Here is a 44,443-nt window from a genome sequence, read left to right on the forward strand (position 1 = left end):
TCACTCGGCAGCGATAGCCGATGCGGACGCTGCTGTCTTCCCCTGGCGGCGCGGATCGCCATCTTCGTTTAGACGCGTCTCGGGAAGGGCGATCAGGCCGATGACCGCGCCGATCGCCGCCACGGCACCGAGCGTGATGAAGGCTGTGCTGTAACCGGCGCCGACCACGATGAGTCCTGCCAGTGTCGTCGATAGCGCCGCGCCGATGCTCTGGGCGGTGATGACCGCACCCTGCGCGACGTTGAAGCGGCCGGTGTTGCGCATGATGTCGGCGACGATGACGGGAAAGATGGCCCCGAAAATGCCGGCACCGACGCCATCGAGAAGCTGCACGCCGACCAACCAGAACGGATTGTCGGAGAGAGTATAGAGCGCGCCGCGGATCGGCAGGATCAACAATGCGGCCAGGAAGAAGCGCTTGTGGCCCCAGCTGTCCGCCCGTGCGCCGACCAGCATTGCGAACGGCACCATCACGACTTGCGCGGCGACGATGCAGGCCGACATCAGGCTGGTGCCGATGTTCTTGTCCTGGAGCGCGAGCTTTTGCCCGACCAGCGGCAGCATGGCGGCATTGGAAAGGTGGAAGAGCAGCACGCAGATCGCGAAGACGAGCAGGGGTCGGCAGGTCAGAAGCACGCCAAGGCCCGAGGGCTGCTCGCGTTGGATGTCGCCATCGGCATCGTGCAGCCCGCGCGCGAGATCGTGATCGATCGCCTGTTGGGGAATCGTCAGGATGCTGACGAGGCTCGCGACCGCCATGGCACTTAGAAGGTAGAACACGACGGTCGGGCCGAACCAATAGGCGGAGAGGCCGGCAATGACCGCCGCGACGGCGTTGCCGGCGTGGTTGAAAGTCTCGTTGCGGCCGATGCGGCGGGTGAATGCGGCATGGCCGAAGATGCCCAGCGAGACGGCGGCGATCGCCGGCGGAAAGACAACGGCGGCGGCCTGCGCGATTCCTTGCGAGATTGCGACCGGCAGGAAGCTCGGAAACAGCGGCAATGAGAGCGAGGCGAGCGTCACCAGAACCGCAGAAACGACCATCACGAGCTGCTTCGCCCGCGTGGCGTCGACCAGCGCTCCGGCCGGCGTCTGCGCCACGATCCCCGCGATGGTCGCGATGGACATCACGATGCCGATGCGGGCCTCGTTCCAGTGCTGCTCGGTGAGAAGATAGATGGCCAGATAGGGGCCGAGCCCGTCGCGGACGTCGGCGAGGAAGAAGTTGGCTGCATCCAGCGCGCGGCCCGCCTGCCTTGTCTGAGGCGCGCTTGTCCGGGACGACGGCGGAGGAGGATTCACCTTGCGACCGCCAGCTTCTCCGTGATCGCCTTGCGCAGGATGCGGGACAGCGACTCCACGGAATATGGCTTCTGGATCAGCTCGAAGCCGCGGTGGGCGTTCTCGGCGAGCACGTTGCTGTAGCCGCTGGTGAGCACGACCGGCAGGCCCGGATAGCGCTCGCGGATGATGCCGGCGAGCTCGACGCCGTTCATGCCGGGCATGATGACGTCGGAGAATACCAGGTCGACGGCGAACTCGTTCTCGCCGAGGATGGTCAGCGCTGCATGGGCGTTGGCGACGCGGCGGACGACATAGCCGAGATCCTCCAGGAGCTCGGTGGAGAAGCGGCCGACCTCGTCGTCGTCCTCGACCACGAGGACGCGATAGCCGCGCCCGGTCGTCGCGGCCTCGTGAGTCAGCGCTGCAACTTCCTTGGCGGTCGCGGGACTTTGCGCTTGCGGCAGGTAGATGGTGAATGTGGCACCCTGGCCTCGGGCGCTCGTCACCGCGATGTCGCCCTCGGACTGCTTTGCGAAGCCGAAAGCCTGACTGAGGCCGAGTCCGGTGCCCTTGCCGACCTCCTTGGTGGTGAAGAAGGGTTCGAAGATCGACTCGAGATGTTCCGGCGCGATGCCGCTGCCGGTGTCTGCGACCGAGATGGCGACGTAGTCGCCACTACGCGCCGACTGGGCGCGCAGGCTCGGAATACCCTGGATCTTGCGCACCGCGATGACGAGACGGCCTTCGCCATTCATGGCATCGCGGGCATTGACGGCAAGGTTGATCAGCGCAGTCTCGAACTGAGCAATGTCTGCCACCGTAAAGCAGTCGGCATCGTCGATCCCGACGACGATCTCGATGCGGCCGCCGACCAGCGGCCGGACCAATTGCGCGACGCCCTCGACCTGACTGCCGACATTGAAGATCTGCGGCTTGAGCGGCTGCCGCCGTGCGAAAGCCAGAAGCTGTGCCGTCAGCTTGGAGGCGCGCTCGACCGTCTCCGAGATTGCGTCGACATAGCGGCGGCGGCGCTCCTCCGGCAGCTCGCGGCGGCGCAGGAAGTCGGTTGCCGAGCGGATGATGGTGAGGAGGTTGTTGAAATCGTGCGCGACACCGCCGGTGAGCTGGCCGATCGCCTCCATCTTCTGCGACTGCCGCAGCGCTTCCTCGCCGCGACGGCGTTCGGTGATGTCGACGGCCTCGGGCACTGCTCCGGTGATGTGGCCGTGGCGGTCGAGCACGGGGCGCATGCCGAAGTCGAAATCGCGCTCGCCGATGGGGAGGCGCAGCCGCATCTCCAGCCGCACCGCTTCGCCCTTGAGCACGGTGTCGAAGGCCTCGCGCACCAGCGCGCCCATGCCATCCGTTGCGCTGAACCAGGGGGTCTCCCACAACGGCTTGCCGATTACGTCCGAAGAGCGCGCGTTGATGCCGGCCAGCGCCGTCTTGTTGGCGTAGACCAGCTCGCCCCTGAGATTGACGAGGCCTTGATACTGGTTGCTGGTCTCCAGGATCGCGCGCAGCCGCGCCTCGTTGGCTTCGAGCTCGGCGGTGCGCTGGGCGATGCGTTCCTCCAGCGTCTCGTTGAGCTGCCGGAGCTCGATCTCGGCCTGCTTGGCGACCGTGATGTCGTGCGCGACGCCGATGAAGCCGATGTGCTTGCCGGTGGGATCCCAGCGCGGCTGCGATTCCGAGCGCAGCCAGCGCCATTCGCCGCTGGCGTTCTTGTAGCGCGCTTCCAGCACGAACGGCTTCAGCGAGGCTTCGCCCTGAACGGATTGCTGGAGCACATGCGGCAGGTCGTCCGGGTGCAGGACCTTGCGCCAGTCGAAGTCGATGGCCTCATCATAGGGCAGGCCGACGAAATCGACATAGGCCTGGTTGGCGAAAGAGCGCTTGCGATCGAGCTTGGTCACCCAGATCGGCACCGGCGCGCTGTCGGCGATCAGCCGGAAGCGCTCCTCGCTCTCGCGCAGCGTCTCGCGCGCGAGGGCCTGGTCGGTCATGTCGATATGGGCGCCGACGAGCCGGATGGCGCGGCCGTCCTTGTCCCGCTCGATCTTGGCGACGACGCGGATCCAGCGGGTCTCGCCGTCATTGGGGCGGATGATGCGGTATTCGGCGGTGTAGTCTTCGCTCGTTCCGGCGAGAGCATCGAAGAAATGCCTGACGGTCGCATCGCGATCCTCGGGATGGATGCGATTGACCCAGTCCTCGTGCGACTCGTCGGCAGCCTCGGGCGGCAGGCCATGGATCATCAGATATTCGGGCGAGCGGCGGTTCTTGAAGCCTTCGCGGAAGTCGACCTCGACGCCGCCGACCTTGCCGATGCGTTGGATGCGCGCGAGCTCGGCCTCGCGCTCCTGAAGCGCGCGATAAGCGTTATCACGCTCGCGCGCGACGTCTTCGAGGTGCTGGCGCAGCCTTTCGGCGGCAATGGTTTCGGGCAAGGGATCGTTCAAGGCATCGGCCGTTGTCATGCGGTTGCGCACGCGCCGAACCTATATTCACACAGACGGAGCGTGATGGCCATCGATTAGAGGGGGATACGAAGGGAAAGGCGCCGCCGAACGAGTGATGCGGGTATGAACGAAACGCCGAGTCTGGCATTTTGTTCCTGACATTGGAACGATGCACCGGCGGAGGCGTCTTTGCGAGGCACCGGACTCTCGCCCCATGAGGCTCCTTGCCAAAGAGGATAAATCTTGAAGCTATTTGTCTGCCAGGCCTGCGGCAACGTTCTGTATTTCGAGAACCGCGCCTGCGAACGCTGCGGCCACCGGGTCGCCTTCCTCCCCGAGAAGGAGACGATGTCGGCGATCGAGCCCGACGGGGAGGGCTGGACGACGCTGGCCGACAAGGGCAGGCGCCGCATGCTCTGCCGCAATGCCGAGTACGATGCCTGCAACTGGCTGACGGATGCGGCCGACAGCACGGGCTATTGCCGTGCCTGCCGTCACAACGGCATTGTGCCGGACCTGTCCGACCCGGCCCAGCTCGCCGGCTGGCGCGAGCTGGAGGTGGCGAAGCACCGGCTGTTCTATTCCCTGATCCGCTGGAAGCTGCCGCTCCAAACCCGGCAGGAGAACGCGGAGCATGGGTTGATCTTCAATTTCCTCGCCGACGACCCGCACAGCGGAGAGAAGGTCATGACCGGCCACGACAACGGCCTGATCACGATCGCGCTCACCGAGGCCGACGACATCGAGCGCGAGCGGCGCAGACTCGAGATGGGCGAGCCCTACCGCACGCTGCTCGGTCATTTCCGCCACGAGGTCGGACATTATTTCTGGGACGTGCTGGTGCGCGACGGCGGCAAGCTGGAGGAATGCCGCGCCGTGTTCGGCGACGATTCCGCCGATTACGGCCAAGCCCTGCAGCGCCATTATGCCGAGGGGGCGCCGCCGGATTGGCAGCAGACTTACGTCTCGGCCTACGCCACCACGCACCCCTGGGAAGACTTCGCCGAGACCTGGGCGCACTATCTCCACATCGTCGACACGCTGGAGATGGCTGCCGAGTTCGGCATGGAGGTCCGTCCCAAGGTCGACCGCGACGGGGAGTTGACGGCACGCATTCGTTTCAATCCCTATGAGACCAGGGACGTCCAGGCGCTTATCGACGCATGGCTGCCCTTCACCTTCGCCATGAACAGCGTCAACCGCGCCATGGGCCTGCGTGACCTCTATCCCTTCATCCTGTCGCCGGCCGTGATCGCCAAATTGGGCTTTGTTCATAGCCTCGTTCGGGACGTCGCCAAGCCCGGCAAGCCATAGGCGGCCCCAAGGCCCGCTGCCCCCTTTCTAAGCCGGCTTCGGTCTTGCGCTGGTACGCCAGAACGGGGCGGATTTAGACCGTTGCCTCCGGCCCATTTTGATGTACCACGGGAGCCACACGGCCCGTCCCAAAGGCCCCAACGGCCAGGGAAGGGTCCCGCCCAAGGTCGAGACTCAAGAAAAGCATGTTCAAACGCATTCTGATCGCCAATCGCGGCGAAATCGCCTGCCGGGTCATCAAGACCGCTCGCCGCATGGGAATTCAGACCGTCGCAGTCTATTCCGAAGCCGACCGCGATGCCCTCCATGTGGAGATGGCCGACGAGGCCGTGCTGATCGGCCCTCCCGCCGCGGCCGAGAGCTATCTGGTGATCGAGAAGATCGTCGAGGCCTGCCGCAAGACGGGCGCCGAGGCCGTGCATCCCGGCTACGGCTTCCTGTCAGAGCGCGAGGCATTTCCGCGCGCGCTGGAGGCGGCCGGCATCGTCTTCATCGGCCCCAATCCGGGCGCGATCGCGGCGATGGGCGACAAGATCGAATCCAAGAAGGCGGCGGCCAAGGCCAAGGTCTCGACCGTGCCGGGCCACCTCGGCGTCATCGAGGACGACAAGCACGCGGTCCGCATCGCCGACGAGATCGGCTATCCCGTCATGATCAAGGCCTCCGCCGGCGGCGGCGGCAAGGGCATGCGCATCGCCCATTCCAAGGCCGAGGTCGCCGAAGGCTTCAACCTCGCCAAGGCCGAGGCCAAGGCCTCGTTCGGCGATGACCGCGTCTTCGTCGAGAAGTTCATCGTCGATCCCCGCCATATCGAGATCCAGGTGCTCGGCGACAAGCACGGCAACGTGATCTATCTCGGCGAGCGCGAATGCTCGATCCAGCGCCGCAACCAGAAGGTCATCGAAGAGGCGCCGTCGCCGCTGCTCGATGAGGAAACTCGCCGCAAGATGGGCGAGCAAGCCGTCGCGCTGGCCAAGGCCGTGAACTACGATTCCGCCGGCACCGTCGAGTTCGTCGCAGGCCAGGACAAGAGCTTCTACTTCCTTGAGATGAACACGCGTCTCCAGGTCGAGCATCCCGTGACCGAGCTCGTCACCGGCATCGATCTCGTCGAGCAGATGATCCGGGTGGCCGCCGGCGAGAAGCTTGCCATCAGCCAGAAGGACGTCACGTTGACCGGCTGGGCGGTGGAGTCGCGCCTCTACGCCGAAGATCCGTTCCGCAACTTCCTGCCCTCGATCGGGCGCCTGGTGAAATACCGCCCGCCGGCGGAAGCCAGCCAGGATGGCATCACGGTGCGCAACGACACCGGCGTGCAGGAGGGCGGCGAGATCTCGATCCACTACGATCCGATGATTGCCAAGCTGGTCACGCATGCGCCGTCGCGCGCCGCAGCGATCGAGGCGCAGGCGACCGCGCTGGATTCGTTCTACGTTGACGGCATCCGCCACAATATCCCGTTCCTGTCCGCGCTGATGCATCATCCGCGCTGGCGCGAGGGCCGGCTCTCGACCGGCTTCATCGCCGAGGAATTCCCCAAGGGCTTTGCGGTGCGCGTGCCCGAGGGTGAGGTCGCTCGGCGGATCGCCGCGGTCGGCGCTGCAATCGATCACGTGCTCGGCGAACGCAAGCGGCAGATTTCGGGCCAGATGGGCGGCCGCATCGTGCAGCGCGAGCGCCGCCGCGCGGTCTGGCTCGACCGGCAGGAGATCCTGCTCGAGGTCGCACGCGAGGGCGAGGCGATCGCGATCCGCTTCATCGATGCCGACGGCAAGGCCGGCAATGCGCATCTGTTGCAGTCGCCATGGAAGCCGGGCGACCCGGTCTGGCAGGGCACCATCGACGGCCATTTCGTCGCCGTGCAAACCCGCCCCATCGCGAACGGCATCCGTCTCGCCCATCAGGGCGTCGAGGTGCCGGTCTATGTCTGGACCGAGGCTGAAGCGGCCTCGGCCCGCTTGATGCCGGTGACGACGGCCTCCGATACCGGCAAGAAGCTGCTTTGCCCGATGCCCGGCCTTGTGGTCTCGATCGCGGTGACGGAAGGGCAGGAGGTCAAGGCCGGCGAGACCCTTGCGGTGGTCGAAGCCATGAAGATGCAGAACGTGCTGCGCGCCGAGCAGGACGGCACGGTGAAGAAGATCCACGCCAGTGCCGGCGCGACGCTCGCGGTGGACGCGCTGATTTTGGAGTTTGCGTAAAGGTGTGAGTGGGACGGGGCTTTCTGCCCGCAACCACCGTCATTGCGAGGAGCTCTTCGCGACGAAGCAATCCAGTCTGTCTCTGCGGATGCATTTCTGGATTGCGTCGCTTCGCTCGCAATGACGGAGTATGCTGAGGCCTCCGTGACCTAACTGAGACAGCACCATGGCCTTTCGTTCCCGCCGCGAGAAACTTCGCTTCATCCTGTCGGGCGAAACTTGCGTCCATCCCGGCTCGGTCTACGACGCCATCTCGATCCGCATTGCCGAGGATCTCGGCTTTCCGCTCGGCATGTTCGGGGGATCGGTGGCCTCGCTGGCCGTGCTCGGCGATCCCGATGTCACGCTGATCACGCTCACCGAGCTTGCCGAGCAGATGCGCCGGATGTCGCGCGCCTCCGCGCTTCCGGTCCTGGTCGATGCCGATCACGGCTATGGCAATGCGCTGAACGTGCGGCGCACGGTGCAGGAGCTGGAGACGGCGGGGGCCGCCGGCCTCACCATCGAGGACACGCTGCTGCCGGCGGCGTTCGGCGAGACGAAGGTGCAGCTGATCACGCTCGAGGAAGGCGTCGGCAAGATGAAGGCGGCGCTCGATGCCCGCAACGATCCCTCGCTGGTCGTCATGGGGCGTACGGGTGCTGCCGCGATCACTTCGGTCGAGGATGCGATCCGCCGTGCGCAGGCCTATGAGGCGACCGGTGTCGATGCGCTGTTCTTCACCGGCATCAAGGCGCGCGCGGAGCTCGAGGCCATCACATCCGCCACCCGCCTTCCAATCGTGCTCGGCGGCGCGCCGGACGAACTGAACGCGCTCGACTATCTCAGGGCTCAACGCGTGCGCATCGCGCTCCAGGGCCATGCGCCGATCGCGGCTGCAATCCAGGCCGTCTATGAGACTCAGAAAGCGCTGCGTGAAGGCACGGCGCCGAAAGCGCTGAAGGGATTGGCATCGGCGGAGCTGACGAACCGCGTCATGCGCGAGACCGACGTGAGGGCGCGTAGCGCCGATTTTCTCGGGCTGAAGACATGAGCCGGGCGATCCTCCAGGTCATGATCCGCGGCCGCGTGCAGGGTGTCGGCTACCGCGCCTGGGTCGAATACCAGGCGACCGCGAGCAGCCTCGAAGGCTGGGTCCGCAACCGCCGCGACGGCAGCGTCGAAGCGCTGTTCGCAGGCCCGCCGAACCATGTTGCCGACATGGTCGCACTGTGCCGCCACGGCCCGCCGTCCTCGCGCGTCGACAGCGTGACGAGCGAGACGGCGAGTGTCGATGAGCTGAACTTGCGCCGGACCGGGGAAGCGTTCTCGGTGTTGCCGACGGTGTAGCTGCGCCGTTGCGGGTGAGGGGTGAGCCGAAGAGCCATCACCTTGGCAGCTTGGCGATGGCTTCGCTGAGCTCGTGGATCTCGTAAGGTTTGCGCAGGATCGGGAAATCGCCGCGCACGCCGGCGGCGACCTCGCTGTAGCCGGTGGCGAGCAGGATGGGCAGGCCGGGGCGGATCTGGCGCAGGTGCTGGGCGAGGCTGAGCCCGTCCATCTTTCCGGGCATGACGATGTCCGAGAACACGAAGTCGACGCCGTTCTTCTCGATCTCGAGCAACGCGGCCTCGGCATCGGCCACGCGGCGCACGCTGTAGCCGAGCTGTTCCAAGAGGCCGACGCTCACGGATGCGACGTCGGGATTGTCTTCGACCAGCAGCACCGTGCCGCTGCCGCGGAACGACGCCTCTCCGGTCGTCTCCCGCGCCGGCGCCTTGTCGGCCCGCGGCAGGAGGATGGTGAAGGTGGTCCCCTTGCCGAGCTCGCTGGCGACCTTGATCGTGCCGCCGGCCTGATGGGCAAAGCCATGCACCTGGGAGAGGCCGAGGCCGGTGCCTTTTCCGATCGGCTTGGTGGTGAAGAACGGCTCGAAGATCTTGTCGAGGACGTCACCGGGAATACCGAGACCGGTATCGGCGACATCGATCGCAACGAAGTCACCGGCGAGGGGAGCCTCATCGAGCATGATGTTGCGCGCGCCGATCGTCACCGTGCCGCCGTCGGGCATCGCGTCGCGGGCATTGATGACGAGGTTGAGTAGCGCGGTCTCGAGTTCGGAGACGTCGGTCCTGACCGGCCAGAGGTCGCCGCTGATGTCGAAGGCGAGGCGCACGGAGCTGCCGACGCCGGCATCGAGCACCTCGCGGATCGCCGTGATGCGCTCGGCGAAGTCGATCGCCTGCGGATTGACGCTCTGCCGCCGCGCGAAGGTGAGGAGCTGGTTGGTCAACGCCGCGCCGCGCTTGGTGGCGGTGTCGATGGCCGAGATCGCGCGCTGAAGCTTGGCCTCGTCGTTGCCTCCTCGCTTCAGCATGTGGAGGCTGCCGCTAATGATCATCAGCAGATTGTTGAAGTCATGGGCGACCCCGCCGGTGAGCTGGCCGAGCGCATCGAACTTTTGGGATTCGGCGAGCTGCTTCTGCATCGCCTCGAGCTTGAGCTGCGTGTTGCGGCGTTCGGTGATGTCGCGCGTGATCTTGGCGAAGCCGACCAGCTGGCCGTCCTCGTAGATCGGATCGATGACCACGCTCGCCCAGAAGAACGTGCCGTCCTTGCGGACCCGCCAGCCTTCCTCCTCGTAGCGGCCCTTTTCGCGGGCAATGCCGAGGGCCCGTGCGGGCTTTCCGTTGGCGCGGTCGGTCTCGGTGTAGAAGCGGGAGAAGTGCTGGCCGAGGATCTCGCCGGGCGAATAGCCCTTGATACGCTCGCCGCCGATGTTCCAGCTCGTGATGGTCCCGGTGGGATCGAGCATGTAGAGGGCGTAGTCCGCAACCCCTTCAACCAACAGCCGGAAACTGCGTTCGCTCTCGAACAAGTCTCTCTGCTGACTGGACTTTTTAACCATTCCGGACCCCGCCTCGACGGGAGCAAACGCTGGAGACGACGGATAGTTCCCCGCCTGGGACATTTTTAGGCAATCGCACGGCGCTCGCAACTCGGCCGCCGCACTTGACATGACGGCGGTATCGTCAGATATTTCTGTTATGACAGAAATAACCGGAAGAAAGAAACTGCCCGCCGCGATCGAACGCTTCATTCTGCATTGGGGCGACATGGGGGACGAGTGGGGCGTCAACCGCTCGGTCAGCCAGATCCACGGGCTGCTCTATCTGGCCGAAGCGCCGATGACGGCCGAGGACATTGCCGACACGCTCGGCATGGCGCGCTCCAATGTCTCGAACTCGCTGAAGGAGTTGCTCGCCTGGAATTTGATCCGGCGCGTGCCGATCCTCGGCGATCGCCGCGACCACTACGAAGCCGAGACCGACATCTTGGAGGTCGCGGCCAGGATCGCGGCGCGCCGCAAGGAACGGGAGATCGATCCGGCGATCACGGCGCTTCGTGCTTGCGTGGCCGATGCTACCGACGATCCCACCATCAGTCCGGTCGCGAGCAAGCGGCTGAAGGAGATGCTCGCCTTCACCGAGCTCGCCGACCACTGGTTCATGCAGATGCTGAAGGTGCCGCGGCCGCGGTTGGTCGCCTTGATGCGGCTTGGCGAGAAGATCGCCAACCTGTTGCCGCTGGGCAAGGCCAAATAGCGTCAAGGAGGGTGCGATGACGTCGGCTCGAATACCAGGCTCCAGCGCATCGACCTCCACGCACACAAAACTCTTCGACGATCGCCGCTTTCGCGCGCTACTGTCGAACGAGGATTGGGGACGCCTGCCTCTCGCGACCTGGCGGCGCTTTTCCAAGCGGGTCGCCGACGGCGACAGCGTCGTCTATGTCGGAATCGTCGATGAGGTCGCGTTCAGCAATCTGGGTTGGTGGTTTGCGCAAGCAGCAAGGCTGATCGGCGGGCCGCTGCCGACCGGTCGCGACATCGGCGTGCCGATGATCGTGACTGTTACCGAGGACGGCGCGACTGGCGGCCAGACCTGGACTCGGATCTGCGCGCGCAAACGCGGCTTTCCTCAAGTGATCCATTCGGCAAAACGCTTCGCGGGCCCGACCGGACTCGAAGAATATGTCGGCTTCGGCGTCTCGATGGCGCTGCATATCGCGGTCGAAGGCGAGACGCTGACCTTCCGCAGCGCCGGTTATGGCTTGCAGCTCGGACGCCTCTGGATCCCACTGCCGCCCTGGCTCACGCCGGGCGATCTCACGGTGACGCACCGCGACCTCGGCGAGGGCGCCTTCCGCTTCACCCTCGATGTCATTCATCCGCGTTACGGCGCGCTGATCCATCAGTCCGCCTTGTTCAGGGAGGCCGAGTCATGACGCCGCTGTTGTGGACGCTCATCGCCATTCAGATCGCGATGGGCGTGTTCGACACCTTCTATCATCATGAATTCACCGAGCGGCTGGCCTGGCGTCCGTCGCAGCGCTTCGAGCTGAAGCTGCACGGCATCCGCAACATGCTCTATGCGCTGCTGTTCCTCGTCCTCGGCTGGCTAGAGGTTTACGGGGTCCTGGCGCTCCTGATCGTCGCGGTGCTGGTCGCCGAGATCGTCATCACGCTGATGGATTTCGTTGAGGAGGATCTGAGCCGCAAGCTGCCCCCGAGCGAGCGGATCAATCACACGCTGCTCGCGATCAACTACGGCGCCATCCTGGTGCGGCTGTTGCCGGTGCTGATCGGATGGGCGATGCAGCCCTTCGGTGCGACCATCGTCTATCAAGGCCTGCTCAGCATCGCCGCGACCGCCTGTGCGATTGGCGCGGCGCTGTGCGGCCTCAGGGACTTTGCGACGATGCGCCGGCTCGGCCGCATGCGAAGCGTTGCCGCGCCCGGGCTCGTGGAGAAGCTCGCCAGTCGAAAGACCGTGCTGATATCAGGCGCTACCGGTTTCATCGGCAGCCGCCTGGCGGCGAGCCTCAGCGGGGCAGGGCACGACGTCATCGCGCTGATCCGTAACCCCGCGAAGGCCGAGATGCTGCCCCCGCCCGTGACGCTGATCACCAGCCTCGATCAGCTCGCCGCGGACACGCAGATCGATGCCATCGTCAACCTCGCCGGTGAGCCGATCGGCAATGGCCTCTGGACCGAGGCGAAGCGCGCGAAGATCATCGGCTCGCGCGTCGACATGACCGGCGAGATCGTCAAGCTGATTGCGCGGCTCGATCGCAAACCCGAGGTGCTGGTCAGCGGCTCCGCGATCGGCTGGTACGGATTGTGGGCCGATCAGGTGCTGACAGAATCGGCGAAATCGCATGCCTGCTTCAGCCATGAGCTGTGTGCAGCCTGGGAGAAGGCGGCGCGGCCGGCGGAGGAGCTCGGCGTCCGCGTGGTCTATTTGCGCATCGGTCTCGTGCTCGGCACCGAAGGCGGCTTCATCACGCGCATGCTGACGCCGTTCGAGTTTGGCCTCGGCGGTCCTCTCGGCACCGGGCGGCAGTGGATGTCCTGGATCGAGCGCGACGATCTGATCCGGCTGATCGCCTATGTGATGGCAACGCCCGATCTCCGCGGTCCCGTCAACGCCACCGCGCCGATTCCCGTGACCAACGCAAAATTCACCGAGGAGCTCGGCCGCTGCCTGCATCGGCCCGCGATATTCCGCATTCCCGGCAGCTTGTTGCGCCGGATCGGTGGCGGCTTTGCCGATGAGCTCCTGCTCGGCGGCCAGCGCGTGCTGCCGAACAAGGCGCTGAGCCGCGGCTTCGTCTTTCGGCACGAGACGCTGCGCAGTGCGTTCGAGGCGATTTTGTAAGGTGAGCGGCCTCAGGCGGCCGCGCTGCGGAACGTCGCCGCCACTGCGCGCAACGCTGCGAGCTTGGCGGGATCGCTGACCTTCGAATGCAGCATCACTTTGGAGCTGCCGAGTTTCGGCAGCTTGTGCGCAGGGCCGATGTCGACCAGCCCCGGAGGCGCGATCCGCCGCGCCAGTGGTGCGACGGCAAGTCCGGCGAGAGCAGCCGCGACGACCGCGGTGACGCCGCCGCCGACGAAGCGCTCGCGCCAGGCGAGGCCGGCCTTGTCGAGCGCGCGCACGGCTACGGCGCGGACGCCGCAGGGCGGGGCGAGCGTCGCGAGCGGCAATGCTTCACCCTTCGGCAGCGTGAAGCGTCGCGCCGCGAACCAACCGAATGCGTCTTCAGTCAGCTTCTCGCCGCCGCGGCGGCTGCTTTCCTGGCGAACGATCACCGCATCGAGGTCACCAGCATCATAGGCGTCCTGCATTTCGCGCGAGAAGCCGATGGTGACGGCGAGGGTCAGGTTCGAGGCCATCGCATGCAGACGTTCGAGCAGGGGCACCAGCTCCGGGCCAGCAGCGTGATCGGAGATGCCGAGCGAGAGCGACTGGGCGGCCGGCGCGTCGCCCGACAGCGCGAGATCGTGTGCCGTCATCAGCGCGCGGGCGCGATCGAGGAACGCGGCCCCATCGGCGGTGAGGCGGACCGCGCGCGGCGAGCGCTCGACGAGGCGCTTCTCCAGCAATGTCTCCAGCCGCTGCAGCTTGAGACTGACGGCAGCCTGCGTCGCCCCGAGCGCTTCGGCGGCTCGGGTGAAACTCTGGAGGTCGGCGACCAGCAGGAATGCCTGGACGGTGGTGATGTCGAGCGTTGCTGTCATTATGAATCATTATCACTGGTATCAAGAGAGATAAGATACCAAAATGACGGCTGGAGGTCTAGTTTCTTCCCAACGCCGCACGCATTGCGCGGCATATCGAGGAGAACGACAATGCCCCTGATCACCGTGTCCTACACCACCTCCCGCCAGTCCGCCTCGCTGAAGGCCGACATCGCGAATGCCGTGTCCGAGCTCACCGCAAAAATCCTGCACAAGGACCCAAAGGTCACCGCCATCATCGTGAAGTCGGTCGAGGCAGGCGACTGGTTCGCCGGTGGCCAATCGCTCGCCGAGCAGCAACTTGCAAGCTACTGGATCGACATCCACGTCACGGAAGGCACCAACACCAAGGACGAGAAGGCGGCCTATCTCGCCGCCATGTTCAAGCGCATGGCCGAGATCCTGGGGCCCTTGCATCCCGAGACCTATCTGCATGTCGACGAGGTCAAGGGCGACGCCTACGGCTTTGGCGGCCTGACCCAGGAGCGGCGCTACATCGCCGGCAAGCTCGAGGTTGCGGTGAAGGCGGCGTGATGTTGCAGGCCGCGGGTGCAATTCACCCGCGGGCTAAATCGGTGGCAAGGCTCGCTCCGAACGGCGCCGAAATGTCAGACCGCAGCTTCCGGCAGCAGCGCGCGGGTCGGCCCGAACAGCTCCTCGAACGCTTGCCGGAGCGCGATATCGACGTCGGCCATGGTGACGAGCTGGCCGAGATCGACCAGCGAGGTGACGCCGTAGCGGGGATCGACGACGCCGCAGGGCACGATGCCGGCGAAATGCGACAGCTCCGGCTCGACATTGATGGCGATGCCGTGGAACGAGACCCAGCGCTTCAGGCGGACGCCGATCGCCGCGATCTTGTCCTCGTGATCGGCGCCCTTGTCGAGCCGCTTCACCCACACGCCGACCCGGTCCTCGCGCCGTTCGCCGCGGACGTTGAAGGCGGCCAGCGTGCGCAGAATCAGCTCCTCCAGGCTGGCGACATAGGCCCGCACGTCCGGCCGGCGGCGCTTGAGGTCCAGCATGATGTAGGCCACCCGCTGGCCCGGACCGTGATAGGTGAGCTGGCCGCCGCGCCCGGTTGTAAAGGTCGGGAATCGAGCATCGAGCAGGTCCGATTCCTTGCCCGAGGTGCCTAATGTGTAGAGCGGCGGATGTTCCAGCAGCCAGACCAGCTCCGGGGCTTCGCCCGCAGCGATCGCCGCGACGCGGGCCTCCATGGCGGCGACGGCCTCCGGATAGGGCACTGGCGCGTCCGAGATTCGCCACTCGACGGGCTCGCCGCCCGCGGCGGAAAACGACGTCAAATCGAGGTCTTGGCGGGGGTTTTCAGGCGAATTAACCATTGGCTAACCATAACGTGGTGATCATCACGGGAGCAAATGCCAAGTCTCTTGGTTCAAGTCTCTTGGCTAAGTCCCTTAGTTGCGGCGGTCCTGACAGTGCCCACTCTCGATAAAGTCACCGTGGATCTCATGGTCGTCCTCGGGACGACCACCATGCCGATCCATCAAGTATTACGTCTTTCCCGCGGCGCCATCATCGAGCTGGACGCAACGGAGGCCGACGAGGTCAAGGTTTTGGCCAACAATCTGCCGGTCGCCTCAGGCGTCGTGCTGGTCGACCGCAACCGCATCGCGGTCGAGGTCAAGCAGATGCTGCCGCGCTCGCCGGGTACGCGGTAGCGACCCGGGTACGCGGTAGCAGCCCGGGCAAGGCCTGAGCTCCCGATAGGGCCGATCCGGGCGGGTGTGAATTCCTGCCAAGCTTGTGGAATTCGGGGTCTTTGCAGGCTTGTATCCCCCTGATGGATTTGTTAGATCGGCGGCCGCTGATCCGGCCAGCCTTCAAGCCTCAGGCCGGCATCTCCTAGCGCTCGTGGCGGAACTGGTAGACGCGCTGCCTTGAGGTGGCAGTGGGTAACACCGTGGGGGTTCGAGTCCCTCCGAGCGCACCAAGCCTTAAAGGCATTGAAATCCCTCAGTTTTTATCTCGCTTGGAATGGGCCAGCCGTGTTCGGTCCTGACCGCGCGCGACGTTCTCTTCCCGGCGCGAAATGGCCTCCGATTCGGGGCGCCGCCTGGTCCGACGATGGCTTGATGAGGAACGGCCATCGCCGGGACGCATTGCCGTCGGGGAGGCCGCCTGTGGCTGACCGTGGGCGGTCCAAGCGGTTGGGTGGAGGACGATGAGAGACAGCGCGTCGGATGTTGCCGAGATCAGGAATGCGGTTCACCTCTGCATCGACATGCAGAACATTTTTGCTCCCGGCGGGCTCTGGGCGACGCCATGGATGGAGCGGGTGCTGCCGACCATCGCCACGATCGTGTCCCGCCATCCCATCAGAACGATCTTCACGCGCTTCATCACGCCGCAGGATCCGGAAGACCGGCCGGGCCAGTGGCAGCGTTATTTCCAGCGCTGGCAACAGGCGACGCGCAGGCAGCTTGCGCCCGCCGCACTCGAATTGGTGCCGGCCCTGAACAAGTTCGTTCCTCCGGCGGCTGTGATCGACAAGCCGGCGTATTCTGCGTTCAGCAATCCCGCACTTGCGAGCCTGCTGATCGAGAAGAAGGTCGGCACGGTTGTGATCTCAGGCGCAGAGACCGATGTCTGCGTACTCTCGACGGTGCTGAGCGCGGTCGACCTCGGCTTCAGGATCGTCATCGTCGAGGACGCACTGTGCAGCTCGTCCGATGTCGGGCACGATGCGCTTATGACGATGTACCGCACCCGCTTTCACGGCCAGGTCGATCTCGTGACCGCCGAGGAGCTGGAGGAGTTCTGGCGCGAATAGCCGATCGATCAGTTGACGTTGTCGCTCAGCATGTTGCGGACCGCGGCGCGGACCGCGGCAACGCCGCTGACACCTTGCATGAGGGCGATCTCGCCCTGCTGCTCATGACGAATGGCGTGAGCCATGACGCGCAAACGCAGATCGCCGCGGCCGCGCCACATGCCGTCGGCCATCTTGACCGCACCCTTGTGATGGCGCGTCATCGCGTCGACGAAGGCGGCGTCGAACCGCTCCGGTGCGATGGTCCTGATCTGCCGCATCTCGGCTGGCGTCAGCATGCCCGGCATGGTCGCGCGCTCCTCGGTGCTGCAATCCGGCATCTCGGTGTCGAACCAGCTCAGCCACCAGTTCTCGAAGATCCGGTTCTCGCCGGTCTGGCTCGCAATCATCAGCATCGCGAGCTTTCGAAGATGCGGATCCTGCGCGCGCTCCGCACCGATGCGCGCCAGCTCGAGGCCCTGAACGTGATGCGCGGTCATATGGCGGATATAGGTCTGGTCGGCATCCCGGTCGTGGCCCAGCCACCGCGGTTCATAACCGCGGTTGCCGAACAATGCGACGGTTCCGGCCAGCGCGACGGCGGCGAGCGCGCCGGTGATCCACGCATTGGTGAAACGGATGTCCCGCGCCGGCGCGGCGCCGCGCCTCCAGCGCAGCCTCGTGAACAGCGGATACATCACGGCGGATGAGGCGTGCACGAGCAGTCCGATCCAGTAGGGCTGCTGCAGCGTGAACAGCGGTTGCCAGAACGGAAACAGCGGCACCAGCACGAACCATTCCATGCTCGAGGTGAACACCGCCCAGGGCAGCGCGAGCAGCAGGATCGTCAGCGGCCGCAGATCGGCGGTCCAGCGCCCGAGCACGCCGAAGAAGACCAGCGCCCAGGAAAAATCAGCCCATTGGTGGAAGGCGATGCCGGCAAGCGTCGCGCTCCACGACGGCTCGGCGCTGATGGCCCAATCGCGCGCGGGAATGGCGGCGACCGTCATCCAGTCGACCGCCGCATCGCGGCCGATGCGCGCGGCGAAGAGCTGACTGACGATGGTGGAGAAGGTGCTGCTGATCAGGCCGAGCGCGGCTGCGGCCATCCAGCGCGAGCGTCGCCGGGACTTTCCCGGGGGCGACGCGCTGCTGTCGGTGCGCGAGCCTACATCGGGAAGCGCGGGGCGCGCGCCATCGCTCACGTGAGCTGATTGAGCTTCTTCAGCGGGTTGAGCTCGCTGGGCTTATCCTGCTCCTCGCGGCCGCGCTCCGCCTCGGCCTTGCCGTCCTCATGGAGCTCCTGGTCGCCGACAATCTCGCCGACGGCCTGCTTCGCCTTGCCGACGATCCGCTGGCGTAATCCCTTCGTCTTGCTCACGGTTAGGCCTCCATGCCGACGCTGCACCCCCGAGCCTGAAGCGAGCGAGCGTGGGGCGCGGTTTGGTTGATGAGACTCCCCGGCGCGCGGATGGTTCCTTGCGGGATTAGCGGGGGTCGAGCGCGATGATCACGCCTTCATTCCCTCGCAGCAGCAAGGAAGCGTCGGGCAGCGGCTCTGGCGGCCGGTCGAGATGTGTGGACATCAGCAGGCGACCGCGCCCTTGCCAGTGCCATTTCCGCGGTTCAGACGCGATGTTCAGCGCAATCAGCATCTCGCCGCCGCGGCCAATCCGCTTGTAGGCGAGAACGTCATGCTGCGATCGCAGCGGCTCGTACCCGCCCTCGCGCAAACACGCATGCTCGCGCCGCAGCGCCATCAGCGCACGAAACAGCGCCAGGATCGAACGCCCGTCGTGCTGCTGGCCCGCGACGTTGGCCGCGCCATCGGGCGGCTCCAGCGGCAGCCATGGGTCACCCGTGGTGAAGCCGCCGTTCGGGCTGTCGTCCCAGCGCATCGGTGCGCGCTCGGGATCGCGGCAGAGGCCATAGCCCGGCACGAGCTTCTCGAAGGGATCGCGGACGCGGTCGGAGGGAATCGGAACGCGCTTGCGGCCGATCTCGTCGCCCATGGAGAAGAACGGCGTTCCCCGCAGCGTCATCAGCAGCATCGCCAAGATGCGCATCTGCGCCTCGCCGATCTTGCTCGCGATCCGCTGCTTGTCGTGGCCGCCGATCACCCAGACCGGCCAGGCATGTTCGGGAATGGCGTTGAAATACGCATCGATCGTTGCTTGCAGCGACAGCGCATCCCATTGCGAGTCGAGCAGGGCGAAATTGAGCGGCAGATGCAGGCGCGGCCGGTCGTTGCCGTAGAAGTGCCCGATCCGATCGGTCTTGCCCTGGACCTCGCCGCACAGCATCCGGCCGGGATAGCTGTCGATCACCTCGCGGATGAACTCGATGCAGTGCATCGTCTCCGGCCGGTCATCGGTGAAGACGGGCGTGTGGCGTTGCGGCGGCGGCTTGCCTTCGGCTTGCGGGTTCGGCGGATTGTCGCGCAGCAGCGCGTCCTTGATCAGGACCGCGCTGGCATCGACGCGGAAGCCGTCGACGCCGCGGTCGAGCCAGAAGCGCATGGCATCGGCGATCGCGGCGCGCACGGCCGGATTGCGCCAGTTGAGATCGGGCTGCTCGACCAGGAAGGAATGATAGTAATATTGCCGCCGCGCCTCGCACCATTCCCAGGCGCTGCCGCCAAAGCGGCTCAACCAATTGTTGGGCGGGCCACCGTTCTCGGCCGCATCGGCCCAGATGTACCAGTCGGCCTTCGCGCTGTTGGGCGAGCTCGCGCTCTCGACGAACCAAGCGTGATCGTCGGCGGTGTGGTTGGGAACGAGGTCGAGGATGAGGCGGATGTCTGATCGATGCAGCGCTTCGAGGAGGCGATCGAACTCATCGAGGCTGCCGAAGGCAGGATCGATGGAGCAATAGTCGGAGATGTCGTAGCCGAGATCGCGGAACGGGCTCTTGTAGATCGGCGTCAGCCACACCGCGTTGATGCCGAGCCATTTCAGGTAATCGATGCGCGACATCAGCCCGGCAAGGTCTCCCTTGCCGTCGCCGTTTGAGTCCTGGAAGGAGATCAGCGCGATTTCGTAGATGACGGCGGATTGCCACCACGCAGCTTCGTCACGGGACTCGACGCTCATCGTTTTGCTTCACCTCGTTGCTCGTTGCGTGCGCTGCGATCTGCCTTGCCGCGGCCCGGGCGCTCTCGATCCCCTTGGGAAAGCCGCTGCGGGTCGGATAGAGCTTGCGTCGGGCATCGCGCGGCGGACGCCGCGGCTTCGTGTCCTGCGCGGCGCGATAGTCGAGCATGGCGATGCCGCCGACCATCAGCAGCGCCAGCGCGATATTGCCTTTCTTGGGGTTGTCGGCCGTCAACCCCGAGAGCAGCGCGGCGGCATCGAGGCCGTCGCCGCCGACGCGGGCCCACAGGCCGGCATTCTTCTCGACCGAGAGCGACATGATCCCGGCCATGATCTCGCGCACGCCGAAGGTGCGGACCAGCGTCTCGCGGCCTTCCATGCCCAGCGTCTCCGTGACGCGTCGCGGCGCGAACAGCTCGACCATGCCGAGACCGATGCTGAACCAGCCCAGCGCACGTGCGAGCTGGTCTTCCGGCCGCTTCAGGCTCGGCCCGCCCTCGACGATTTTCGGATCGCCCTTGGTGCGCACGATGTTGGAGAAATGAAACATGGCTTGCTCCTTCAGGGCCTCAACACGACCTTGACGCAGGAATCGCGCTTGTCGCGAAACACCTGGTACATCTCTGGTCCCTGCTCGAGTGGGACGGTGTGGGTGATGACGAAGGACGGATCGATCTCGCCTTCCTCGATGCGACGGAGCAAATCGTCGGTCCAGCGATTGACGTGGGTCTGGCCGGTGCGCATCGTCAGGCCCTTGTTCATGAAGGCGCCCATCGGGAGCATGTCGGAGAGGCCGCTATAGACGCCCGGCACGGAAATGATGCCGCCGGGCCGGCAGACATAGATCATCTCGCGCAGCACATGTGGTCGGTCGCTTTCCAGCATCACCATCTGCTTGGCGCGGTCGAGCAGCGTGTCGGGCAGCGAGGCCATCACGTGCGCCTCCATGCCGACGCAATCGATGCACTTCTCGGGTCCCTTGCCGTCGGTCAGCTCCTTCAGCCGTTCGAGCACGCTCTCAGTCTCGAAATTGATCGTTGTGGCGCCGCCGGCTTCCGCCATGCTGAGCCGCTCGGGCAGGCAGTCGATCGCGATCACCTGGTTGGCGCCGAGCAGGATGGCGCTGCGGATCGCCATCTGTCCGACGGGCCCGCAGCCCCAGATCGCGACCGTGTCGGTCGGCTCGATGTCGCATTGCACGGCGGCCTGCCAGCCGGTCGGGAAGATGTCGCTGAGGAACAGCAACTGCTCGTCGGGAATCCCGGGAGGCACCTTGATGTGCGTCGCATCGGCATAAGGCACGCGCAGATATTCGGCCTGGCCGCCGGGATAGCCGCCGGTCAGATGCGTGTAGCCGAACAGGCCGGCGGTGGTGTGCCCGAACACCTTGTCCGCCAGATGCCGCTTTCGGTTGGTGGTCTCACACACGGAAAAATTGCCGCGCTTGCACTGGTCGCATTCGCCGCAAATGATCGTGAAGGGTACAACCACGCGGTCGCCCTTCTTCAGCTTGCCATTGACGCCGGAGCCGACCTCGACCACTTCGCCCATGGTCTCGTGGCCCATGATGTCGCCGGGCAGCATGCCCGGGATGAAGTTATGAAAGAGGTGGAGGTCGGATCCGCAGATGGCGCAACTCGTGACCTTGATGATGGCATCGCGGGGGTCCTGGATTTCAGGATCGGTGACGGTGTCGCACCTGATATCCTCCTTGCCGTGCCAGACCAGCGCCTTCATCTTCATCCTCCGGGGCTCAACCACGTGGCATCTAAGTCCAGGAATGAACGATGGTTGCTATCGGCGCGCGCAAATTCTTCGCACTGCACCGGATGACGCAAATAGGAACGAGAGAGCGGGGCAGCGATTGGGCGTCATCAACTCAATCGCGAGGATACAACCATGGCCGCCAATCAACTCGCCGTCGTCACCGGCGCCTCCACCGGGATCGGCCTGGAGCTCGCCAGATGCTGTGCCCAGGCAGGTTTCAACCTCGTCATTGCAGCCGACGAGCCGCGAATCGAGCGGGTGGCGGTTGATCTGCGCCGGATCGGCGTCAGCGTGGAGCCGGTCGAGGCCGATCTCGCCACCACCGAAGGCGTCGACAAGCTCTGCGCCACGGTCGGCGATCGGCCGATCGAAGCGCTGCTCGCCAATGCGGGCGTGGGCCTCGGCAAAGCCTTCCTCGATCAGGATTTTCAGCGCATCAGGCACCTCGTCGACACCAACATCACCGGCACGCTCTATCTGATCCACCGCGTCGGCAACGAGATGCTCCGCCGCAATGCGGGCCGCATCCTGATCACGGGCTCGATCGCCGGTTTCACGCCGGGCAGTTTCCAGGCGGTCTACAACGCCTCGAAGGCGTTTCTGGATTCATTCTCGTTCGCGCTCCGCGAGGAGTTGCGCGACAGCAGCGTCACCGTCACCTGCCTGATGCCGGGCGCCACCGAGACCGAATTCTTCCGCCGGGCCGACATGATGGACACCAAGGTCGGCACCGAACCGAAGGACGGCGCTTATGACGTCGCCAAGGCCGGCTTCGATGCAATGCTGCGCGGCGAGGCCGATATCGTCACCGGCCTGAAGAACAAGATCCAGACCACGGTCGCGAACGTCACGCCAAATGAAATGCTCGCCAAGCAGCACCGCAAGATGGCCGAGCCGGGCACGGCTAAGACGTGAGTCGATCTCGTTGCAATCTGCATGATGCGACATGTCTCAACGCGGCGAAATGACAAGACGCAGACGCCGATTCACATAGCCTAATGCGCAGCTGCCCCGAAGCGGTCAAATTGTCCTGGCTGGAAACAACAGGGGGCTGCTGTGGCGATGGATCGCATCGAACAGGCCTTTATCGCGACCGCTATCACGGGTTTCCTCGTGATGATGGCGGCAATCGTCTGGATGATGATGACCTGATGCGGGGAGGTTGCCGTCTTGCGTATCGCGCTACCTTACGCCGCAGTCGTCCTCTGCGTCGCGGTGACCGCCTGGCTCGCCTTTGCGCATCTGTTCTGATCCTCGATTAGACGCAATCGGCAAAGTCAGTGCTCGCAGCTTTCCCCTGGCCGTCCTGGTGCCTCCGCTTGCCGCGCTCTTGCGCCATCTCACACATGCGTTGCCGGCTCACAAGGTGATCGCTGGTGCGCAGCAGTGCCATCGCCTCGCGAACCAGTTCGTGTGAACGGCTCAGCAATTTCTTGTCGGCGGTGGTGTCAGTCGCATAGATCATTGCTTGTTCCTTCTATCTCATGATGGCGGCGAAGGAACACGCCTCGTTGCGTGTCAGATCCTAGGGCTGGCCATGAGCGCAGCAAGCTTCTGCGCCATTGCCGGAAGATCGATCGGCTTTTCCAGAAGCGGGATGTCCTCGAATTCAGGACCGACAGTGATCTTGTCGTATCCCGTGGTGAATACGAAAGGCACGCCGCGTGCCTTCAACTCGCGGGCGATGGGGAAGATCATATCATCGCGGATATTTACATCGAGCACCGCGGCATCCAGGACGCTGCCGTCATGCAGGATCTTGAGTGCGTCGTCGAGATGACCGGCGGGACCGGCGATCTCTGCGCCTAGCGCGCGGAATGCCTTGCCGATGTCGTCGGCGAGGAAATATTCGTCCTCGACCACGAAGATGCGACGGCCCCTCAATTGGGCGTCTTGACCTGACCGGGTAGGGGATCTCGCCATGGCCTCCAGCCTTCGCTTCAAGCCTACAGGAACATAAGACGGCGCCCCGCCTTGGTGCAAACTGCAAACGATGCAATTAAAGGCGGGTTCCATGAGCAACCGCGACATCATTGTCATCGGCGGCTCCGCCGGAGCGACTGCGCCACTCAAGCAGATTTTGAGCCGTTTGCCGCCGGACCTGCCGGCCGCCATTTTCGTCGTCCTGCATATCCCTGCGCAGGGCATCGGCATCCTTACGACCGTGGCCAGTAGTGCGGGGCCGCTCCCAGTGCGCCAGGCCGAGAACGGGATGAAGATCGAGCCTGGCCAGGTCTATCTCGGTGCGCCGGACCACCATCTGCTCGTGACGGAGGATCGCGTTTTCCTTGGGCGCGGGCCGCGTGAAAATTTGGTGCGGCCGGCGATCGACGCGTTATTCCGCTCGGCCGCCCTTTATCACGGGCCGCGCGTGATTGGAGTCCTTCTCAGCGGGCTGTTGTCGGACGGCGCGGCAGGCCTCAATGCCATCAAGCGGTGCGGCGGGATGGCGGTGGTGCAGGATCCCGCGGATGCCATTTCCGATGAAATGCCGCGGCGCGCCATGGAGGCGACCACGATCGACCTCTGCGTTCCCGGTCTTACCATGGGCGATGTCCTGTCCGAGCTGGTCAGGGAGCAGGCCGGGGCCGCGCTGCCGATTCCGCCCGAGATCAGACTTGAGGTCGAGATTGCGGCCGGCGAACGGATCGGCAGCGACAAGCTCACGTCGGTGGGAGATCCCGTCGCGCTGACCTGTCCTGCCTGCGGCGGGGTGCTGTCGGAAGTCAAGGATGCGCGCCCGATGCGCTTCCGCTGCCAGGTTGGGCATGGATTTACCGCCGACGTCCTCGCCAAGGAGCAGGAAGGGCGGGTTGACGAAGCCCTGCGCGTCGCGCTGCGCATCATCGAGGAGCGTGCCGAGCTGGTGCACCGCATGGCGGCAGACGGCCGGCGCAGCGGCCGGCCTGCGGTCGCCCAGATGTATGAGAGCCGGGCCGTCGAGTATCGTGAATATGCCGACATGATCCGCCGGGTCGTGCTAAAGTCGCTCGATGCTCCGCTTCGCGAGCCGGACGGTTGAGAGCTTCGCCATGGCCATCTCTTCTCTCGAATGGACCGAACAGCTCGATTTCGAGTGCCGCCAGTTGATCAAGGCTGACCGCGATATCGAGGAGGGGTGGCAGCGCATCCGGGACCAGGAGGACCGGATCCGTGAACTCAGCGCGGGCGGTCACGACGCGCGCCAGGCGCTACGGCTGGTCGACGTGCTCAAGCAGACCCTGACGGAATGGCAGCGCCATCGCGTGCTGATCGAGCAGCGCATTGCCTATCTTCAAGGCCAAATCGGTCCGAACTGATCGGGCGGGCCAAGGATGGCCGCCTGAACTCTGCGCCGAGCTCGAACAGACAGTCGAGCTGCCGCTCGGCGTAGCGACGCAAGCGATCGTTCTCGTGAAGCAGCCGGCGAGCATTCGCCGTGGCGTCCTCGGCTCGCCTGATCAAGGCTGCCAGTTCTTCCGACGTCGGCATCGCGGGTGTCCTGCCTCGCCCAATTATGGACCGTCCACCGCTTATTGACAACGCCGCCCGTCGGATGGAACGGAAACCGACATTTATGCCTTTCATCTGTTGGGATAGCATCGATTTCTGCTATTTGCGGTGAGCCGGCCGGCGCCGGTTACCGCCACTGAATGAGAGCTCCCGAGACCATGCATGAAGTCGGCGACCAGCCCGTCGAAAAAGAGCGCCAGATCAAGTCCCCGTTGATCATCGGGGTTGGGGCTTCGCCCGCCGCTCTGGAGAGCATCGAACGGTTCTGCGCCAAACTGACCGTTGGAGCCGACCAGGCGGTCGTGCTGGCGCTTCAACATCATGAGGCCCTCGACGAGTCGCGGTTGCGCCGCGTCCTGCAAAATTCGAACGGGGGCAAGGTCGCCGATGTCAGCGACGGCCAGGCCATCGAAGGCGGCACGATCTATCTGTGTCCGCCGGCGATGATCACGACGATCCAGAACGGCCTTTTCGCGGTCCGGAAGGCCGAGCAGGCGCCCGGCGAGCGGGCCACGATCGACAGCTTCCTGGTGTCGCTGGCGGAAGAACGGGCCGAGCAATCGATCGGCGTCATCTTGGCCGGCACCGGCGGCCACGGCACCCTTGGCACCGCGACGCTGAAGGATCACGGCGGTCTCGCCATCGCCGAAAAGATTGGAGGTGACGAAACCGATCATTTGAAAGACGCCAACACGCCCGCGGCGATCGCCGACTACGTGCTGGCACCAGAGGAGATTCCCGAGCACATCCAGGTCTATGCCCGTCATCTGCGTCGGCTGGACGAGAAGCAGGGCTTTGACGAGGTTCTGGCCGCGGCCGCGACCTCGCTATCGCGCATCGCCGACATCCTGCGCAGCAAGACCGGCAATGATTTCCACGGCTACAAGCAGAACACCTTCCTGCGCCGCGTGCAGCGCCGCATGCAGGTAATCCAGATCGACGAGATCGGCGCCTACGTCGACTATCTGCGCAATGACAAGGACGAGGCGCAGCATCTCTTCAACGACCTCTTGATCGGCGTCACGGAATTTTTCCGCGACAAACGCGAGTTCGAGGTGCTGGAGACGCAGATCGTCCCGAAGATCTTCGAGGGCAAGGCCGCGGGCCAGCAGGTGCGGGTCTGGGTGCTCGGTTGCGCCACGGGAGAGGAGGCCTATTCGATCGGCATCCTCCTGCGCGAGCACATGGCCGGCATGGAATCCGCCCCGCAGGTTCAGATCTTCGCGACCGACATCGACGGCCGGGCCCTGGCGACCGCGCGGGTCGGTCGCTATCGCACCAGCATCGAGGCGGACATGACCAGCGAGCGGCTTGCGCGCTGGTTCGTGCGTGAGGGCGACACTTATTGCGTGGTCAAGGAGCTGCGCGAGATGTGCATCTTCTCGCAGCACAACGTGATCAAGGACGCCCCGTTCTCCAAGCTCGATCTCGTCTCCTGCCGCAACCTGCTGATCTATCTCAACGCGGAATTGCAGAACCGGGTGATCCCTCTGTTCCATTTCGCGCTGCTGCCGGAGCGATATCTGTTCCTCGGCAATTCCGAGAACGTGACGCGGCACCCGAAATTGTTCGCGCCGATCGACCGGCGCGCCCGCATCTTCAAGAAGCTCGAGAACGGCACGCGCTTGCCACCGGAATTTCCGATCACGACCGCCGCGGGGAGGGTACCGCTCGAGGCCCCACCGGTGCGCTCGTTCGGCCCGGACGTTGGGCTGGAGCGCCGCGCGCAGCGGATTGCGGACCGTTATGCCCCGGCCTATGTCATCACCGACGGCAACTTCCAGGTCCTGCACTTTTCCGGGCGCACCGGCCGTTATATCGAGCCGACCGCAGGCGCTGCCACGCTCGACCTGCTCCAGCTCGTGCACCGCGATCTCCGCCTTGAATTGCGCACCGCGCTCAGCCGCGCCGCGGAAACCAATGAGCCCGCCCATGCCGAGCAGGTGCAACTCGGGGTGAACGGCCATCGCCTCCTCGTCGACATCACGGTCGAGCCGATCCAGGAGGGGACCGGCGCCCACCGCAGCTTCGTCGTCCTGTTCAAGGACGGCGCGGTTCGCGCCATCGAGGCCAGCCAGGGCAATCCGAATGCGCTGGTGCGGACCGAGCATGTCGAACGTCTCGAAAGCGAGCTGCGGGCGACGCGGGAGCGCCTCCAGGCGACCATCGAGGAGCTCGAAAGCACCAACGAGGAGCTCAAATCCTCGAACGAGGAATACCAGTCGCTCAATGAGGAGCTTCAGTCTGCCAACGAGGAGCTCGAAACCTCGCGGGAGGAATTGCAATCGGTCAACGAGGAGCTGACCACCGTCAACGGCGAGCTGGCACACCGGGTCCAGGAATTGACGCGCGCCACCAGCGACCTCAAGAATTTCCTCGAAAGCACCCAGATCGCGACGGTGTTCCTCGACAATGATCTGCGGGTGATGAACTTCACGCCGGCGATCACGCAGGTCCTGCATCTCGTGGAAACCGACGCGGGGCGCCCGATCGCGCACATCAAGGCGCGCATCCCGTTCGAAGAGCTCTACGACGACATCCGCGGCGTGCTGCGGACGCTTGCGAGCGCCGAGCGCGAGCTGCGGGCGCCGGACAGCGGCACGCGCTACATCGTGCGCATCCTGCCTTATCGCAGCATCGACAATTTCATCGCCGGCGTCGTCATCACCTTCATCGACGTCACCGCCATCACCCGCGCAGAGGAGCGCCAGCGCCTGCTACTGGCCGAACTCCAGCACCGCGTTCGCAACACGCTCGGCGTGGTGCGCTCGATTGCGCGCCGCTCGGCGGAAACGAGCTCGACCGTGGAGGAATACGCCTCCCATCTGGACGGGCGGCTGAACGCGTTTGCGCGCACCCAGGCGCTGGTGACCCGCGATCCCGAAGGCGGCGTCGATCTCGAATATCTCGTGGTCGAGGAGCTGCTCGCCTACAATGCTCGGGAGGGCGAGCAGATGCGGGTGTCCGGCCCCAAGGTGCGCTTCCAGCCCAAGGCCGCCGAGACCTTCGCGCTTGCGATCCACGAGCTTGCGACCAATGCGCTGAAGTACGGCGCCTTGAGTCAGCCGAGCGGGCGCATCGAGATCTCCTGGCGCGTCGACGAGAGCAGGGAGCCGGCAGAGCTGGTGTTCGAATGGCGCGAGCGGGGCGGGCCGCCCGCGAAGGCGCCCCCGCGGAAGGGCTTTGGCACCGAGCTTCTGGAGCGCACGCTGGCCTTTGAGTTCAAGGGGCAGACCACGCTCGCGTACAACACCGCGGGACTGCAATGCACCATCACGATCCCCCTCAGCAAGCGCACATTCCATACACCGGTAGTGGCTGACTGATGTCGTTGTCGTCGTCCGATCGCAGGGTGGTGGAGCCGGTCATTCGCCGGCTGAGCGCGCTAAGGCCGCTGTCGGCAGAGGCCCGCGCTTCGCTCGAATACGCAATGATCGAGGGCTTGCAACGCGCGGGGTCGGCCGAGGACCTGGTTTCCGAGGGAGATCCCGTCGACAGCGTCCGCATCGTGCTGTCGGGCTGGCTGTGCCGGTACAAGACGCTGGAGGACGGTCGACGCCAGATCGTCAACTTCATCTTTCCCGGCGAGACTTGCGACGCGCATGCGTTCCTGCTGTCGACGATGGACCATTCCATCGCGACGCTGACGCCGGTGACTTATGCCGAGGTCAAGCGCGCCCGCTTCGAAAGCCTGGTGGCGAGCGACCGCACCCTCGCGGAAGCGTTCTGGTGCGAAACCCTCGTCAACAACGCCATCCAGCGCGAATGGGCGATCAATCTCGGCCGCCGCGTCGCGCTGGAACGGGTGGCGCATCTGTTCTGCGAGATCTTCGAGCGGCTTCGCCCGGTCGGGATGGTTGACGGCAATTCCTGCATCATGCCGATCACGCAGATGGATCTCGCTGATGCCACCGGGCTGTCGGTGGTCCATCTCAATCGCACGGTGCAGGAGCTCCGCGCATCGGGTCTGATCGTCCTGCGCGAGCGGACGCTGACGATTCCCGACCTCGATGCGCTCAAGGATGCAGCGCTATATTCGCCAAGCTATCTGCAACTGTATCGAGGGGCGGAATCGCCTCGATGAGGCCGATCCCTGAGGCGACTTGGCCGGTCTATCCTCCGCTGGACGACTAACATCGGTTAGTTTCGATGGACGTGGCCGTCTGCTCCAGCAGGCGCTTCATTCACATGCAGTTGAACAGCGTTGTGTGAACTTGTGAACTTTCAATCCAAGTTAGTCAGTGCATCTTTTTGAGTAATCGGCTCGGAATAACTAACCTATGCGAGGGCGGATGGGCACGCTCCGTCGCAGGATGGCTGATGCCCGACGCCCTGTTAGCCCGCTCCATACGCGCCATCGAAGAGAGCCAAGCCCTTCGGGAGCAGTACCGGCTGTTCATGAATCATTACGGCGAGACCGTGAGTGATTTGCGGGTCGCCATCATGGACAGCGCCATGCTCCGCTCGGAGATCAAGGCTCGCCGGGACAACGAGGAGCCCTGATCGCGATCTGGGATGTCCACCGTCCGCGCTCCAGCTGCACGCGCCGGGAACGGGTTAGATGTCGGCGCGTACCGATGCGCTGATGTCGTGGGCAGAAACCGGAAAAATGAGCGCCACGTCCATCGTCCCCGTTGTGTCCGGTTGTCACCCGGCGGTGCAAAGTGTCAACGCCGCTTGGCCGTTTTGGTTCGCCGGTTGTAGGGCGAGCGGTTGACCGGCCGCAGCGAAATTCCTTCACGCTGGGCCTTGCTGCGAATGGCGGCGACCGGGCGCTGAAGCTTGATGCTCATGACGCCGGTCGGCGTGTTGCCCTTTGCGAGCTGCTTCAGCTTGCTCACATCCGCAGGCGACCAAGGTTGCCGCGCGCGGCGCTTGTACACGGGATTGGCCTTACGTGGTCCCTTGCGGCCGATCGGTGAGCCCGGCCGTTTCCATGCTGCTTTCGCCATGATGATCCTCCTTCAAGTCGTGCTCGCAAGTCGTTCTTGAACATACGAATCAGCATTTCGGTTCCGGCGCAGCGGTAGCCGGCTAGTTGCTATCGCGGACGCGAAATCACGCGGCGTTAACTTATTGAAATGATGGAACCGCAAGTTGCGGCGGAAGCTATGAACGCTGCCGGACCGGGCCGCCCCGTTCGGCAAGCGACAAGCGACTCGGGCCCCGGTGCCCAACCTCCCGCCGGGGCCCAGCTCTTTTCCAACCGCAATGAGCTTGAAAGTCCAAATGACCGCCAAACGTAACCGCAGGAAACAGACCCAATCGCTCCAGGAGCGGCTCGCGACATTCGCCGAGAAAGCTCGCGAGCGTGCGCTCGCCCTGCCGCCCGGCAAGGAGCGGGAGATTCTGTTGCAACGCGCCAAGCAGAATGAAGTGACGTCGAACCTGACTGACTGGCTGAGCGCACCGGTTTACCCGAGACGAGGAGACTGACAGTGGGGAGCATCAAGCACTACCGCGCGTTTCAGATCGATCCGGACGGGCATGTGTTCGGATGCATCAATCTCGTCTGCGACAATGACGAGCAGGCCAAGCGTGAAGCCGCCGCGCTCGTCCTCGTCCACCGCATCGAGCTGTGGCGGCTCGACCAGCGCATCGCGCGCTTCGATACGCCGCAGGACGTCGTGCGCCAATAGGTCTTGGGAACCGCGCGCAGCGCCCCGGGTTGGTCGGATACCGACTTCGCCAGGAGCCTGCATGACGGAAGCTGACGTTCGCAAGGGGATGCCGCCCGTCAAGCTGTCGCGCGAGGAGTTCGAGCGGCGTTACAGGAGCGGGTTCGTCGATCCCGCCTTTGCGCCGTTGCAACGCGAGCTCGATGCCATCGTCGGCGCCGCCTGGGACGCCTACAGCCATTCGCGCAAGGCCCCGAAGACGCGAAAGGCGGGGCCAGGCTTCGCTGATCCCGACTACGATATCGCCATCGACTGGCTGGACGCGCGCGCCAGGATCCTGGAAGCGCAGCGGCGGCACGACGCTGCCGACGAGACCCCGCGCATCCTCATCATCAACGGCTCGGCCCGCAGCGAGCACACCTGTCCCGGCGAGATGTCCAAGACCTGGCGACTTGTCGAGCTGGCCGAGCCTGTTTTCGTCGAGATGGGATTTGCCGTCGACCTTCTCGATCTGTCGCGGCTCGCCTCGGAGTTCGGCAAGAACATCCACCCTTGCAAATCCTGCGTCGGCACCGCGATGCCGCTGTGCCACTGGCCGTGCAGCTGCTATCCGAACTATTCGCTGGGACAGACCGGCGACTGGATGAACGAGATCTACCCGCTCTGGGTCGCAGCGCACGGCATCCTGATCGTGACACCGGTGAACTGGTATCACGTCCCTGCAGGCCTCAAGGCGATGATGGACCGCATGGTCTGCGCCGACGGCGGCAATCCCGATCCGACCTCGACCCACGGCAAGAAGGCCGCGGAGGCCAAGGCCATGGAGCTGAAGGGCTGGTCCTATCCGCGCCATCTTGCTGGCCGCCATTTCGGCCTCGTCGTCCACGGCGATGCCGTCGGCGCCGAGGGCGTGCGCCGCGCCTTGTCGGACTGGCTCACCGACATGCAGCTGATCTCAGCGGGCCGCTTCGCCGAGCTCGACGGATACCTCGGCTACATGGAGCCCTATGCGACCTCGCATCGCGAGCTCGATGACGACCGCGAATTCCAGCGGGAGGTGCAGAATGCAGCGCGCGCGCTCGGCAACGCGGTTCGCCTGGCGCGGAGCGGGCAACTAGAAGACCCAGGCGCCCGCCTTGCGGATCCAAACCCGAAATGACCAGCGCGCCTCCGCTCGATTGCCTGATCGTCGGGGGCGGCCCCGCCGGGCTGATGGCCGCGATCTACCTCGCGCGTTTCCGCCGCAGCGTCTGCGTCGTGGACGCCGGTGCGAGCAGGGCGGCGCTGATCCCGCGCAGTCACAACGTCCCGGGGTTCGTCCACGGCCTGTCCGGCCCCGAGCTGATCGATCGCATGTCGGCGCAACTGGAGGAGCTCGCCGTTACGCGCGTGACGTCCGAGGTCACGGCCCTGCAGCGGCATGAACGCGGCTTTCGTGCAACATGGGACGGCGGCTTGCACGAGGCCGCCACCGTCGTTCTCGCCTGCGGCATCGTCGACACCCATCCGCCCTTCGCCGAATGGCGCGCGGCGGTCGCGGACGGACTGCTGCGCTACTGCCCGATCTGCGACGCCTTCGAGGCGCGCGGCCGCCGCATCGGCGTCGTCGGCCCGCTCGATCGTGCTGCCGGAAAGGCGCTGTTCCTGCGTGGCTACTCGCAAGACGTGACGCTGCTCGCAATCGGGCCGGATGACGCAAAAGCTGCCACCTCGGAGCTGTCCGAGGCGGGTGTCGGAATCGTGTTCGCGCCCGAGCTGCAACTGGCGCGGAGAGGCGAGGGCGTCGAAGCACTCTTCGCGGACGGTCGCACGGCGCAATTCGACATGATTTATCCCGTGATGGGCGCAGAAGTCCGTTCGCAGCTCGCGACGGCTCTCGGTGCCGACCACACCTCGGATGGCCATCTGAAAGTCGACGACCATCAGCGCACCTCGATCGAGGGTCTCTATGGCATTGGCGACGTCGTCACCGATCTGCACCAGATCTCGGTCGCCTTCGGCCACGCCGCGATTGCCGCCTGCACGATCCACAATAGCTTGCCGCGGCGTCTTGCCTAGCCACACGTCACAATCGACCGGAACCAGGAACGAACTGAAGTGCAGAGCCTTGGTTGGGCGGGACAGGGGTGACGCGCAACTGGAGACAACGGATGGCTCAATCCGAAGACATGACCCGCTGCATCGGCCTCTGCATGAGCTGCTACCAGACGTGCCTTGGCACGGCCATGAACCACTGCCTCGAGACCGGTGGCAAGCACGTCGAGCCGAAGCACTTCCGCCTGATGATGGCCTGCGCCGAAATGTGCCGGACGGCCGCGCATTTCATGCTGATCAACACGCCGCATCACAAGCACACCTGCGGTGAATGCGCCGAAATCTGCACCGAATGCGCCGAGGATTGCGAGCGGATCGGCGGCATGGACGAATGTGTCGCGATGTGCCGCTCCTGCGCTCAATCCTGCCGCGCGATGGCGGCCTGAGGGACGAAGCCCATGCTGGAAGAAAAGCTCAAACAGGCCATCATCGATGAACTGAACCGGCAGGCGGCCGACCGGCCCCAAGCGCTGAAGATTCAAGGAGCGGACGCCGCGCAAGACTCGGAGGAGCTGACCGTCAACGGCAAGGTCGATCTTGGCGCGCTGGTCATGGTGGTCGCAGGATCGGTTGCCGGCGGTCCTTAATCCGCCGCGTCAGCCATATTCCTCGCCGATACCGTACTCCCGGTAGATCTCCAGCGGGTCGAGGTCTGGGAAGAGGCGGCATTTGGCCTGCGCGAGGTGCAGGCTCACGGCCGCCGGCTCCTTGCCGTTCGAGAGCAGCTTGCGGATGTCGTCCATATGCGCGTTCGGCCGGTGCTTCGGCGCGAGCTGCTCCAGCGCGACCAGCGCGGTCGCGAGGGCCTCGGTCAGCACCCATTCGTCGTGGCCCGTGATTCCCTTCTTCGGCATCGGCAGACCCCACATGTGGCGACGGTCGATAGTCTATCGCGACTTCAGCCAAATCGCCATTGAACCGTTGCGGGCCGGCCGCGTGCTGTCAGCTTGCATTATGGTCGCGTGTGGCTAAAAGGCGGCGAGTTGCGGCGCGATAGTATCTTTGTTGAAACAAACTCGGCGTAGATGGGCCCGCACGGCATCCAGGCCGGCTGTTCCAGTCTGGGCACCTGATCCCGCGCGCGACGCTTCCGTTGCGCGACCCTTCAAGGCTCGAGCCACCATGGTTTTTCTCAGCTTCGTCTACCGCTTCCTCACCAATTTCGCGTTCATGGCGGTGGTCTATTTCAGCTTGAACTTTATGGAGAAGTATCCGAACCGGGCGATCCTCGCGATCCTGGTTCTGGTCTATGCCGCCATGCGCGCCGCCTCGACGCTGCGCGCGTTCTATTTCTTCCAGAAGATCGAGAGGCTGGAGGCCGAGACGCGGCGGCTACAGGCGCCGATCAACGACGGTTCGGGCGGAACCACGGCGCGCAAGCAGGTCGTCGCCGACGTTGCGCGGCTGCGGCGCGACGGCGAGCTCAAGTCCTATATGGACCTGTTCTTCCTGGCGCTGATCGTGCTGCTCTGCGTTGCCGCCATCATGCGGCAGTAGGACTCACGCGCGCTTCTTCAGGCTGGCAACGCGAGTCGGACGCGGTGCGGCGCTCTTGGGCAAAATGCTTGTCGGCGCAGCGCCGGCGGCCTGTGCAGCGTGCTTGGGTGCGCCATGCGCAGCATGCGCCGTCCGGTGGCCCTGCGGCTTGACCTGCGACCCGGCTGTCTTGCCCTTTGCCGCCTTGTCCTTGGCCGGATGAGGCCTTTCCGCCGCCATCGCAAGCCGCGTCGCGGCGCGCCGCGACAAAGTCGTCGACAGCAGCACCTCGACCGAGCCCTCCGGGATCGCGAACAGATCGCGGCCGGGCACGGGCAGGACGGATGCGACGTCCATCCGGCCCTTGGTCCGGCGCGGCAGCAGCGGCTGATGCTCAGCCTGCGCATTGAGATCGGCGAGCAGGGGCGCCGGCAGCGTCTTGGTCTGTGCGAACACGAAGTTCGGCACGCGCGGCCAGCGCGCGATCGGCGTCGTCTCCGTCGGCGGATGCAGCAGCCATTCCACCGGCGTCGTCGGCGTCGCCGGCCGGTCAGCGGTCGCCGGCACCACGTGCACGATGCGATAGCCCTTCGCCTTGAGGTCGCGGATGATCTTCGGCAGCGCCGCTACCGTGCGGGCCTGGATATCGTGCAGCAGCAGGATGCCCTTGCCCTTAGCCTCCAGCCGCTGGATCGCGAGCTGATAGACGCGATCGGACGAGACGGGTCGCCAATCGTCGGCCGGGAAATCGGCGCTCCAGACCTGGATGCCGCGGGAGATCAGCAGGTTCTCGACGCCTTCGGCGCGCATCAAGCCGGGAATGCGGAAGAAGGGTGCCAGCTTGGACGGATCGGTCATCGCGGCCTTGGTCCATTCGATGCCGCCATTGATCTCGGCTTCGGCCTTCTCGACCGGCATGCGGTCGAATGTCAGCGGATGGTCCATGCTGTGGGTGCCGACGGTGTGCCCGGCCGCGACCAGCTTGCGCACGCCTTCCGGATTGGCCTTGGCCTGGTTGCCGACGATGAAGAAGGTGGCCTTGATGCACTCGTCCGCGAGGATCTGGAGCACCTGGTTGGAATATTTCGGTATCGGACCGTCATCGAAGGTCAGGACCACTTCATGGTCCTTCAGCGGCAGCGTCTCGCGGTACTGCATGGTGCCGATCAGCGGATGCTCGCGCGGGTCGACCACGAGGGTCCGGGACGTGCCGAGCGCATCCGGGCGGCCTGGACAGTCGGCTGCAAATGCTGCCGAAGAAGCGGTGGTCAGCAATCCCAACAACAGGCCAAGGGATAGGCCTAGGGATTGGCTAAGGGCGGTCCACGATCGCGTCCGCAAAACAACGCCACTTCCGATCATGAACCTTCGTCTGCCCCCATATGCGATTGCCGCCTAAGTAGGTCGGAGACATCAGGAAACGGTTCAGGCGCGAAGCACCCTTTCCGTCACAAAGTCCCCCTCCATTTGGACGGGGTAGCATGAACAGAGTGTTAATTGGCCCGAAATCACCCCATTTTGCGCTGCCGTGACATTCCGGCATCAGCGCGCATCGGCATTCTTTGATGTGCCCGCGGGCACGATGTGAACCACCCGATAGCTGTTTTCCCTGAGATACCGCAGGAAGGCCGGCATGATCGCCGCCGTGCGCGCCTTGGGGTCGTGGAAGAGGATGATGCCCTTGCCCGCGGCGGCCAGGCGCTCGGTGACGAGCTTCAATTCCTGCTCCGGCGTGATCTCGGTCCAGTCGCTGGCCCACAGGTCGGCGCCGAACACCACGATGCCGCGGGTCTGGAGCAGGTCGAGCAGCGCCGGCGTCGATTCGAAATAGGGGAAGCGGAAGAACGGTGTCGAGGGCGTCGTCGTCGAGGCGCCCTTCAGCGCCATCTCGTCGGCCGCGATGCCGCGGTCGATCTCGCTCTTTGCCTTGTCGAACGGGATCCGCGCCATGAACGGATGCGAGAAGGTGTGATGGCCGATGGTGTGGCCTTCGCGCGCGATGCGCTTAACCATGTCCGGATGCTGGGAGGCGTGCAGGCCGATCAGGAAGAAGGTCGCGCGCACGCATTCCTGCGCCAGCGCCGCCAGAACCTTCGATGTTGTCGGCGGGTTCGGCCCGTCGTCGAAGGTCAGCACGACCTCGCGATCGGCGAGCGGCAGCGTCTGCGGAAAGCTCTTCAGGCCGACGCGCGGGGTGGTTCTGGCATCGACGCTCAACACCCGCGAGGTGCCGAGCGCGTCCTTGCGCGGGCACTCGGCGGCTTTGAGCGTGCCCGTGCAGACGACGCCGGCCAGCACCGCGCCCAGCGCCATCGAGGTCCATTGCGGCCGAGGCATCTTTGTCATTGCGCTCGCAGTTCGCTTGTGGGTATTGGCTGACCGTCAGCCCAGACCATCTGATCCAACCTGTCGAACGGCGAGGCGCGCCATGGATGAACATATGGACGTTGCCCCATCCGCCGCGGATTCGGTACTCGACCACGTGCCGATGCGCAACGAGGACGGCGACATCAGGCATGAATTCGTCGAGGAGATCGCCCGTGCGATCGAGGCCGCAGACTCGGCGCAGCTGCGCGCTATCGTCGCGGAGCTGCACGAGGCCGACCTCGGCGACCTCATCGGTGCATTGCAGCCCGACGACCGCGTCCGCCTGGTCGAGCTGACCGGGCGCGACTTCGACTTCTCCGCGCTCAACGAGGTCGACGAGGCCGTGCGCGAGGAGATCCTCGAGGAGCTGCCGCCGGAGACGGTCGCGGAAGGTGTCCGCGAGCTCGAATCCGACGACGCGGTCGAGCTCTTGGAAACCCTCGACGCCAAGGACCAGGAGGAAATTCTCGAGAAGCTGCCGCTGAAGGAGCGCGTCGCGCTCGAGCGCAGCCTGCTTTATCCGGAGAATTCCGCCGGCCGCCGGATGCAGACCGAGTTCATCGCCGTGCCCCAGGAGTTCACCGTCGGCCAGGCGATCGACTATATGCGCGAGACGCCGGATCTGCCCGACCGCTTCTACGAGATCTACGTCGTCGACAAGGACCAGCACTGGCAGGGGGCGGTGCCGCTCGACGTGCTCCTGCGCGCCCGCCGCCCGGTGCCGCTCACCGAGCTCACCGACGAGGACCGCCGCCGCGTCTCCGTCCTGGAGGACCAGGAGGAGGTGGCGCGCATGTTCGGCAAGTACAATCTCGTCGCGGCGCCCGTGCTCGACACCCAGGACCGCCTGGTCGGCGTCATCACCGTCGACGACGTCGTCGACGTCATCGAGGAGGAGGCCGACGAGGACCTCAAGGCGCTCGGCGGCGTCACCAGCGACGAAGAGCTGTCGGACACGTTTCTCACCATCGCGCGCGGCCGCTTCAACTGGCTGCTGGTCAATCTCGCCACCGCCTTCCTCGCGTCCTCGGTGCTCGGCCTGTTCGAGGGGCAGCTCGAGAAGATGGTGGCGCTCGCCGTGCTGGCGCCGATCGTGGCGAGCCAGGGCGGCAATGCCGCGACCCAGACCATGACCGTCGCGGTGCGCGCGCTCGCGACGCGCGAGCTCGGCTCCTTCAACGCCTGGCGCGTGGTGATGCGCGAGGCGCTGGTCGGCCTCGTCAACGGTCTCGCCTTCGCCGTGATCACCGGCATCGCCGCGGTGGCCTGGTTCAAGATCCCGGGACTCGGCATCGTCATCGGGCTTGCCATCATCTGCAACCTCGTCGCCGGCGCGCTCGGCGGCATCCTGATCCCGATGGCGCTCGACCGCGTCAGGGCGGACCCTGCGGTGGCGTCCGGCACGTTCGTCACCACCGTGACCGACGTCGTCGGCTTCTTCTCCTTCCTCGGCATCGCGACGCTCTGGTTCGGATTGAAGTAGGGGCACGCACGCGCCCTCTCTCCTCGTCATTGCGAGCGCAGCGAAGCAATCCAGGCTATCACCGCGGTGGGATTCTGGATTGCTTCGTCGCAAGGGCTCCTCGCAATGACGGGGACGGCAGCGGGGCAGCTTCACTCTCTCCCTGCCGCGTGCGTCCGGGCCACGAGACCACATGTGCGGCCAGCTATCTTTAATCCGAACTTAAGCGACCTGCCGCATCATCCCCGTGCTTGGGGGAATGGGCATGCGGTTGCGGCTGAAGGCGGACGGACGGATCGTCGAATTGCGGGACGGGCAGGAGTTTCCGGTCCAGCCGGCGGCCGATGCCGCGCCGGCGGTTGCCAGCTCGCTCGCGGTGCGCGATTTGCGCCGGCGCGCCTGCCTTACCCAGATGGAGTTCGCCGCAAAGCTCGGCGTCCCCGTCGAGACCATCCGCAACTGGGAGCAGGGCAAGCGCGCCCCGCGGGGACCGGCGCGCGCGCTGCTCGCCGTGATCGCGCATGCGCCCGATACGGTGTTCCAGGCGCTCGCCAAGGTCTGACGCGAACCTCTCGTTAGGCTTGCCGTCAGACTTGCACCGAGATCCGGCCCCGGCAGCCGCGCATGCGTTGGCAGCGTCGTGGGCCAGGTCCATAATGTCGCCTGGATGATCTCGGGGTTGCCGCAACAGTGAGGATTCCTCATGCTGTTCGTCGAGGCCAATGGTGCAAGGATTCCGTCGATCGGGCTGGGGACCTGGGAGCTGAGCGGAAGGCTTGCCGCCCGCGTGGTCGAGCAGGCGCTGCGGCTCGGCTATCGCCACATCGACACCGCGCAGGCCTATGAAAATGAGCGCGAGGTCGGCGACGGCTTGCGGGCCTCGGGCGTGCGCCGCGACGATATCTTCCTGACCACGAAAGTCTGGACCAACCATTTCGCGCCTCATGACCTCGAGCGTTCGGTCAAGGAGAGCCTTGCCCGCATGCGGCTTTCGAGCGTCGACCTGTTGCTGCTGCACTGGCCCAATTCGCACGTGCCGCTGGCGGAGACGCTCGGCGCGCTGTCGCATGCGAAGACGATGGGCCTGACCCGGCACATCGGCGTCTCCAATTTCACGGTGGCGCTGATCGAGCAGGCGGTGGCGTCGTCACCCGAGCCGCTCGTCTGCAACCAGGTCGAATATCATCCTTATCTGAACCAGGCGAAGGTGAGGGCGGCCTGCGATCAGCACGGCCTTGCCCTGGTCGCCTACAGTCCCATCGCCAAGGGGCGCATCAAGACCGACCGGACGCTCGCGGAGATCGGCCGCACCCATCGTAAATCGCCGGCACAGGTGTGCCTGCGCTGGCTGGTGCAGCAGAATGTCGCTGCGATCCCGCGCACCTCCCGCGTCGAACGCCTGTCCGAAAACATCGAAATCTTCGATTTCGAGCTGTCGGACGACGAGATGGGGCGGATCGCGGCGCTTGCCAAGCCGCAAGGCCGCCTGACCGATTTCGGCTTCGCGCCGAAATGGGATTGAGGGGAGCCTGGGGTATGCTAGGACCGCGGCGGCAACCCAAGATCGGTCGATGGAACTGCGGAAGATCATACGGGCGGACATTGCGGCGTCCGCAATCGCGCATCTGACGCTGGTGGCGCTGATCATCGTGATCAGCGAGGTCCATCCGTTTCATGCCGCGCCGACCGAGACCGTGGCCGTCGACATCGTCACGCCCGAACAGGTCAAGGAGGAGATCAAGGAGCAGGAAGCGGCAAAGGAGAAGCAGCCGGAGCCGCCGCCCGACCTGAAGCTGCCGAAGCTCGATTCCACCGACAAGTCCGAAGCCGCGTCCAAGCAGCAGGCCGCGCCATCGCCGCAGGCTTCGCCCGAGCCGCAACCTTCTGAGCAGCAACGTTCTGCGGAGCAACGGACGCCGCCGCAGCCTTCGCCGCCGCAGCCGAGCGAGGCCAAGGCGCAGCCGCAACAGCTTCCGCAGGCCCAGCCTCAACCGATGCCGCAACCGATGCAGCCGCCACCCATGCAACCGCTGCCGTCACAGGCGATGCAGCAGCCCACGACCGTGCCGCCGCCGGCCTACCAGACGCCGCAGCCAGACGTCACCGTCAAATACGGCGTCATGCTCGGCCTGCCGCCCGAATTGCCGACGGAGCTGCCGAAAGACGCCTCCAAGGACGACGGCGGCGACGCCAAGGATTCGATCGCCGCCAAGCTTCCCCCGGAGGTCATCACCGCGCTGCGCCGTCATCTGAGAAGCTGCGCCAAGCTACCGGCCGGGGTCGATCCGACCGACAACGTCAACATCAAGCTGCGCGCGGTATTCGCCACCGACGGCACGCTGTTGCGCGAGCCGATCCTGATGGCGGCTCCGCCATCCGCGAAGGGCGTGGCCATCGTCAAGTCCGCCATGAATGCGCTTCAGAGCTGCCAGCCCTACAAGATGCTGCCGGCCGACAAATATGGAGAATGGAAGGTGTTGGATCTTCCGTTCAGCCCACGGGATTTCGGGGGGTAGCGTGTGTGTGTCGCCCTCTGTCAATCCAGATTCGGAAAAAATATTCCGCTTTACCGAAATTCGGAAACGGCGTATGTGTCGTCCATCCCGGCTCACCCTTGAGGGGCGGTCATGTTGTCGTGTGATCGCAGAGCCGGGCTTGCGGTGGACGCAGCAGCGTCGTGCGCGAAAGCCAAGGGCAGGGCGGATTGCTCTCCGTGAGCCCAAGACTTCGCGTGGACGAACGGCGCTGTCAGGTTCGTCGCGTCATATTCCGAGGGCAACGTGCACAACGCCGTCGGACCCTGTGGCGCCAACGAACCGTGCGTACGGCAAAACCGTGTGGTCCTGGCCGTCGTTGCTACGGTCAAGCCCTGGCGGAGGCGGCATCTGCGTCAACCGGCGCGGGGCCGGTGAATTCCGTGAGGGTGAGGGAGGCCAGAAGGAACTCGGCTCCCGGGAGAGCGCGGCATAAGCCGTCCGACCATCGCGCAGGGAAGGCCGTGTGTTGGGCTTCACCTGTATGCTGCTGTGCGGTTTTCTGCGTGTGCCTTTTGCGCAGCGGACCGCGGGTGCCGCCGGCACCCGGCCTTCCCTGCACCCTCTTGGCTGTGAGGGGTGATCAAGCAAAGCTCGGGCGAATTGAGCCGCGAGGCCGCGAAGCCGTGTCTATAGCCATACACTCAGTGTCATCGTCCGCGAAGGCGGGCGATCCAGTACTCCGAGACAGCAGTGATTGATCGAGACGCCGCCGCGTACTGGATTCCCCGCCTTCGCGGGGAATGACAGCGTTGAATGGGGGCCAACCCTGCCGCCTCATACTCCGTCATTGCGAGGAGCTCGCGACAAAATTGCGTAGCAATTTTGCGCTGATGCGACGAAGCAATCCAGAATCCCTCCGCGGAAAGACTCTGGATTGCTTCGCTGCGCTCGCAATGACGTGGAGAAAGCATGACCCACACTCCGCTCCGTGCCCGGCTCCGCGCTGCAACTTAGGCGCGTTACGCTTGTCCGGAACACGAGTGCTTCAATGACCGCGCCTGGTCTCCCCGCCATCCGCTACCTCCGGCGCCATCGCGGCCCACGCGCTCGACGCGAACTGTCGGCGCCAGGTCACGACCACCACCGCGGCCGTCGTCACGAACAGCACCCAGGGGCTGACGAACCAGCCGAGATAGCCGAGCGCGAAAAAGAAGGCGCGCTGGCCGCGGTTGAAGTGGCGGCCGGCGGATTCGAACAGGCGCGAGGTGCGGATGACATGGGACTCGGCCTCCGGCGTGTCGCGCTGGTCGGCCGGCGGCATGCCGCCGAACAGGATCGCGACGTAGTTGAACAGGCGGTAGGCCCAGGCGAATTTGAAGAAGGCATAGACGCAGATCAGCACGAGCCCAACGCATTTCAGCTCCCACATCGCCGGCGACGTGCTGAGATCGACCGGCAGCTTGCTCAGGATCGTGATCGCATCGTTGGTGGCGTGCAGCAGCGCCAGTGCGCCGCCGAGCGCGAACAGGCTGGTGGAGGCGAAGAAGGCGGTGCCGTTCTGGAGCGAGGCCATGATCTGCATGTCGACCATGCGGGTGTCGCGGTCGAGCAGGCGGCGCACCCAGACTTCCCGATAGCGGTTCATGCGCGCGGACAGGCTGTCGCGTCCATAGACCGAATGCTCCAGCGTCAGCGCATAGACCAGCCATTCGACGATGAAGAAGCCGACGGCGGTGATGTCGACCCAGTGCCTGCTCATGTCCGTCTCCTTGCGGGCCGCAACGATTGCCACGCAGGGCAAGACGCAGCAACGATTGATTGGGGGCAGGCGATGGCGCTAAAAGCGGCTCCCTCCAGGACGCCTCGGGAAGGACTGCTGACATGGCTGCACTGAAACTCGCGATCGGCAACAAGAACTACTCGTCATGGTCGATGCGGCCCTGGCTCGCGCTGCGCGCCAATGACATCCCGTTCGTGGAGACCGTCATCCCGCTTTACACGGACAATCCCGCCGACAAGGAGCAGATCCTGTCCTTCAGCCGCGCCGGCAAGGTGCCGGTGCTGGTCGACGGTGACATCACGGTGTGGGATTCGCTCGCCATCATCGAATACATCGCCGAGCGTTATCCGGAGAAGAAGCTCTGGCCCGACGACGTTGCCGCGCGCGCCCACGCCCGGTCGGTGTGCGCGGAAATGCATTCCGGCTTCATGGCTTTGCGCAACGAATGCGGCATGAACCTCCACCGCCCCGTGCGGCCCGTGACGCTGTCGGCGGACGCCAAGGCCAATATCGCGCGCGTGCAGGAGATCTGGCGCCAATGCCGCACGCGCTACGGCGCGGGGGGACCGTTCCTGTTCGGCCGCTTCGGTGCGGCGGATGCGATGTACGCACCTGTCGTGCACCGCTTCCGCACCTACGCGATCGAGGTCACGCCCGAGACCAAGGCGTATATGGAGACGATGCTGGCGCTGCCGGCGTTCCAGGAATGGACCCGGGACGGCCTTGCCGAAACGCTTCGCATCGCGAAGTTCGAGGACGCCTGATCGCTGGCCCGAACGGGGGAGGCCGATCCGCGTGCCGGCTCACCAATTGTGCCGCGGACCGGCGCCGCCATCGATTCCCTCAAGGCTGCGACACCGGGTGCGACATGTCCGCCGGACCGGGCGCTCCGGCGGTATCACCGGCCTGCCCGCTCTGTTGTTATCAGTCTGAAAAGACTGCAAAAATTACGCATTTGCCATGCGGGCATGGCGCTGGCCAAAACGGCCTTCCGCATGCTATACAGCAGCTGGGTTTCCGGCCGGCCATCGCAGTGGGACCATGGGCGAGGCAGGCGTTGTTTGAGTAATGGAGAGGGTGTTGAAGCACAAATTCCCCGTGGGAACGCGCGTATTGTTCACGGCCAGCAACGTCGCGCGTCCGGCTGCCAGCGGCGCGTATGAGATCATCCGTCTCCTGCCGACCGAAGGCGACGATTGCCAATACCGGATCAAGAGCTCGACCGAAGCCTTCGAGCGTGTCGCCAAGGAAAGCCAGCTCGCGCTCTCCTGAAGACTGTCGCCATCAGCGCACTGGCGCCTCCCGGGGAAATTGTATCCTCTCGCCGTTAAAAGGCCCGGTTCACCTTCACAAGGTGGGCCGGGGGCAGTTGCCGACTCGCGGTGCTCGCTTTGACCATCCGCTCTTTGCTCGCGTGAGGGAACGTCGCGCATGAACTGGGCATGGGCCACTTCGCTCGACCAAATCTGGCGCTCGCCGGCGTTCTCGATGGGGATGACGCTGGCAGCCGCCGGATTCTTCGGGTTGATCCTGCTGGTCACGATGCTGCGCGCCGACAGATCGGTCGCCAATGGCGCACTTGCCGTCGTCACGCTGCTCGCCCTCGCCGTGACGGTGCCCACCACCATGCACCTTTATGGATCGGAGGGGCAGGGTGCGCCGGCGGAGTTGGGGACGCATGCTGCGGTGACGGCGAGCCTGCCTGCGCTGTCCTGTCTCGACGATCTCGCCGGCGATACCGTCGCCGCTGGCTGCGAGCGGGCGCTGTTCGGCGCGCCTGATGCGGCGGCTGCAGCCGTCTCCCACACCGCTGCGAGGATCGACCGGCTGACCGCGCTCGGCGACGTCGCCGCGGCCGAGAAGAGTCTGACGACCGACATGAAGGCGCTGCGCAAATCGCTGGAGCGCGACCGCTACGGCCTCGTCGCGCATGTGCTGGTCGCGCGCGACGGCTGCACGCAGTTCGACTGCGCCGCGTTCCGCTCGCTGACCGACCAGCGGCAGGTCGCTGCCAACATGGAATCCCATCTCTACGACACGCTGGTCGCGCGCTATGCGCCGACCTGGAATGCGCCCGCAAACGTGCTGGCGATGCCGGCCACGGCTGCGCTGGCCGGATTGCCGCCGTCGATGCCGACGGGCAAGCCGACCAATGCCGAGTTCCCGAGCGCCTCGTCGACACCGCCCGTCAGCATCATGAATCCGGAGCCCACGGCGTC

Annotated in this window: 47 protein-coding genes and 1 tRNA gene; 31 read left to right on the forward strand and 17 right to left on the reverse strand. The window is 65.0% G+C overall.

The window, feature by feature from the left end; all coding sequences use genetic code 11:
• Positions 1-1,302, reverse strand: a complete 1,302-nt coding sequence (locus tag SE91_RS11815) for an MFS transporter (protein WP_061847723.1) — start codon at positions 1,300-1,302, stop codon at positions 1-3.
• Positions 1,299-3,776 carry a PAS domain-containing hybrid sensor histidine kinase/response regulator gene (locus SE91_RS11820; protein ID WP_061847724.1) on the reverse strand — a complete coding sequence of 826 codons (2,478 nt, stop codon included), beginning with the start codon at positions 3,774-3,776 and terminating at the stop codon, positions 1,299-1,301. Before SE91_RS11820 ends, SE91_RS11815 begins: the two co-directional genes overlap by 4 nt.
• 213 nt (positions 3,777-3,989) lie before the next feature.
• On the opposite strand from SE91_RS11820, the gene SE91_RS11825 reads away from it, so the two are divergent.
• The 4 genes from SE91_RS11825 (at position 3,990) to SE91_RS11840 (ending at position 8,590) form a co-directional block, all read left to right on the forward strand.
• On the forward strand, positions 3,990-5,060 hold the full coding sequence (locus tag SE91_RS11825; RefSeq protein WP_061847725.1) for a zinc-binding metallopeptidase family protein: 1,071 nt from the start codon (positions 3,990-3,992) through the stop codon (positions 5,058-5,060).
• Positions 5,061-5,245: 185 nt separating this feature from the next.
• Positions 5,246-7,261: an acetyl-CoA carboxylase biotin carboxylase subunit gene (locus SE91_RS11830; protein WP_061847726.1), complete on the forward strand. Its 2,016-nt coding sequence runs from the start codon at positions 5,246-5,248 to the stop codon at positions 7,259-7,261.
• A 166-nt stretch (positions 7,262-7,427) separates the two neighbouring features.
• On the forward strand, positions 7,428-8,294 hold the full coding sequence (locus SE91_RS11835; RefSeq protein ID WP_061847727.1) for an isocitrate lyase/PEP mutase family protein: 867 nt from the start codon (positions 7,428-7,430) through the stop codon (positions 8,292-8,294).
• A complete protein-coding gene (locus tag SE91_RS11840; RefSeq protein ID WP_008548851.1) occupies positions 8,291-8,590 on the forward strand; it encodes an acylphosphatase in 300 nt (99 codons plus the stop codon). Before SE91_RS11835 ends, SE91_RS11840 begins: the two co-directional genes overlap by 4 nt.
• Positions 8,591-8,627: 37 nt before the next feature.
• Here SE91_RS11840 and SE91_RS11845 read toward each other — a convergent pair whose 3' ends face one another.
• Positions 8,628-10,148, reverse strand: a complete 1,521-nt coding sequence (locus tag SE91_RS11845; RefSeq protein ID WP_061847728.1) for a PAS domain-containing hybrid sensor histidine kinase/response regulator family protein — start codon at positions 10,146-10,148, stop codon at positions 8,628-8,630.
• 139 nt (positions 10,149-10,287) lie between these two features.
• Here SE91_RS11845 and SE91_RS11850 point away from each other — a divergent pair, with 139 nt between their 5' ends.
• From SE91_RS11850 to SE91_RS11860, 3 genes are read left to right on the forward strand one after another with little or no spacing between them, the layout of a single operon-like run.
• Positions 10,288-10,845 carry a GbsR/MarR family transcriptional regulator gene (locus SE91_RS11850; protein ID WP_061847729.1) on the forward strand — a complete coding sequence of 186 codons (558 nt, stop codon included), beginning with the start codon at positions 10,288-10,290 and terminating at the stop codon, positions 10,843-10,845.
• A gap of 16 nt (positions 10,846-10,861) precedes the next feature.
• Complete coding sequence (locus tag SE91_RS11855; RefSeq protein WP_061847730.1) at positions 10,862-11,527, forward strand: DUF4166 domain-containing protein; 666 nt, start codon at positions 10,862-10,864, stop codon at positions 11,525-11,527.
• On the forward strand, positions 11,524-12,960 hold the full coding sequence (locus SE91_RS11860; RefSeq protein ID WP_061847731.1) for a TIGR01777 family oxidoreductase: 1,437 nt from the start codon (positions 11,524-11,526) through the stop codon (positions 12,958-12,960). Before SE91_RS11855 ends, SE91_RS11860 begins: the two co-directional genes overlap by 4 nt.
• 11 nt (positions 12,961-12,971) lie before the next feature.
• Here the strand turns inward: SE91_RS11860 and SE91_RS11865 are convergent, their stop codons facing one another.
• A complete protein-coding gene (locus tag SE91_RS11865; RefSeq protein ID WP_061847732.1) occupies positions 12,972-13,823 on the reverse strand; it encodes a LysR family transcriptional regulator in 852 nt (283 codons plus the stop codon).
• Positions 13,824-13,934: 111 nt separating this feature from the next.
• Here SE91_RS11865 and SE91_RS11870 point away from each other — a divergent pair, with 111 nt between their 5' ends.
• Entirely contained in the window at positions 13,935-14,357 is a 423-nt protein-coding gene (locus SE91_RS11870; RefSeq protein WP_061847733.1) for a tautomerase family protein, read from the forward strand.
• Between the two features lie 74 nt (positions 14,358-14,431).
• Here SE91_RS11870 and lipB read toward each other — a convergent pair whose 3' ends face one another.
• Positions 14,432-15,169: a lipoyl(octanoyl) transferase LipB gene (lipB, locus tag SE91_RS11875; protein ID WP_061847734.1), complete on the reverse strand. Its 738-nt coding sequence runs from the start codon at positions 15,167-15,169 to the stop codon at positions 14,432-14,434.
• Positions 15,170-15,265: 96 nt separating this feature from the next.
• Here lipB and SE91_RS11880 point away from each other — a divergent pair, with 96 nt between their 5' ends.
• From SE91_RS11880 to SE91_RS11890, 3 genes are all read left to right on the forward strand, one after another.
• The gene (locus SE91_RS11880) at positions 15,266-15,508 is read left to right on the forward strand and encodes a FliM/FliN family flagellar motor switch protein (protein ID WP_018647371.1); all 243 of its coding nucleotides are present in this window, start codon (positions 15,266-15,268) and stop codon (positions 15,506-15,508) included.
• A gap of 187 nt (positions 15,509-15,695) precedes the next feature.
• A tRNA-Leu gene (locus tag SE91_RS11885) sits at positions 15,696-15,780 on the forward strand.
• A 231-nt stretch (positions 15,781-16,011) separates the two neighbouring features.
• Positions 16,012-16,620 carry a cysteine hydrolase family protein gene (locus tag SE91_RS11890; RefSeq protein ID WP_061847735.1) on the forward strand — a complete coding sequence of 203 codons (609 nt, stop codon included), beginning with the start codon at positions 16,012-16,014 and terminating at the stop codon, positions 16,618-16,620.
• Positions 16,621-16,628: 8 nt separating this feature from the next.
• Here SE91_RS11890 and SE91_RS11895 read toward each other — a convergent pair whose 3' ends face one another.
• From SE91_RS11895 to SE91_RS11915, 5 genes are all read right to left on the reverse strand, one after another.
• On the reverse strand, positions 16,629-17,708 hold the full coding sequence (locus SE91_RS11895) for a DUF305 domain-containing protein (RefSeq protein WP_061847736.1): 1,080 nt from the start codon (positions 17,706-17,708) through the stop codon (positions 16,629-16,631).
• Between the two features lie 92 nt (positions 17,709-17,800).
• A complete protein-coding gene (locus SE91_RS11900) occupies positions 17,801-17,980 on the reverse strand; it encodes a hypothetical protein (protein ID WP_061847737.1) in 180 nt (59 codons plus the stop codon).
• Between the two features lie 106 nt (positions 17,981-18,086).
• A complete protein-coding gene (locus SE91_RS11905) occupies positions 18,087-19,691 on the reverse strand; it encodes an alpha-amylase family glycosyl hydrolase (RefSeq protein ID WP_061847738.1) in 1,605 nt (534 codons plus the stop codon).
• Positions 19,672-20,241 (reverse strand): hypothetical protein, encoded by a 570-nt coding sequence (locus SE91_RS11910; protein WP_061847739.1) that lies wholly within the window; start codon positions 20,239-20,241, stop codon positions 19,672-19,674. The genes SE91_RS11905 and SE91_RS11910 overlap by 20 nt, the downstream gene beginning before the upstream one ends.
• 11 nt (positions 20,242-20,252) lie before the next feature.
• Positions 20,253-21,428 (reverse strand): zinc-dependent alcohol dehydrogenase, encoded by a 1,176-nt coding sequence (locus tag SE91_RS11915; protein ID WP_060736315.1) that lies wholly within the window; start codon positions 21,426-21,428, stop codon positions 20,253-20,255.
• Between the two features lie 162 nt (positions 21,429-21,590).
• Between SE91_RS11915 and SE91_RS11920 the strand changes: the two genes are divergently transcribed.
• Positions 21,591-22,373, forward strand: a complete 783-nt coding sequence (locus SE91_RS11920) for an SDR family NAD(P)-dependent oxidoreductase (RefSeq protein ID WP_061847740.1) — start codon at positions 21,591-21,593, stop codon at positions 22,371-22,373.
• A gap of 343 nt (positions 22,374-22,716) precedes the next feature.
• Here SE91_RS11920 and SE91_RS11925 read toward each other — a convergent pair whose 3' ends face one another.
• Entirely contained in the window at positions 22,717-22,923 is a 207-nt protein-coding gene (locus SE91_RS11925) for a hypothetical protein (protein ID WP_061847741.1), read from the reverse strand.
• A 53-nt stretch (positions 22,924-22,976) separates the two neighbouring features.
• Positions 22,977-23,381 carry a response regulator gene (locus tag SE91_RS11930; protein WP_061847742.1) on the reverse strand — a complete coding sequence of 135 codons (405 nt, stop codon included), beginning with the start codon at positions 23,379-23,381 and terminating at the stop codon, positions 22,977-22,979.
• A gap of 91 nt (positions 23,382-23,472) precedes the next feature.
• On the opposite strand from SE91_RS11930, the gene SE91_RS11935 reads away from it, so the two are divergent.
• The 5 genes from SE91_RS11935 to SE91_RS11955 all read left to right on the forward strand — a co-directional run bounded on the left by SE91_RS11935 (position 23,473) and on the right by SE91_RS11955 (position 29,453).
• Positions 23,473-24,480, forward strand: coding sequence for a chemotaxis protein CheB (locus SE91_RS11935; RefSeq protein WP_061847743.1), 1,008 nt, complete (start codon positions 23,473-23,475; stop codon positions 24,478-24,480).
• Positions 24,452-24,757 (forward strand): hypothetical protein, encoded by a 306-nt coding sequence (locus SE91_RS11940; protein ID WP_245318435.1) that lies wholly within the window; start codon positions 24,452-24,454, stop codon positions 24,755-24,757. Before SE91_RS11935 ends, SE91_RS11940 begins: the two co-directional genes overlap by 29 nt.
• 351 nt (positions 24,758-25,108) lie before the next feature.
• Positions 25,109-28,276, forward strand: a complete 3,168-nt coding sequence (locus SE91_RS11945; protein ID WP_082813710.1) for a CheR family methyltransferase — start codon at positions 25,109-25,111, stop codon at positions 28,274-28,276.
• Entirely contained in the window at positions 28,276-29,034 is a 759-nt protein-coding gene (locus SE91_RS11950) for a Crp/Fnr family transcriptional regulator (protein WP_061847745.1), read from the forward strand. Before SE91_RS11945 ends, SE91_RS11950 begins: the two co-directional genes overlap by 1 nt.
• Before the next feature lie 236 nt (positions 29,035-29,270).
• Entirely contained in the window at positions 29,271-29,453 is a 183-nt protein-coding gene (locus SE91_RS11955) for a hypothetical protein (protein ID WP_061847746.1), read from the forward strand.
• A gap of 164 nt (positions 29,454-29,617) precedes the next feature.
• Here the strand turns inward: SE91_RS11955 and SE91_RS11960 are convergent, their stop codons facing one another.
• The gene (locus SE91_RS11960; RefSeq protein WP_061847747.1) at positions 29,618-29,902 is read right to left on the reverse strand and encodes a hypothetical protein; all 285 of its coding nucleotides are present in this window, start codon (positions 29,900-29,902) and stop codon (positions 29,618-29,620) included.
• A 277-nt stretch (positions 29,903-30,179) separates the two neighbouring features.
• Here SE91_RS11960 and SE91_RS11965 point away from each other — a divergent pair, with 277 nt between their 5' ends.
• The 6 genes from SE91_RS11965 (at position 30,180) to SE91_RS11990 (ending at position 33,249) form a co-directional block, all read left to right on the forward strand.
• Complete coding sequence (locus SE91_RS11965) at positions 30,180-30,386, forward strand: hypothetical protein (RefSeq protein ID WP_060737774.1); 207 nt, start codon at positions 30,180-30,182, stop codon at positions 30,384-30,386.
• Between the two features lie 2 nt (positions 30,387-30,388).
• On the forward strand, positions 30,389-30,589 hold the full coding sequence (locus SE91_RS11970; RefSeq protein WP_008548782.1) for a hypothetical protein: 201 nt from the start codon (positions 30,389-30,391) through the stop codon (positions 30,587-30,589).
• Positions 30,590-30,650: 61 nt separating this feature from the next.
• A complete protein-coding gene (locus SE91_RS11975; RefSeq protein WP_061847748.1) occupies positions 30,651-31,727 on the forward strand; it encodes a flavodoxin family protein in 1,077 nt (358 codons plus the stop codon).
• Positions 31,724-32,626 (forward strand): NAD(P)/FAD-dependent oxidoreductase, encoded by a 903-nt coding sequence (locus tag SE91_RS11980; RefSeq protein ID WP_061847749.1) that lies wholly within the window; start codon positions 31,724-31,726, stop codon positions 32,624-32,626. The genes SE91_RS11975 and SE91_RS11980 overlap by 4 nt, the downstream gene beginning before the upstream one ends.
• A 92-nt stretch (positions 32,627-32,718) precedes the next feature.
• Complete coding sequence (locus tag SE91_RS11985; RefSeq protein ID WP_060736310.1) at positions 32,719-33,048, forward strand: four-helix bundle copper-binding protein; 330 nt, start codon at positions 32,719-32,721, stop codon at positions 33,046-33,048.
• A 12-nt stretch (positions 33,049-33,060) separates the two neighbouring features.
• On the forward strand, positions 33,061-33,249 hold the full coding sequence (locus SE91_RS11990; RefSeq protein ID WP_008548775.1) for a hypothetical protein: 189 nt from the start codon (positions 33,061-33,063) through the stop codon (positions 33,247-33,249).
• Between the two features lie 9 nt (positions 33,250-33,258).
• On the opposite strand, the gene SE91_RS37020 is transcribed toward SE91_RS11990, so the two are convergent.
• Positions 33,259-33,516, reverse strand: coding sequence for a hypothetical protein (locus tag SE91_RS37020; protein ID WP_193409732.1), 258 nt, complete (start codon positions 33,514-33,516; stop codon positions 33,259-33,261).
• A 268-nt stretch (positions 33,517-33,784) separates the two neighbouring features.
• Here SE91_RS37020 and SE91_RS12000 point away from each other — a divergent pair, with 268 nt between their 5' ends.
• On the forward strand, positions 33,785-34,159 hold the full coding sequence (locus tag SE91_RS12000; RefSeq protein ID WP_060736309.1) for a hypothetical protein: 375 nt from the start codon (positions 33,785-33,787) through the stop codon (positions 34,157-34,159).
• A gap of 3 nt (positions 34,160-34,162) precedes the next feature.
• Here the strand turns inward: SE91_RS12000 and SE91_RS12005 are convergent, their stop codons facing one another.
• Together SE91_RS12005 and SE91_RS12010 are read right to left on the reverse strand one after the other, a co-directional pair.
• The gene (locus SE91_RS12005; RefSeq protein WP_061847750.1) at positions 34,163-35,500 is read right to left on the reverse strand and encodes a polysaccharide deacetylase family protein; all 1,338 of its coding nucleotides are present in this window, start codon (positions 35,498-35,500) and stop codon (positions 34,163-34,165) included.
• 180 nt (positions 35,501-35,680) lie between these two features.
• Positions 35,681-36,451: a polysaccharide deacetylase family protein gene (locus SE91_RS12010; protein WP_061847751.1), complete on the reverse strand. Its 771-nt coding sequence runs from the start codon at positions 36,449-36,451 to the stop codon at positions 35,681-35,683.
• A gap of 115 nt (positions 36,452-36,566) precedes the next feature.
• Here SE91_RS12010 and mgtE point away from each other — a divergent pair, with 115 nt between their 5' ends.
• From mgtE to tolA, 4 genes are all read left to right on the forward strand, one after another.
• A complete protein-coding gene (gene mgtE / locus SE91_RS12015) occupies positions 36,567-37,988 on the forward strand; it encodes a magnesium transporter (RefSeq protein ID WP_060736306.1) in 1,422 nt (473 codons plus the stop codon).
• A gap of 238 nt (positions 37,989-38,226) precedes the next feature.
• Positions 38,227-38,529, forward strand: coding sequence for a helix-turn-helix domain-containing protein (locus SE91_RS12020; protein WP_008548733.1), 303 nt, complete (start codon positions 38,227-38,229; stop codon positions 38,527-38,529).
• Between the two features lie 141 nt (positions 38,530-38,670).
• A complete protein-coding gene (locus tag SE91_RS12025; protein WP_061847752.1) occupies positions 38,671-39,489 on the forward strand; it encodes an aldo/keto reductase in 819 nt (272 codons plus the stop codon).
• 49 nt (positions 39,490-39,538) lie between these two features.
• The gene (gene tolA / locus SE91_RS12030; protein WP_061847753.1) at positions 39,539-40,483 is read left to right on the forward strand and encodes a cell envelope integrity protein TolA; all 945 of its coding nucleotides are present in this window, start codon (positions 39,539-39,541) and stop codon (positions 40,481-40,483) included.
• Positions 40,484-41,489: 1,006 nt separating this feature from the next.
• Here tolA and SE91_RS12035 read toward each other — a convergent pair.
• Positions 41,490-42,203, reverse strand: a complete 714-nt coding sequence (locus tag SE91_RS12035) for a DUF599 domain-containing protein (RefSeq protein ID WP_061851095.1) — start codon at positions 42,201-42,203, stop codon at positions 41,490-41,492.
• Positions 42,204-42,325: 122 nt separating this feature from the next.
• Between SE91_RS12035 and SE91_RS12040 the strand changes: the two genes are divergently transcribed.
• From SE91_RS12040 to SE91_RS12050, 3 genes are all read left to right on the forward strand, one after another.
• Positions 42,326-42,988, forward strand: a complete 663-nt coding sequence (locus SE91_RS12040; protein ID WP_008548715.1) for a glutathione S-transferase family protein — start codon at positions 42,326-42,328, stop codon at positions 42,986-42,988.
• 304 nt (positions 42,989-43,292) lie between these two features.
• On the forward strand, positions 43,293-43,496 hold the full coding sequence (locus tag SE91_RS12045) for a hypothetical protein (RefSeq protein WP_128926196.1): 204 nt from the start codon (positions 43,293-43,295) through the stop codon (positions 43,494-43,496).
• A 159-nt stretch (positions 43,497-43,655) separates the two neighbouring features.
• Positions 43,656-44,443 (forward strand): hypothetical protein (locus SE91_RS12050; protein ID WP_063921295.1); only part of this gene is annotated, 788 nt, incomplete at its 3' end.

It is taken from the genome of Bradyrhizobium sp. DOA1 (assembly GCF_001593325.1).
Lineage (GTDB): Bacteria > Pseudomonadota > Alphaproteobacteria > Rhizobiales > Xanthobacteraceae > Bradyrhizobium.

Bases quoted from the DNA above. Each gene is read 5' to 3' on its own strand.
- SE91_RS11910 (WP_061847739.1), bottom strand. From the start codon at position 20,241: ATGTTTCATTTCTCCAACATCGTGCGCACCAAGGGCGATCCGAAAATC.
- SE91_RS12010 (WP_061847751.1), bottom strand. From the start codon at position 36,451: ATGGCGCTGGGCGCGGTGCTGGCCGGCGTCGTCTGCACGGGCACGCTC.
- SE91_RS37020 (WP_193409732.1), bottom strand. From the start codon at position 33,516: ATGCCGAAGAAGGGAATCACGGGCCACGACGAATGGGTGCTGACCGAG.
- SE91_RS11895 (WP_061847736.1), bottom strand. From the start codon at position 17,708: ATGGCCGCAGCCGCGCTCGGCCTGATCAGCAGCACCTTCTCCACCATC.
- SE91_RS11915 (WP_060736315.1), bottom strand. From the start codon at position 21,428: ATGAAGGCGCTGGTCTGGCACGGCAAGGAGGATATCAGGTGCGACACC.
- SE91_RS11950 (WP_061847745.1), top strand. From the start codon at position 28,276: ATGTCGTTGTCGTCGTCCGATCGCAGGGTGGTGGAGCCGGTCATTCGC.
- SE91_RS11890 (WP_061847735.1), top strand. From the start codon at position 16,012: ATGAGAGACAGCGCGTCGGATGTTGCCGAGATCAGGAATGCGGTTCAC.
- SE91_RS11975 (WP_061847748.1), top strand. From the start codon at position 30,651: ATGACGGAAGCTGACGTTCGCAAGGGGATGCCGCCCGTCAAGCTGTCG.
- SE91_RS11980 (WP_061847749.1), top strand. From the start codon at position 31,724: ATGACCAGCGCGCCTCCGCTCGATTGCCTGATCGTCGGGGGCGGCCCC.
- SE91_RS12020 (WP_008548733.1), top strand. From the start codon at position 38,227: ATGGGCATGCGGTTGCGGCTGAAGGCGGACGGACGGATCGTCGAATTG.
- SE91_RS11925 (WP_061847741.1), bottom strand. From the start codon at position 22,923: ATGATCTATGCGACTGACACCACCGCCGACAAGAAATTGCTGAGCCGT.
- SE91_RS12045 (WP_128926196.1), top strand. From the start codon at position 43,293: ATGGAGAGGGTGTTGAAGCACAAATTCCCCGTGGGAACGCGCGTATTG.
- SE91_RS11835 (WP_061847727.1), top strand. From the start codon at position 7,428: ATGGCCTTTCGTTCCCGCCGCGAGAAACTTCGCTTCATCCTGTCGGGC.
- SE91_RS12025 (WP_061847752.1), top strand. From the start codon at position 38,671: ATGCTGTTCGTCGAGGCCAATGGTGCAAGGATTCCGTCGATCGGGCTG.
- SE91_RS11860 (WP_061847731.1), top strand. From the start codon at position 11,524: ATGACGCCGCTGTTGTGGACGCTCATCGCCATTCAGATCGCGATGGGC.
- SE91_RS11990 (WP_008548775.1), top strand. From the start codon at position 33,061: ATGCTGGAAGAAAAGCTCAAACAGGCCATCATCGATGAACTGAACCGG.
- SE91_RS11840 (WP_008548851.1), top strand. From the start codon at position 8,291: ATGAGCCGGGCGATCCTCCAGGTCATGATCCGCGGCCGCGTGCAGGGT.
- tolA (WP_061847753.1), top strand. From the start codon at position 39,539: ATGGAACTGCGGAAGATCATACGGGCGGACATTGCGGCGTCCGCAATC.
- SE91_RS11945 (WP_082813710.1), top strand. From the start codon at position 25,109: ATGCATGAAGTCGGCGACCAGCCCGTCGAAAAAGAGCGCCAGATCAAG.
- SE91_RS11920 (WP_061847740.1), top strand. From the start codon at position 21,591: ATGGCCGCCAATCAACTCGCCGTCGTCACCGGCGCCTCCACCGGGATC.
- SE91_RS12005 (WP_061847750.1), bottom strand. From the start codon at position 35,500: ATGATCGGAAGTGGCGTTGTTTTGCGGACGCGATCGTGGACCGCCCTT.
- SE91_RS11865 (WP_061847732.1), bottom strand. From the start codon at position 13,823: ATGACAGCAACGCTCGACATCACCACCGTCCAGGCATTCCTGCTGGTC.
- mgtE (WP_060736306.1), top strand. From the start codon at position 36,567: ATGGATGAACATATGGACGTTGCCCCATCCGCCGCGGATTCGGTACTC.
- SE91_RS12000 (WP_060736309.1), top strand. From the start codon at position 33,785: ATGGTTTTTCTCAGCTTCGTCTACCGCTTCCTCACCAATTTCGCGTTC.
- SE91_RS11830 (WP_061847726.1), top strand. From the start codon at position 5,246: ATGTTCAAACGCATTCTGATCGCCAATCGCGGCGAAATCGCCTGCCGG.
- SE91_RS11960 (WP_061847747.1), bottom strand. From the start codon at position 29,902: ATGGCGAAAGCAGCATGGAAACGGCCGGGCTCACCGATCGGCCGCAAG.
- SE91_RS11905 (WP_061847738.1), bottom strand. From the start codon at position 19,691: ATGAGCGTCGAGTCCCGTGACGAAGCTGCGTGGTGGCAATCCGCCGTC.
- SE91_RS12035 (WP_061851095.1), bottom strand. From the start codon at position 42,203: ATGAGCAGGCACTGGGTCGACATCACCGCCGTCGGCTTCTTCATCGTC.
- SE91_RS11935 (WP_061847743.1), top strand. From the start codon at position 23,473: ATGAGCAACCGCGACATCATTGTCATCGGCGGCTCCGCCGGAGCGACT.
- SE91_RS11985 (WP_060736310.1), top strand. From the start codon at position 32,719: ATGGCTCAATCCGAAGACATGACCCGCTGCATCGGCCTCTGCATGAGC.
- SE91_RS11845 (WP_061847728.1), bottom strand. From the start codon at position 10,148: ATGGTTAAAAAGTCCAGTCAGCAGAGAGACTTGTTCGAGAGCGAACGC.
- lipB (WP_061847734.1), bottom strand. From the start codon at position 15,169: ATGGTTAATTCGCCTGAAAACCCCCGCCAAGACCTCGATTTGACGTCG.
- SE91_RS11850 (WP_061847729.1), top strand. From the start codon at position 10,288: ATGACAGAAATAACCGGAAGAAAGAAACTGCCCGCCGCGATCGAACGC.
- SE91_RS12040 (WP_008548715.1), top strand. From the start codon at position 42,326: ATGGCTGCACTGAAACTCGCGATCGGCAACAAGAACTACTCGTCATGG.
- SE91_RS11870 (WP_061847733.1), top strand. From the start codon at position 13,935: ATGCCCCTGATCACCGTGTCCTACACCACCTCCCGCCAGTCCGCCTCG.
- SE91_RS11965 (WP_060737774.1), top strand. From the start codon at position 30,180: ATGACCGCCAAACGTAACCGCAGGAAACAGACCCAATCGCTCCAGGAG.
- SE91_RS11855 (WP_061847730.1), top strand. From the start codon at position 10,862: ATGACGTCGGCTCGAATACCAGGCTCCAGCGCATCGACCTCCACGCAC.
- SE91_RS11930 (WP_061847742.1), bottom strand. From the start codon at position 23,381: ATGGCGAGATCCCCTACCCGGTCAGGTCAAGACGCCCAATTGAGGGGC.
- SE91_RS11940 (WP_245318435.1), top strand. From the start codon at position 24,452: ATGCTCCGCTTCGCGAGCCGGACGGTTGAGAGCTTCGCCATGGCCATC.
- SE91_RS11955 (WP_061847746.1), top strand. From the start codon at position 29,271: ATGCCCGACGCCCTGTTAGCCCGCTCCATACGCGCCATCGAAGAGAGC.